This is a genomic window from Hungatella hominis (genome assembly GCF_014288005.1).
Lineage (GTDB): Bacteria > Bacillota > Clostridia > Lachnospirales > Lachnospiraceae > Hungatella > Hungatella effluvii.
In genome coordinates, this window is record NZ_JACOPB010000001.1 from 807,399 (window position 1) to 865,069 (window position 57,671).

General features: G+C 50.1%; 46 protein-coding genes and 4 tRNA genes (2 of these 50 cut by a window edge). 45 read left to right on the forward strand and 5 right to left on the reverse strand.

The features are described 5' to 3' along the window. Positions 1–802, reverse strand: partial view of a helix-turn-helix transcriptional regulator gene (locus tag H8S75_RS03710; RefSeq protein WP_117620503.1) — the 5' portion only. The gene continues 38 nt to the left of window position 1, outside the view; 802 of the gene's 840 nt are visible here — the first part of the coding sequence; the start codon lies at positions 800–802; its stop codon lies off the left edge, out of view. A 277-nt stretch (positions 803–1,079) separates the two neighbouring features. Between H8S75_RS03710 and H8S75_RS03715 the strand changes: the two genes are divergently transcribed. From H8S75_RS03715 to H8S75_RS03740, 6 genes are read left to right on the forward strand one after another with little or no spacing between them, the layout of a single operon-like run. Then, positions 1,080–2,195 (forward strand): Gfo/Idh/MocA family protein, encoded by a 1,116-nt coding sequence (locus tag H8S75_RS03715; RefSeq protein WP_187019389.1) that lies wholly within the window; start codon positions 1,080–1,082, stop codon positions 2,193–2,195. Beyond that, on the forward strand, positions 2,170–4,182 hold the full coding sequence (locus H8S75_RS03720) for an alpha-glucuronidase (protein ID WP_187019391.1): 2,013 nt from the start codon (positions 2,170–2,172) through the stop codon (positions 4,180–4,182). The genes H8S75_RS03715 and H8S75_RS03720 overlap by 26 nt, the downstream gene beginning before the upstream one ends. 19 nt (positions 4,183–4,201) lie before the next feature. Next, a complete protein-coding gene (locus H8S75_RS03725) occupies positions 4,202–5,614 on the forward strand; it encodes an ABC transporter substrate-binding protein (protein WP_243270159.1) in 1,413 nt (470 codons plus the stop codon). Between the two features lie 26 nt (positions 5,615–5,640). Beyond that, positions 5,641–6,513, forward strand: a complete 873-nt coding sequence (locus tag H8S75_RS03730; RefSeq protein WP_187019393.1) for a carbohydrate ABC transporter permease — start codon at positions 5,641–5,643, stop codon at positions 6,511–6,513. 3 nt (positions 6,514–6,516) lie between these two features. After that, positions 6,517–7,401 carry a carbohydrate ABC transporter permease gene (locus tag H8S75_RS03735; RefSeq protein ID WP_207729063.1) on the forward strand — a complete coding sequence of 295 codons (885 nt, stop codon included), beginning with the start codon at positions 6,517–6,519 and terminating at the stop codon, positions 7,399–7,401. Between the two features lie 6 nt (positions 7,402–7,407). Beyond that, positions 7,408–9,354: a sialate O-acetylesterase gene (locus H8S75_RS03740; RefSeq protein WP_187019394.1), complete on the forward strand. Its 1,947-nt coding sequence runs from the start codon at positions 7,408–7,410 to the stop codon at positions 9,352–9,354. A gap of 53 nt (positions 9,355–9,407) precedes the next feature. Here the strand turns inward: H8S75_RS03740 and H8S75_RS03745 are convergent. Next, positions 9,408–9,491, reverse strand: a tRNA-Leu gene (locus H8S75_RS03745). 157 nt (positions 9,492–9,648) lie between these two features. Here H8S75_RS03745 and H8S75_RS03750 point away from each other — a divergent pair. From H8S75_RS03750 to H8S75_RS03815, 14 genes are all read left to right on the forward strand, one after another. Then, positions 9,649–9,732: transfer RNA gene (locus H8S75_RS03750), tRNA-Leu, on the forward strand. 400 nt (positions 9,733–10,132) lie between these two features. After that, entirely contained in the window at positions 10,133–11,437 is a 1,305-nt protein-coding gene (locus H8S75_RS03755) for a sensor histidine kinase (RefSeq protein ID WP_187019396.1), read from the forward strand. Continuing rightward, positions 11,412–12,215, forward strand: a complete 804-nt coding sequence (locus tag H8S75_RS03760) for a response regulator (RefSeq protein ID WP_187019398.1) — start codon at positions 11,412–11,414, stop codon at positions 12,213–12,215. The genes H8S75_RS03755 and H8S75_RS03760 overlap by 26 nt, the downstream gene beginning before the upstream one ends. A gap of 150 nt (positions 12,216–12,365) precedes the next feature. Beyond that, positions 12,366–14,039, forward strand: coding sequence for a sensor domain-containing diguanylate cyclase (locus H8S75_RS03765; protein WP_187019400.1), 1,674 nt, complete (start codon positions 12,366–12,368; stop codon positions 14,037–14,039). 14 nt (positions 14,040–14,053) lie between these two features. After that, the gene (locus H8S75_RS03770) at positions 14,054–14,431 is read left to right on the forward strand and encodes a response regulator (RefSeq protein WP_187019401.1); all 378 of its coding nucleotides are present in this window, start codon (positions 14,054–14,056) and stop codon (positions 14,429–14,431) included. Positions 14,432–14,491: 60 nt separating this feature from the next. Then, on the forward strand, positions 14,492–16,420 hold the full coding sequence (locus tag H8S75_RS33045) for a sensor domain-containing diguanylate cyclase (protein ID WP_187019403.1): 1,929 nt from the start codon (positions 14,492–14,494) through the stop codon (positions 16,418–16,420). A gap of 31 nt (positions 16,421–16,451) precedes the next feature. Next, positions 16,452–17,954: an ABC transporter substrate-binding protein gene (locus H8S75_RS03780; RefSeq protein WP_187019405.1), complete on the forward strand. Its 1,503-nt coding sequence runs from the start codon at positions 16,452–16,454 to the stop codon at positions 17,952–17,954. Positions 17,955–18,012: 58 nt separating this feature from the next. Next, positions 18,013–18,096, forward strand: a tRNA-Leu gene (locus H8S75_RS03785). A 110-nt stretch (positions 18,097–18,206) separates the two neighbouring features. Then, entirely contained in the window at positions 18,207–19,676 is a 1,470-nt protein-coding gene (locus H8S75_RS03790; protein ID WP_187019407.1) for a histidine kinase, read from the forward strand. A gap of 73 nt (positions 19,677–19,749) precedes the next feature. After that, entirely contained in the window at positions 19,750–20,529 is a 780-nt protein-coding gene (locus H8S75_RS03795) for a response regulator transcription factor (protein WP_187019409.1), read from the forward strand. 288 nt (positions 20,530–20,817) lie between these two features. Then, complete coding sequence (locus tag H8S75_RS03800; protein ID WP_187019410.1) at positions 20,818–21,831, forward strand: TRAP transporter substrate-binding protein; 1,014 nt, start codon at positions 20,818–20,820, stop codon at positions 21,829–21,831. A 2-nt stretch (positions 21,832–21,833) separates the two neighbouring features. Then, entirely contained in the window at positions 21,834–22,337 is a 504-nt protein-coding gene (locus tag H8S75_RS03805; protein WP_025532038.1) for a TRAP transporter small permease, read from the forward strand. Further along, a complete protein-coding gene (locus H8S75_RS03810; RefSeq protein WP_187019412.1) occupies positions 22,334–23,641 on the forward strand; it encodes a TRAP transporter large permease in 1,308 nt (435 codons plus the stop codon). The genes H8S75_RS03805 and H8S75_RS03810 overlap by 4 nt, the downstream gene beginning before the upstream one ends. 117 nt (positions 23,642–23,758) lie before the next feature. After that, positions 23,759–23,842 (forward strand) — tRNA-Leu (locus H8S75_RS03815). Between the two features lie 105 nt (positions 23,843–23,947). On the opposite strand, the gene H8S75_RS03820 is transcribed toward H8S75_RS03815, so the two are convergent. Continuing rightward, on the reverse strand, positions 23,948–25,606 hold the full coding sequence (locus H8S75_RS03820) for a sensor domain-containing diguanylate cyclase (RefSeq protein ID WP_187019414.1): 1,659 nt from the start codon (positions 25,604–25,606) through the stop codon (positions 23,948–23,950). Positions 25,607–25,780: 174 nt separating this feature from the next. Here H8S75_RS03820 and H8S75_RS03825 point away from each other — a divergent pair, with 174 nt between their 5' ends. Continuing rightward, complete coding sequence (locus tag H8S75_RS03825; RefSeq protein WP_055653012.1) at positions 25,781–26,524, forward strand: ABC transporter ATP-binding protein; 744 nt, start codon at positions 25,781–25,783, stop codon at positions 26,522–26,524. 1 nt (position 26,525) lies between these two features. Then, positions 26,526–27,452 (forward strand): SufB/SufD family protein, encoded by a 927-nt coding sequence (locus tag H8S75_RS03830; protein WP_187019416.1) that lies wholly within the window; start codon positions 26,526–26,528, stop codon positions 27,450–27,452. An 88-nt stretch (positions 27,453–27,540) separates the two neighbouring features. Here H8S75_RS03830 and H8S75_RS03835 read toward each other — a convergent pair whose 3' ends face one another. Beyond that, complete coding sequence (locus H8S75_RS03835) at positions 27,541–28,773, reverse strand: 6-phosphofructokinase (protein WP_187019418.1); 1,233 nt, start codon at positions 28,771–28,773, stop codon at positions 27,541–27,543. A 204-nt stretch (positions 28,774–28,977) separates the two neighbouring features. Between H8S75_RS03835 and H8S75_RS03840 the strand changes: the two genes are divergently transcribed. Continuing rightward, complete coding sequence (locus H8S75_RS03840; RefSeq protein WP_187019419.1) at positions 28,978–31,386, forward strand: glycoside hydrolase family 94 protein; 2,409 nt, start codon at positions 28,978–28,980, stop codon at positions 31,384–31,386. Then, entirely contained in the window at positions 31,383–32,858 is a 1,476-nt protein-coding gene (locus tag H8S75_RS03845) for a phosphoglucomutase/phosphomannomutase family protein (protein ID WP_187019421.1), read from the forward strand. The genes H8S75_RS03840 and H8S75_RS03845 overlap by 4 nt, the downstream gene beginning before the upstream one ends. Before the next feature lie 104 nt (positions 32,859–32,962). On the opposite strand, the gene H8S75_RS03850 is transcribed toward H8S75_RS03845, so the two are convergent. Beyond that, positions 32,963–33,634, reverse strand: coding sequence for a Crp/Fnr family transcriptional regulator (locus H8S75_RS03850; protein WP_243270160.1), 672 nt, complete (start codon positions 33,632–33,634; stop codon positions 32,963–32,965). Positions 33,635–33,796: 162 nt separating this feature from the next. On the opposite strand from H8S75_RS03850, the gene H8S75_RS03855 reads away from it, so the two are divergent. The 21 genes from H8S75_RS03855 to H8S75_RS03955 all read left to right on the forward strand — a co-directional run. Continuing rightward, on the forward strand, positions 33,797–35,257 hold the full coding sequence (locus H8S75_RS03855; RefSeq protein WP_187019425.1) for an SLC13 family permease: 1,461 nt from the start codon (positions 33,797–33,799) through the stop codon (positions 35,255–35,257). A 79-nt stretch (positions 35,258–35,336) separates the two neighbouring features. Next, on the forward strand, positions 35,337–35,942 hold the full coding sequence (locus tag H8S75_RS03860) for an N-acetylmuramoyl-L-alanine amidase family protein (RefSeq protein ID WP_187019427.1): 606 nt from the start codon (positions 35,337–35,339) through the stop codon (positions 35,940–35,942). A gap of 501 nt (positions 35,943–36,443) precedes the next feature. Then, positions 36,444–37,211, forward strand: coding sequence for an IclR family transcriptional regulator (locus tag H8S75_RS03865; protein ID WP_025532197.1), 768 nt, complete (start codon positions 36,444–36,446; stop codon positions 37,209–37,211). An 8-nt stretch (positions 37,212–37,219) separates the two neighbouring features. Continuing rightward, positions 37,220–38,902, forward strand: a complete 1,683-nt coding sequence (gene ilvD, locus H8S75_RS03870; RefSeq protein WP_187019429.1) for a dihydroxy-acid dehydratase — start codon at positions 37,220–37,222, stop codon at positions 38,900–38,902. Between the two features lie 11 nt (positions 38,903–38,913). After that, on the forward strand, positions 38,914–39,819 hold the full coding sequence (locus H8S75_RS03875; RefSeq protein WP_187019431.1) for a dihydrodipicolinate synthase family protein: 906 nt from the start codon (positions 38,914–38,916) through the stop codon (positions 39,817–39,819). A 13-nt stretch (positions 39,820–39,832) separates the two neighbouring features. Continuing rightward, positions 39,833–41,206 (forward strand): GntP family permease, encoded by a 1,374-nt coding sequence (locus tag H8S75_RS03880; RefSeq protein ID WP_187019433.1) that lies wholly within the window; start codon positions 39,833–39,835, stop codon positions 41,204–41,206. Between the two features lie 201 nt (positions 41,207–41,407). Continuing rightward, positions 41,408–43,150, forward strand: coding sequence for a sensor histidine kinase (locus H8S75_RS03885; protein ID WP_187019435.1), 1,743 nt, complete (start codon positions 41,408–41,410; stop codon positions 43,148–43,150). Positions 43,151–43,323: 173 nt separating this feature from the next. Then, complete coding sequence (locus tag H8S75_RS03890) at positions 43,324–44,730, forward strand: ABC transporter substrate-binding protein (protein WP_187019436.1); 1,407 nt, start codon at positions 43,324–43,326, stop codon at positions 44,728–44,730. 75 nt (positions 44,731–44,805) lie between these two features. Then, positions 44,806–45,693, forward strand: coding sequence for a carbohydrate ABC transporter permease (locus tag H8S75_RS03895; RefSeq protein ID WP_002603739.1), 888 nt, complete (start codon positions 44,806–44,808; stop codon positions 45,691–45,693). Between the two features lie 13 nt (positions 45,694–45,706). Beyond that, a complete protein-coding gene (locus tag H8S75_RS03900; protein WP_002603740.1) occupies positions 45,707–46,567 on the forward strand; it encodes a carbohydrate ABC transporter permease in 861 nt (286 codons plus the stop codon). Positions 46,568–46,672: 105 nt separating this feature from the next. Next, positions 46,673–47,497 carry a response regulator transcription factor gene (locus tag H8S75_RS03905; protein WP_187019438.1) on the forward strand — a complete coding sequence of 275 codons (825 nt, stop codon included), beginning with the start codon at positions 46,673–46,675 and terminating at the stop codon, positions 47,495–47,497. A 189-nt stretch (positions 47,498–47,686) separates the two neighbouring features. Beyond that, positions 47,687–48,637, forward strand: coding sequence for a LysR family transcriptional regulator (locus H8S75_RS03910; RefSeq protein ID WP_187019440.1), 951 nt, complete (start codon positions 47,687–47,689; stop codon positions 48,635–48,637). 280 nt (positions 48,638–48,917) lie between these two features. After that, entirely contained in the window at positions 48,918–49,976 is a 1,059-nt protein-coding gene (locus H8S75_RS03915) for a lactonase family protein (protein ID WP_187019442.1), read from the forward strand. Positions 49,977–49,985: 9 nt separating this feature from the next. Further along, entirely contained in the window at positions 49,986–50,717 is a 732-nt protein-coding gene (locus tag H8S75_RS03920; RefSeq protein ID WP_187019443.1) for a nuclear transport factor 2 family protein, read from the forward strand. A gap of 107 nt (positions 50,718–50,824) precedes the next feature. Then, a complete protein-coding gene (locus H8S75_RS03925) occupies positions 50,825–52,450 on the forward strand; it encodes an ABC transporter substrate-binding protein (RefSeq protein ID WP_187019445.1) in 1,626 nt (541 codons plus the stop codon). 25 nt (positions 52,451–52,475) lie between these two features. Beyond that, positions 52,476–53,447 (forward strand): ABC transporter permease, encoded by a 972-nt coding sequence (locus H8S75_RS03930; RefSeq protein WP_025531447.1) that lies wholly within the window; start codon positions 52,476–52,478, stop codon positions 53,445–53,447. A 1-nt stretch (position 53,448) separates the two neighbouring features. Next, entirely contained in the window at positions 53,449–54,348 is a 900-nt protein-coding gene (locus tag H8S75_RS03935) for an ABC transporter permease (RefSeq protein ID WP_034563859.1), read from the forward strand. 14 nt (positions 54,349–54,362) lie between these two features. Further along, positions 54,363–55,358 carry an ABC transporter ATP-binding protein gene (locus H8S75_RS03940; RefSeq protein ID WP_187019447.1) on the forward strand — a complete coding sequence of 332 codons (996 nt, stop codon included), beginning with the start codon at positions 54,363–54,365 and terminating at the stop codon, positions 55,356–55,358. Beyond that, the gene (locus H8S75_RS03945; protein WP_187019448.1) at positions 55,351–56,313 is read left to right on the forward strand and encodes an ABC transporter ATP-binding protein; all 963 of its coding nucleotides are present in this window, start codon (positions 55,351–55,353) and stop codon (positions 56,311–56,313) included. Before H8S75_RS03940 ends, H8S75_RS03945 begins: the two co-directional genes overlap by 8 nt. 39 nt (positions 56,314–56,352) lie before the next feature. Further along, on the forward strand, positions 56,353–56,805 hold the full coding sequence (locus H8S75_RS03950; RefSeq protein ID WP_187019450.1) for a NanQ anomerase/TabA/YiaL family protein: 453 nt from the start codon (positions 56,353–56,355) through the stop codon (positions 56,803–56,805). A 57-nt stretch (positions 56,806–56,862) separates the two neighbouring features. Further along, positions 56,863–57,671, forward strand: the 5' portion of a protein-coding gene (locus H8S75_RS03955; RefSeq protein ID WP_025531444.1) for an NHL repeat-containing protein. Its footprint extends 238 nt past the window's final position; only the first 809 of its 1,047 coding nucleotides appear in the window; the start codon lies at positions 56,863–56,865; its stop codon lies beyond the right edge, outside the window.

Sequence of the window (57,671 nt, forward strand, 5' to 3'; positions counted from 1 at the left end):
CTTTTTTCTTTCTTCTTTCCGGCGGAAACATGCCGGAGGGCGGAATCCCCTTCTTCTCCTTAAACAGCTTGCTGAAGTAGAAGATATCTGAAAATCCGCATTGCAGCGCCACCTCGCTGACGCTGTATTCCCCGCTTTTTAACATATTCTCCGCATAGTTTAAACGGAGTGAGATGAGATACTGCTTGAAGGTCATCCCCATGGCCTCCCGGAACAGACTTCCGTAGTAGACGGGATGGAGATGGAACTGGCGGGCCATCAGATCGATGGTAAGCGGGTCCTGATAATGCATGCTCATATAGCGGATGCTGTTTTTGATGCGGGGGTCTTCCTGGCTTAAATGGTTTTCATTCAGGATCAGGTTGGATATCTGATACAGGATGAGGCATAGGATTCCGCGTATCTTCAGCATATATCCAAAATCCCTCTGCAGCCATTCCTCGTGGATTTCGTGGAAACGCGAGATCAGCCGGGGGATGATCCCGATATGGCTGATGATGGGAAGCGGCAGGCGGGCCTCCTGGCCGAACTGATCCCGCAGAAAGATGTTGGTGGAGTAGCACTCCATCAAGTCTTCCGGGATGTTGACAGCCGCCCGGTAGGTATTCTGAGGGATGCAGATTAAATCGCCTTTTTTTACAATATAAATGTGGCCTCCGATGTTGTACTCGGCCTTTCCGTCTATGACGTATGTAATGTCGATGAAGGGGATCACATTCGCATCGATTTTCCAGTTGGGCGTGCACTTCCTGTGGATGTAATAATGAAGTTCAGGAATCATGTTGTTAAAGTCAGGAATCATAAAAGCTCCTTTTCCTCCCGTGTTGCAGAGATAATTCTGCTTGTAGTATGGCTTCATTATAGAGAAGAAAAAACAATTGTGCAACGGAGTTTTTAAACAGAATTTTATCTTTAATAATTACAAATGGCCTTTGATTCCTTCATTCTTTTTTGTTGTGCAACTTGTTATAATGCATTTGTAAATAAACAACATTTAAAAACACTTTGCACAGGGAAGTAACGCCGCCCGGCGGCACCGGTCTCTGCGCAAAAGTAAAAAGTATAAAGGAGGGAAGACCATGACCGGCGTCGCAGTGATCGGAACAGGCGTAATTTCAGAGAGCCATATCGAGGCGTATCTGGCCTTTCAGGACAGGTGCCATATCGCAGCATTGTGCGATCTCGTTCCCCAAAAGGCGGAGGCGCTGAAAGAAAAATACCATTTAAGAGACACGGCTGTTTACAGCAGCTGTAAGGAGGTGGCAGAGCGGAGCGATATCCGTCTGGTCAGCATCTGTACTCCGCCGTATACCCATGGGGAGAGCGCCGTGATCTGCATGAAAGCGGGAAAACATGTTCTGGTGGAAAAGCCCATGGCGTCTTCTCTGGAAGAGTGTGACGAGATGATGCGGGTTCAGCGGGAGACAGGCTGTTATCTGGGAGTTATCTCTCAGAACCGCTACCTGCGGGACAACTGGAGCTTAAAGAGCGTAATCTCCTCCGGAGCCGTGGGAAAGGTCTTGTTCGGACAGGTAGAATCCCTGTGGTTCAGAGGCCGGGAATACTACGATCTATGGTGGCGGGGCACGTGGGAAATGGAAGGCGGAGGCTGTACCCTGAACCACGCCGTACATCAGATCGATCTGCTGAACTGGATCATGGGAGCTCCCCGCACGGTGACGGCTGTCCTGGGGAATGCAGCACATGACAATGCCGAGGTGGAGGATGTGTCCGCCGCGATTCTTACCTATGAAAGCGGTGCGCTCGTGACGGTAACGGCCTCTCTCGTAACGCACGGGGAAGGGCAGAGGCTGAGCTTTCAGTGCGAAAAGGCGGGCTTGGCGTCCCCATGGAAGGCAGTGAGCAGCAGGTCCGCACCAACGGGCTTTCCTATCGAAAACGAAGCGTTTGAGGAACAGCTTCAGACGCGTTACCGGGAGATGCCGCCTCCCCGGTATACCGGTCATATAGGCCAGATCGATACGGTGCTGCGTTTCCTGGAGTGCGGAGAACTGCCGCCGGAGAGCAGCGTGGATGGCCGCCTGGCGCTGGAGGTGATAACCGCCATATACCAGTCGGGCTTTACGGGACAGACGGTTACGCTTCCGCTGTCTGGAGATGCACCCCTTTATACGAAAAAAGGATTTTTGGCGAATGGAAAGCATTTTTATGAGAAAGAGGCGCATCAGAAATGAAGCGCTGTGGAGGACGGAAATCATGCACGGACGGAGAGACTTCTGCTGGCTGGCAAAACAGGTGCAAAACAAAAACATAATTACTTATTATCTGGATGATGGGAAGAAAACGGCAGTTACAGAGACTATAGAGCGGGAAATGCCGCTGCTGTTTAAAGAAATCAGACGATCCGGTTCGCCGGATGCCTCGATTGCTTTTTTACCGGGAGATGAAGCGGCCCTGGGGACAGAAGGGTACCGGATCGGGGAGACGGAGGCCGGTTATAAGATAGAAAGTGCATCTCCTGTGGGATATTTATACGGCATGTACGGGCTGCACCGGCTTCTGACCACACAAAATGAGGCCGGATTTCCGTATGAATCGGTACCGGATCAGAGCATCCGCATGATCGATCATTGGGATAATTTTGACGGTTCCATCGAGCGCGGTTACGCAGGAGAGTCCCTTTTTTACGATCACAACACCTTTCGTGGAGATATGGAGCTTATCCGGCAGTATGCAAGGCTGCTGGCCTCGGTGGGGATCAATGGGGTTCTGATCAACAATGTCAATGTACACAGACCGGAAACATTTTTCGTAACAGGGAAAGCCCTTGCGGAAATCAGGAAGATATCCGACGTGCTGGCTGCATACGGAATTAAGACGTACCTATCCGTTAATTTTGCGGCGCCCATCACGGTGGGACAGTTAAAGAGCGCGGATCCCCTGGAGCCGGAGGTGGCTTTGTGGTGGGAGGAGACGGTAAAACGAATCTATGAGGAGATTCCTGATTTTGCCGGCTTCGTGGTAAAGGCGGATTCGGAAGGAGAACCAGGGCCGTTCACCTACGGCAGGAACCATGACGAAGGCGCCAATATGCTGGCGAGGGCGGCAGGGCTCTACGGAGGAGTCATTATCTGGCGCTGCTTCGTATACGACTGCTCCCAGGACTGGTGGAACCGGGAGGCGGACCGCGCACGCGCCGCTTACGATATCTTCGAACCTCTGGACGGCAGGTTCCTGGACAATGTGATTCTTCAGATCAAGAACGGCCCTATCGATTTCCAGATCAGAGAACCGGTGTCCCCGCTGTTCGGAGCTTTAAAAAAGACAAATCAAATTCTGGAATTTCAGATTACACAGGAGTATACCGGACATCAGAGGGATATCTGTTACCTTGTTCCGATGTGGAAGGAAACCATGGATTTTGATACGAAACACGGCATAGGCCTGACGGTGAAGGAGGCGGTGAGAGAGAACTCCCCTGTCTGCGGCCGATCCGGCATTGCGGGCGTCGGAAACGTGGGAATGGATGCCAACTGGACGGGCAGCAAGCTGGCCCAGGCCAATCTCTACGGCTTCGGAAGGCTGGTCTGGAATCATGAATTATCAGCAGAGGCGATTGCCGAAGAATGGGTCCGCCAGAGCTTTTGCCTGACCGAAGAAAAGTGCGGTAAGCTGGCGGCGATTCTGACGACATCGAGGGACGTGTACGAGGCTTATACCTGTCCTCTTGGCGTTGGCTTCATGTGTAAACCCGCCGTCCACTACGGCGTCGATATCGATGGCTATGAGTACGACCGGTGGGGGACATACCACTATGCCGATAGAGACGGAGTCGGAAGGGACAGGACCGTGAAGACGGGGACCTCCTATACGAGGCAGTATTCCGACGCGCGATTTTCTGAATATGAGGACCTTTCGTCCTGCCCCGATGAGCTGCTGCTCTTTTTCCACCATGTGCCGTACACCCATGTACTGCATTCGGGAAAAACGGTGATTCAGCACATCTACGACACTCATTTTGAGGGCGTGGAGCGGGTGAGAGAGTATCAGGCAGTATGGGAAAGCTTAAAGGATTCCCTGGATGAGGGGAGCTACTTAAATATGAAGGAGCGCCTCGTCTGGCAGCTGGAAAACGCCGTCAGCTGGCGTGACCAGGTAAACACGTACTTTTACCGTAAGTCGGGAATCCCCGATGAAAAGGGTAGAAAAATATACCAATAAATAAAAAGAAAGAGGTAGTATGATGAAAAAATGGAGTAAAGCAGGTATCGTATGTGCGGCCGTACTGGCAGCGAGCATGGCAATGACCGCGTGCGGCGGCAAGACCGCAGAAACGGGCAATACCGGGGAAGCCGGAAGCACCGGAGCGGCCGGGACGGAGATGGCAGCGGACGGAAAAACACCGGAGGTGTCTAAAGCATCGGGAGAGACCGCGAAATTAAGCTTCTCCTGGTGGGGCAATGACGACCGCCATCAGGCCACACAGAACGCCATCGATGCCTTCAACGCGGCACACGCCGGCGCCATCGAAGTGACCGGAGAGCCTTCCGGCTTCGGCAACCTGGAAGAGACCTTTGCCACCCGTTATGCAGGCGGAACCGCAGCCGATGTCATGACTGTCAACTATCCCTGGGTTATCCAGTACAGTCCAAACGGAGAGGGATTCTACGATCTCGATCAGGTGAAGGACATCTTCGATTTCTCCCAGTACGACGAGGGCTTTTTGGAATTCGGAAAGACGGGCGGCAAGATGCAGGCAGTCCCATACGGCCAGAACACGCTGGGCTTATACGTCAATAAATCTGCATTTGACAGAGCCGGTATCACCGAGCTTCCAACGACGTTCGAGGAATATAAGAAGGCGGCGGAAATCTTTACCCGGCAGGACCCGAATGCGTATATGATCGTCAGCCCGACGTTCCGTTTCGCAGCAGTCTACTATCTGCAGCAGAAGACAGGGAAAGGCGAATTTGCAGAAGATTTAAGCATGAATTACACCGTGGATGACTATAAAGAAGCGCTTCTCTGGTATAAGGACTTAGCGGATGCCCATGTCTTCTGTTCCAGAAAAGATTATATCGAGAATGTAGGCAATGAGCCGGTATCCATTGCCCAGAATGCAAAATATATCAATGGCGGCTACGCTGGCGTATTGGAATGGACCGGAGGAATCGCTTCGAACGCCAAGACGCTGGAGGACAAGGGGGACGAACTGGTGGTAGCGCCGCTCCCTGTGATCGACGGAGCCGTATTTGAAGGAACTATGGCAAAGCCCTCCCTGCTGTTTGCAATCTCCAGGGATTCCAAGAATCCAAAGGAAGCGGCTGAATTTTTACAGTATATCTTAAACGATCCGGAAGGAACGAAGCTCATGGGGTCCACCCGCGGCATGGTGGCTTCCAGAGCGGCCAAGGCTTCCTTAGAGGCAGACGGACAGATCACAGGAGCCGTAAAGCAGGCCTACGATTTTACCGATGTAGCGAAAGTAATCAACAATTCTCCGATATTTGAGAACGCCGTATTTACCAATTCCTATGAAAGTAATTACGAGAAGTTTGAGTTTGGAAAGAGCACGGCCGAGGAAGCTGCGCAGGCCATCTTTGACGCCACCAGCGAGCAGGTTGCAAAACTGAAACAGGACTACGGCAAATAAAGAGCACGCAGGAAGGAGGAGATTCTTTGAGAAAGAGCAAAATGGGTCTGGTGTATATCCTCCCATGGCTGATCGGTATGGTTTTTCTTACCCTGTATCCGTTTATTAACGCGCTGGTTATCAGTTTTACGGATTACAATCTCGTGAGAGAACCGAATTTCATTGGTCTGGCCAACTACACCAAGTTGTTTCAGGATGAGGATTTTTTGAGTACGCTTACCGCAACGTTAAAATACACTGTGATTACGGTGCCGTTACAGCTGGCGTTTGCCCTGTTTATTGCATACATATTGAATTTTAAGCTGAAGGGCATTAACTTTTTCCGGACAGCCTACTATATTCCATCCCTGCTGGGAGGAAATGTGGCGGTGGCGGTGCTGTGGAGATTCCTGTTTCAGCAGGACGGGCTTATCAACCGCATCATCGGCGTTGTGGGGATACAGCCGGTGGCGTGGCTCTCTTCCCCGGGCGGGGCGATGAGCGTCATCATAATCCTGAAGGTCTGGCAGTTTGGTTCTGCAATGCTGATCTTCCTGGCCGCGCTCAAGGACGTACCCCAGGATCTCTATGAGGCAGCCAGCGTGGACGGCTCCACCAAGTTCCATTCCTTTATCCATATTACCATGCCGCTGATTACACCTACGATTTTCTTCAATCTGGTCATGCAGCTGGTCAATGCGTTCCAGGAATTCAACGGCCCGTACCTTGTAACGGGGAAGGGACCGTTAAATGCCACCTATCTGACTTCCATGTATATTTATGACAATGCATTTAAGTACTTTAACATGGGGTATGCCAGTGCCGCCAGCTGGATTCTGTTCCTCATCATCGTGGCTGTGACCCTGATCCTCTTTGCGACACAGGACAAGTGGGTCTATTATTCGGACGGAGGTAATTAGATGATGGAGAAAACGCGAGGATTCAGCGAAATGGAAGTGCGGAGGCACAGACGGGTGGTCATCAGCTCTGTCATCCGTTATATCGTCCTGATTGTCGTGGCGCTCGTCATGATCTATCCGATTATATGGCTGGTGGGCGCTACCTTTAAGAGCAATAATGAAATATTTACTTCGATCAGTTTTATTCCGAAACGGATCGACTTTACTCCCTATATAGAAGGCTGGAAGACGCGGACAAAGTATACGTTCACCACGTTTTTCTTAAATACCTTCCGGTTCGTGGTGCCGAAAATTGTCTTCTGCCTCGTGTCCAGTACGCTTGTCGCGTATGGCTTTGCAAGGTTTGAATTTCCATTTAAGAAGATCTGTTTTTCAATTTTGATGGCTACCATGTTCCTACCGGCCGTCGTGACAAGAATTCCACTCTATATTTTGTGGAAGCAGATGGGACTCCTCAACACGTACGTGCCGCTGATCGCACCGACCATGTTTGCCAATGAACCCTTCTTCGTGTTTATGCTGATTCAGTTCATGCGGTCAATCCCCACGTATCTGGACGAGGCGGCCACAATCGACGGCTGTAATTCCTTCCAGACTCTGATGAGGGTTCTGCTGCCGTCCTTAAAACCAGCGCTGATCAGCTGTACGATCTTCCAGTTCGTATGGAGCTTCAATGATTTCCTTGGGCCGCTGATCTATGTGACCAGCCTGGAAAAGTATCCGGTGGCGCTGGCGCTTAAAATGTCCATCGACCAGAGCAGCGGTATCGTGGAATGGAATCAGATTCTCGCCATGTCATTTCTGGCGCTGCTCCCGGCCCTGATCCTGTTCTTCTCCGCACAGAAATATTTCGTGGAGGGCGTTACATCGACTGGAGTGAAGGGGTGATCGGATATGGAACAGAATGTCCGGCTTTCTGTGACACCGCTCATCTCGGACCATGCGGTGCTCCAGCGGGATGAAGTGATTCCGGTGCACGGTAGGGGAAGAGTCGGAGCCAGGGTGCGGGCAGAGCTGACGCCTGAGTGGGTAAAGGCAGACGGCGTGATTCAGCCGAAATCCGGCTGGGGAGTGGTGAACCCGGCTGGAACGTGGCTGGTGGAGCTGCCTCCGTTTGCAGCAGGAGGACCATACTGCTTGCGGGTTGAATCCGAAAGAGAGGAACGGGAGGTTCATGATCTTTATTTCGGAGATATCTGGGTCATGGCGGGGCAGTCCAATATGCAGCTACCCATGGAACGGGTCAAATACCGGTATCCTGAAGAATATAAAAAGGGCGCATCACCCATGATCCGTCAGTTTACGGTTCCGATTCAGTGGAAATTTGACTTTGACTCTGACTCTGACTCGCTGTCCGGCGGGGAGTGGAAGACGGCCGCGGCGGAACATACTCCGGTATTTTCTGCCGTTGGCTTTTTCTTTGCGCAGAAGCTGTATGAGCGTTACCGTATCCCGGTCGGCCTGATCTTAACCGCGGTAGGGGGAACCCCTGTACAAGCGTGGATGAGTCGGGAGGCGCTCTGCGATTTTCCCGATGAACGGAAGGAACTGGATGCCTGCAGCGATCCCGGGTATGTGGAACGGATACGGAAAGAAGATGAAACACGCATTGCCGCATGGTGGAGGCTGCTGGATGAGAGAGATCAGGGGATTGCGGAGAACTGGGCCGCGGGAGGAGGCAGGCGCTTCTGGAAGAAAATCGGCCTTGCGGACCGCTGGGATGACCGGGAGGACTTAAAAGGCGCCGGAACCGTCTGGCTTCGGAACTGTGTGGAGATTCCCCCCGGTTTAGCGGGTCAGCCGGTCCGAATATCGCTGGGAACAATCACCGATGCGGACTGCCTCTTTATAAATGGGGAAAAGACAGGAAGTACCTCCTACCGATATCCGCCGAGAGAGTATGAGACGACGGCTCTCAGGCCGGGGAGCAACCAGTTTGTGCTGCGCGTCGCGGCCGTCCATGGACAGGGGGGCTTTACGCGAGGCAAGGGCCATCGGCTTATTTGGGAGAACGAAGAGGAGCGGGACATCACCGATGGCTGGGAATACCGGCGAGGGGCGGTGATGGAGCCGTTGAGAGATCAGACTTTTTTTGAACGGAAGCCGGCGGGGATGTACCAGGGGATGATTGCCCCACTGCACCGTGTCCCGGTGAAGGGAATCTGCTGGTATCAGGGCGAGATGAATGCGGATGAGTATGAACGTTACCCCGGATATTTCAAAAGGCTTGTCGAGGACTGGAGGCTGAAATGGAACAGAGCCGGTTTACCGGTACTCTTCGTACAGCTTCCCTGTTATGATCTGGAGGATGGGAAAAACTGGGTAAAGTTCCGGGACATGCAGCGGAAACTGACTTCGGTTCCCGATACGGCCATGGTGGTATCGATGGACTGCGGAGAGGAAAATGACCTGCATCCGGTGAGTAAGAAACCCGTGGGAGAGCGCCTGGCCATGGCGGCGTTTCAAATGGCTTATGGAGAAGATGGAATATGGCTGAGTCCGTTGCTTTCTTACGGTGAAAGGACAACGGAGGGAATGATTCTGCATTTCGATCACTCGGAAGGCGGTCTGGAGACGCTTGACGGAACTGTGCCTGGCGGATTTGAGTACTGTTTTTATGGAGAAGAAGGGAAAGAAGACGGAAGGAAGGTAAGAATGATTCCGGCAGGGGCACGAATCGAAGGAAACACGGTAGTGGTTCCGTGGCCAATGCGGGACAGGCTTCCGGATGCGCTCGTATATTCCTGGTCCAACAACCCGTCAGGAGCCAATCTGTGCAATTCAGTAAAGCTGCCAGCCTCCCCTTTCCTCTGCCAGATAGAGACAGAGAAGAACCATTAGCCCATAGAAGCACAAAAAAAGATGAACCGGTTTTTAACCAGTTCATCTTTTCGTGCGGGAGATGGGACTTGAACCCACACGAGCATTCACCCACAAGATCCTTAGTCTTGCCTGTCTGCCAATTCCAGCACTCCCGCGCAACGAAGATTATGATACCATTTTTAAGAAGAATTGTCAACATTTTTTGAAAAATATATACAAAAAATATTTTCTAAAATATGTAAAAATATGATTGACAGGAAGTCCCTTTTATAATATAATAACTACTGTTGCTGCGAGAGATTGCAGAGACATGCAGAAGTGGCGGAATTGGCAGACGCGCACGGTTCAGGTCCGTGTGGTAGCAATACCGTGAGGGTTCAAGTCCCTTCTTCTGCATTACAGTTAGCAAGGCGAAGAGAGGCATCTCTTCGCCTTTTCCGTATTCTTTTGTCATAGGCGAGAACAGCCGCTCTTCTTGATTCTGTCTTTGTGCGCTACATACATGGCGTCATCGGGCTGTATATTGTAAGTGTCATAGAACTCCTGTAAATTTACGGTTACCCGGTTTATTTATCCTGCAGTCACCGAAAATCGGAGTTGTTGAGTTTGAAAATCCATGGTACTATAAGTATGGCAGTTTTGTTGAAAAAGTAAAGGGGATGCGCATCTGGGCCGGCTGGTGTGTCAGCGCTTTGGTACAATATCCTGAAACAAATAAATAGTTCCGTGACAGCTCACGATGTGGAGCGTTACGGTTAGAGAGGAAATGTAAACGTTTTTTCGTTTGAATATACCTATGATGATTACGAATCTCCAAATCAATGCGCTGGCTGCCGTAGTGATACTGCTGATCTTGGCAAATAACCGGAACAGTCCCGTCTGCCCTCCGGAAAATAGATCCTTTCGGCTGCTGCTGATACATCTGTTGATTTTGCTGGCGCTGGATTCAGCCATGTGGTCGGTGAACCTCCAGCAATTTCCAGGAGCACGTATGCTCAATCTTATCGTCAACTATGTTTATTATGCAGAACAGAGCATACTGGGCTACCTATGGGGGATGTACAGCCATCGGCTGACCCGCCTCGAACTGACACCGCAAGGCCGCTGGTTACACCGGCTCCCTCTTGTGACTGGACTTGCCATACTGTGTGCCAATCCGATGACGCAGAGCGTATTTGTGATTAGTGCGGATAATGTTTATTCCAGAGGATGGGGAATTTGGGGAAGTATCTATGCGGTCTGTGCATTTTTTTACCTGATTGAGGCCATGCTTTTAGCTGTCTTCCGGCTTAGCCATCTATCCGATGAGGAACGGAAGGATGGCTGGAACCTGTTGGTCGGCTCTGCATTGCCGGTGTTAGGTGCAGTTCTTCAGATGCTCTGGTACGGTGTGACTGCTATCTGGAGCTTTGGTGCATTGAGCGTGCTTATTCTTTATCTTAACGTACAGTCCCGTCATGCAGCAAAGGCGGAAAAGGAGCTGGAACAAAGCCGCATATCCGTGATGCTCTCTCAAATACAACCGCATTTTTTGTACAATGCACTTTTAGGAATCAAGGAGCTGTGCGATACGGAACCAGGGAAGGCTTCTGATGCATTAGAGCACTTTTCATATTTTTTAAGAGGCAATCTGGATTCGCTGACCATTACGAGGCTGATTCCATTTACCAAGGAGCTGGAGCACATAGAGGATTATCTGTATCTGGAAAAAATGCGCTATGAGGAACGGATTAAGATTGAGTGGAAAATTGAATATAAAGACTTTATGCTGCCTCCGCTGACGCTGCAGCCGATTATAGAGAATGCAGTGCGTCACGGCATCACTAAAAAGAACGAGGGCGGCAAGCTGACGATCCGTACGGAACAGAATGAGGACAGCATCCTTATCACTGTACGTGATGATGGAGCAGGGTTTGATATCAATGAGCCGAAAAATGACGGCAAGACGCACATTGGTATTGAAAATGTCAGGAAACGGCTGGAGATGATGTGCGGTGGTGCTCTGATGGTCAAAAGCGAAAAAGAAGTTGGCACAGAGGTAACAATAATCCTGCCGCAAAGGAGGGGGGATCCGGGTGAAAATTATAGCGGTGGACGATGAGCGTCTGGCTCTTGATAACTTTGTAAAGCTGTTAAAAAAGGTTGAGTCAGAGGCTGAGATTATCAGCTTTATAAAGCCCGCCGATGCGATGAAATACCTGTCGCAGAACCGGGTGGATATTGCATTTCTGGATATTGAAATGGGAGAACTGAACGGAATCGCTTTGGCGAAAAAATGTAAGGACCTCTGTCCCGTGGTCAACATAATCTTTGTGACAGGATATTCCCGGTATATGTCGGATGCTTTTCGGCTTCATGTTAGCGGATACCTGTTGAAGCCTGTGCGGGAAAGGGATCTGCGCGCGGAAATCGACAACCTTCGGTTTCCCGTATCCCATGTACCGACGAAGCGGGTTCGTGTGCAGACCTTTGGGCATTTTGAAGTGTTTGTGGACGGCAGACCCCTTAATCTTCCCCGTGCCAAAAGCAAGGAATGCCTTGCCTATCTGATTGACCGCAAGGGTGCGCGTCTTACGGTGGCAGAGATTGCTTCCGTCCTATGGGAAGATAAAGTAAATGACATTAATACGCAGAATAATGCGCATCAGGTCATTTTTACATTGATGAAAGCACTTAAAGATGCAGGGATAGAAGATATTGTTATTAAGAGCCGAAGGGAAATCGCCATTGATGTTTCTAAGGTGGACTGCGATTATTATGCGGCGATCAGCGGGGATATGACGCAGATGAATGCCTTTTCAGGGGAATACATGACTAATTACAGCTGGGCAGAATTTACGCTGGGAGAACTTATCAGTAAAACGAATCATGAGAAATAAATATTTTAAAAATCCGGTAAGCAGCGGTGGCTGTCTTACCGGATTTTTTTTGTACCAGAATCGGTTTTGTAAGAACTGTGTAAGGAAGGAGTCTTATAATAGAATTATATTGAACGGAAAAGTTTAATCTGCTGGATAAGGAGAATCGAGATGAAATCAATTCAAACAAAGTTTATTGCTTTGATTTTAGGGTGTGTACTTCTTTCTTCCGCGGTCATTGGCGGTGTGGGTATTTTTACTGCTAAGACCGTTGTGGACGAAGATTCGGCACGGATTATGAATCTGCTATGCTCAGAAAAAGCGCAGGAGATTAATGCCCTCTTATCGCGTATTGAACAGTCGGTGAATACGCTGGCCGTATATGCGGTAGGGGAACTGGACAGTGTGGAGAGTCTTCGGACAGATGATGCATATATTGACGCTTATACACAGAAAATCCAGTCTGTCGCGATCAACGCAGCTAACAACACGGAGGGAGCGCTGGCGGTTTACCTGCGCTTTAATCCGGATTTCGGGAAACCGACTTCCGGGCTTTTCTGGAGTAAGACAGCCCAGAACGGTAACTTTCAGGAGTTTGTGCCAACAGATTTTTCCCGCTACAGCCCGGAGGATGTGGAGCATGTCGGCTGGTACTATCTGCCGGTAAAAAACGGGAAAGCCATTTGGATGGAGCCTTATCAAAACCAGAATATCAATGTGGAGATGATTTCCTATGTGGTACCGCTGTATGTGGACAATGTAACGGTAGGCGTAGTCGGGATGGACATCAACTATGACGTCATACGCGAGATTGTAGGAAGTATCCGGGTCTATTCCAGCGGTTACGCTTTTTTAACGGACAAACAGGCAAATATTATGTACCATCCGGAATTTCCCATAGGTACCTCCATCTCGAGCATGGGAAGCAGCCTGCGTTCTGTGGCGGATGAACTTCTGAATATGGGCGGAGGCAGTTACCTCTTTTCTTACACCATGCGGGATGAAGCCAGGAAACTGGCATTTTGCAGTCTGCAAAACGGTATGAGACTGGGAATAACGGCGCCCACAGCAGAAATTGATGCGGCAAAAAACAGGATGATTCTGCAATGCGTTATCGTGTTGACGGTTTTCCTTGCGTTGTCGCTACTGCTGACGGTGCTTATGACGCGCCGGATAATCCGTCCCTTAAAGGAGCTTAACGAGGCGGCCAAAAAAATTGCCGAGGGGGATCTTTCGATTGCTCTGACCCATCAAACCAAGGATGAAGTGGGGATGCTCGCAGACAGTTTCCAACAGACCGTCAATCATTTGCAGAAGTACATTAATTATATTAATGGTCTTGCTTACCGGGATGGACTGACCGGAGTAAAAAACAAGACTGCTTATCAGGAAACCGTCATCAGACTGGAGGAGCAGACCCGGATTGGCAGACCGCAGTTTGCCGTTGTGGTGTTTGATATCAACGGCTTGAAGGAAATCAATGACACAAACGGCCATGATTTTGGTGATATGCTGATTATTGACGCCTGTAAGATTATCTGCAAGGTATTTAAGCACAGTCCAGTCTACCGCATTGGAGGTGACGAATTTGTAGTGATTTTAGAAGATGCAGACTACCAGCACTACAATGAGCTGCTGGTACGGTTTCAGGGGGCGCTGGAGGAGTTTAACCAGTACGCGCGGCCTGACGGACAGATTTCCGTTGCCAGGGGAATTGCGCTTTATGAGGAAGAAACTGATTTGACCTTTAGTGATGTTTTCAAGCGGGCGGACGAATCCATGTATCAGAATAAAGCGATTATGAAACGACAGAAAGCAGAAGTAAAAGTGACAGATAGAGTATAGGAGGCAAACGTATCATGGTCATTGCAGCAGTTGATCCCAATAAAAAGGATTTAGCAAAACTGGTCAGATTCTTAAGAATGGTTTTTCCCGGATGCGAGGTCGTGATGTTCTCTGACCCTGCATTTGCTGAGCAATACATAAAAGATAATCCCATTGATGTGCTCTTCACGGAGATTCCCATGCTTGGGCTGACGGGACTAAGACTGCAGATAAAATGTGAAGCCGTTCAGCCTGGCGTGCTGACCGTGTTTACCACCGCTACAGACACTTATGTGGGTGAGGCGCTTAAGTCCCGTGCACAGGGATATATTATAAAGCCAGTGACAAGAGAAGCGATTCGGGAGTCATTGAATGATACGAAATACAGTTCCAGGCAGCTGGGAGGCATTTAATATAAGAGGTGTGATTATGGCTGTATGATCAAATAGAATACGGAATACCGAGGCTGTGCTATGAATCTAAGAAAACAATTATTTACATCGTTTCTCATGCTGGCAATGCTGCCGCTGGCCGCGGTGGGCATATATATATTTGCCACAAATCTTGTACTGGCCTTTGATCTCCATGAACAAAATCTGCGCGATTCCACGCAGATTCAGGCAGAGCTGGTGGAAGAAAATATCAACCGGCTTATGGTGCGAGCCAGAAAGTTTGTGTTATCCCAGGAGGTAAAACGCGTCTGTGAGAATAACTCGCGCCGGGGGGAAGGCACCATCAGTGAATTATCAGATGATATTCTGAACTTTACGGATGAAACGCTGGACAATGTGGCTATTTTTGCCCTTTTAGACCTGGAGGGAGAGATTATCTACTCTTCCGGTTCTGTCAGCGACAGCCGCGTGCTAAAGGCCAATCTGCCAACGCTGTCACAGTTGGAGCAACAGCTTGTAAGCGAAATCCCGTTTACAGACCCAGGCAACAGCATTGTAATTTACACGCCGGTACAGGAAAACAAAACAGCCGTGGGAACATTAGTCATCGTGTGCCGGACGGATTATATTTTAAAACTCATCAGCAGCCACCGCCAGTTGGAATCCTCCAACGCCCTGATTTACTGCAGAGAACATCATCAGATCATTACCTCAAAACAGGACGTGTCTGGCTCTCTGTCGGAATTGGACCTGAAAGTGGGAGAAGAAAGTCGGGGGTCCCTGCTTTGCAAAATGAATGACCAGTACAATCTGGTCTATTACCAGAGTCTTTCAAAGACACCCTGGGTCCTGGTAAGTACCGTAGATACAGCACAGATTTTCTCCCAGGTAAAGAACTATGGAATGATTAACATAGCAGCGCTGCTGGCGGTATTCTTCATAATTATAATCCTGTCCAGAAATCAGAGCAGAAAAATGCTGTATCCGCTGGATCAACTGCTCGGGGCTGTAGAAGAATTTTTTCTGAATGGAGCGACAAAATTCCCCGAGGCGGATATAGACCCTAAAACTGAAATTGGGTACCTGGCCGAAAAATTCTCTAATCTGTCAGATGAGATGACACTGGTTCAGGATAAAATCAGGGAGAGCAACTACCTTTATGCTGCGCTGCTCATGGCAACCTATGAATTTCGCATTGTTATTGATTTTCAGGCGGACACTGTAGAATGCTCTTCCGGGAGACTGTCGGCACGGATTGATGATATGCAGGGCCGGACGGCGTCAGAACGGGTGCTGGCACTGTTTTCAGAAGAAGGGCAGGATATATCGCCGGATACTGTCCTGTATCGTATTGTATGCGGAAAGCTGACGGAACCCATGGAGACGGAAACCCGCTTCAGCATAAAAGAAAATGAAATAAGAAAATGGTACCGAGTAGTAGCGGTCCCTGTCATTCAGGGAACTGACGTCTGGAGGGCAGCACTTCACTTTGAGGATATTACGGATAAGAAGCTGGAGGAATTACGGCTGATTCAATCCTCGCAGACAGACCCGCTCTGCGGGCTTTACAATAAGACGGCATTTCCGCTGCACTGCAAGCTGTCAAGAGAGGGACGGCAGGATGCTGTGTTTTTTATCGATCTTGATAAATTTAAGCAGGTCAATGATACTCTGGGACATGCGGCAGGTGATGAGGCCTTAATATCTACGGCACAAGCCATTCGCGCGCAGTTCCGTGAGTGCGATGTGGTTGGCCGTTTCGGGGGGGATGAATTCGTCGTATTTGCACCGTGCATCGGAAGAGAGATGGCAGAGCAAAAGGCAGAGCGGTTGGTGCAGACGGTCTCTTTTCTGCTGGATGCGCCGCACGGCGGTCAGATCCATCTGACAGCCAGTGTCGGAGTTTATATGGTAACGCCGCCCGGAACACTGGATGATGCTGTGGGGCGCGCTGATGAAGCCATGTACCGTGCGAAAGAAAAGGGCCGCTCCCAGTACTGCATCATGTAATATAATAGAAAAGCGAGAGGATAAGAATGGTATGAAAAAACGAATCAGCAAATTACTGTATCTTTTGATGCCGGCGGTTTTCCTGTTGGGAGGCTGCGGCACACAAAAAGAGGATATGGTTCCCATTAAGGTGGGAATCACCGATGACATCGTATCTTTGGATGTGGCCGGTACCAAAGATATTTTATCTGAGACTGTGGGGCGCTGCGTATTCTCCACCCTTTATACTTTTGATGAAAAGCTCAATCTGTCACCCTGTCTGGCCGAAAATGCCGAACAGGTCTCAAAGCTGGAGTGGATCTTTAAGCTTCGGGACGATGTGAAATTTCATGATGGGACGCCGCTCACTGCTTCTGACGTAGTTTTCAGCATACACCGCGCCATGAACATCGAGAAAGCGGAGCAGTCTCTGCTGGTTATTGCAGATATCGAGGCGCTTAATGATAAGACAGTCAAGGTAACCACTACAGACCAAATGAACAACCTGCCGACACTTTTTGTGCGTACCAGTACCTCCGTTATGTCCGAAAAAGCCATGTCAAATCCTAACTACGACGTGAATAAGCCTGTAGGCTCCGGACCTTTCAAGGTGATAGAGCGCACAGAGAGGAAAGAGATCCGGCTGGAGCGGTTTGACGATTATTTTGGAGGTGCAGCCAAAAGCAGATATTTAAGCTTTGTGGTGGAACCATCCGAACCAAACAGTACGGCCATGCTTCTCAATGGAAAGCTGGATGTCCTATACAGGGTAGCGGCCAATGACGGCGATTATCTGGATTTAAATGAGTCTGTGAATCTTTATCAGACAGACTCTACAAAGACAGAACTGCTGATTCTGAATCCCAGGGTGGCGCCCATAAACGATATCCGTGTCCGCCAGGCCATTGCCTGTGCGATTGACAAACACAGTATTATCGATAACGTGCTTTCCGGCTTTGGCAAAGCGCAGAGCAGTATCATTCCTGCACCGATACTGGGCTTTGCTGACTTCAAGGAATACTCCTATAACCCGGATAAAGCCAGAGAATTGCTGGCACAGGCGGGATACCCGGATGGATTTGATTTTACCGTACTTACCTTTGATTCTCAGAGAAAAAAGCTGATGGAGTATCTGAAGATGGACTTTGCTGAGGTGAACATCAACTTGAATTATGAATTTTTAGAGCTGCAGGAATACCTTGATATTGTGGGCAAGGGAACTCAGATGGGCAGTATCATGAGTTGGACGAGCAACCCCGATCCGGACAGTACGCTGACACAGCTTTATTCCAAAGCAGGTCATCCTACCGTGAACCAGAGCGGATTCACCGATCCCAGAGTGGAAGAGCTGCTGGAGCAGGGGCGTATGGAGATCAATACAGAAGCCCGGGAGGCGATCTATCAGGAAGCAAATCAGATCATTGCAGGCAGCTACTATGCAGTCCCGCTTTACCAGCCGGCAGTTTTGGTTGCGGCGCGCGCTGACATCGCAGGTGTCTGTGTAAATCCACAGGGTATTTTTTGTTATGAAAAACTTTATCGGAAGAATCAATAATAAAAATTGCAAAACATATTGACATTTTGTCCATTTATTGGTATTATAATATGGCTGTGCGGGAGTGCTGGAATTGGCAGACAGGCAAGACTAAGGATCTTGTGGGTGAATGCTCGTGTGGGTTCAAGTCCCATCTCCCGCATGATAAGAGCGAAGGCTCAGGTGAGGATTTTGTGAAAGGTGAAAGCCTTTTATGAAATCCTTTTTTCGATTTACCGATACAGCGGTATGCTGCAGGGAAAGGACAGTTTGATGGACAGGGTAAAGGGAAATGGATCATTTGGAGATAAGATACGCAGGACGTGGCTCTCGCTTCCCCTGCGCAAAAAGGTGGGCGCAATTACGGTGCTCGCCGCATTTGCGGTGTCATTTTCGATCCTGATGAACCTTGTGACCGCAGGCTTTGGCATGAACGGGTTTAGGAAGATCCTGGAGGACAATTCCCGCAGCGCTTCCTTTCAGGCGGCGATGGAGACGGAGAGCCGGACGTTTAAGACCATGATCCGGGACCGTTCAGAGGATAACAGAGCCGCTTACGACGAGGCGTGCGGTGCTGCGAGAAAGGCCCTGGAGGCTCTGCCGTACGATTACGGCGAGATCGGGCGGGAACGTTTCGCAAAGACGTGGTCCGTGAAAAACAGCTACGATACGTATGAGAAGAGGAAGGCCGAGCTGCTATCGATGTCTGAGGATGACCCTGAGTACGTTCAGAAGCTGTATGAGATCTATCAGATGCAGAACTACATTAAGAGCTATGCCGGAAGCCTTCAGGAGATGAATGTGGCCGCGGGAATCCGGAGATATGAAAAGCAGATTCCGCTGTTTCTCCTGATTCCGGTGCTGACGATTCTCTGGGGATCGCTTGCGCTGGCGGCCGTCCTATGGCTGAATCGGTCGGTTGGCAGGCACATTGTCAGGCCGGTGCAGGCGCTGGCGGAGGATTCCAGACGGATCGCGGAAAATGATTACAGCGGCCCTCCCGTTTCAACGGAATGTGAAGATGAGATTGCGGATCTCGTCCGGGCGTTCTGCCGGATGAAATGTTCCACACAGGGATATATTGAGACGCTGAAAGAGAAGCACGAGGTCGAGACGCAGCTGGAGGCGGTCCGGCTTCAGATGTTAAAGAACCAGATCAATCCCCATTTTCTGTTCAATACGTTAAATACCATTGCCGGAGCTGCGGAGATGGAGGAGGCGGAGACGACAGAGAAGATGATACAGGCCATGAGCAGGCTGTTCCGCTACAATTTAAAATCTACGGCGTCCGTGATGCCCTTTGAGCGGGAAAAGAAGGTGGTGGAGGATTACATTTACCTTCAGAAGATGCGGTTTGGCAGCAGGATCCGGTATACCTCGGACTGCAGCCAGGATACCATGGAGGTTATGATTCCGGTATTTGCCTTACAGCCGTTGGTGGAGAATGCCATTGTCCACGGCCTTGCGGTAAAGCCGGAAGGCGGACGGCTCCATATCCGGTCATGGATAAGGGGAAAACGAATCTTTATTTCCGTATCCGACACCGGAGCCGGGATTGCGCCGGAGCGGCTTGCAGAAATCCGGAAAGAGCTGAGAAACGGTGAGAGCCAGAAACTGGGAATCGGAGTCAGCAATATCAGCCGGCGGATTAAGACCATGTATCCCGACGGAGAAATGCTGATCGACAGCAGAGAAGGGCGGGGGACTGTCGTGCGCATGGCGTTTACTGTGGCTGAGATGTAGGGGATTATGGTATGGGGGGACAGAGATACAGAAACAGAGGGCAGAAAACAAAGGGGAAAGCGGGGAAAGAACCATGTACCGGGTATTGATTGCAGATGATGAAGAAATAGAGAGGCTGTCCTTCAGCAGGAAGCTCAAAAAGTATTTTGGAGAGAGCTGTGAGGTCTTTCATGCAGAAAACGGCATGCAGGCGATCCTGGCTGTGGATAAGAACGATACGCCTATTGTGATCATGGATATTGGAATGCCGGGGATGAACGGCGTGGAGGCGGCGGAGTGGATCAGAAAGAGCCACCCGGACTGCGTTATTATCTTTTTAACAGCGTATGACGATTTTTCCTATGCGAAGCGGGCGGTTTCCCTCCATGCGCTGGAATATCTCTTAAAGCCGTGTGATGACGAGGAGCTCATCCCGGTGATGGAGGAGGCTATGCGCCAGGTGGATCTATGCGGGGAAGGCATCCGCAGTACCGATGCCGGAACCGACCGGGACGCGGAGGACGACCCCGGTCAGGAACCAGAGAACGGGTACTCCAGAGTAGCTGCCGCCATCCGTGCCTATGTCAGGGAGAACTACAGCCGCGATATTTCCATGCAGGACGCGGCACGCGCCATGAACTATTCAGAGGTATATTTCTGCCGCCTGTTTAAGCAGTGTTTCGATCAGAATTTTACCGCGTATCTGACCCATTTAAGGGTGAAGGAGGCGAAAAAACTGCTGGAGGACCCACGGGCCAATATTAAGGATGTGAGCAGAAGCGTGGGTTACAGCGATTCGAAATATTTCTCAAAAATCTTTAAGCGGATCACAGGTCAGCTGCCGTCGGAATATCGTGACGGTCTTCCGTCATAGAAATAAAACACGCCCTAATGCTGGAAAATTGGGTAATATTACCCTCCTTAATGTCAATATTTTACTGTACACATTTAATCTCCATGGCTTTATAATGTTACTGTTAAGAAAATGTCAAGATCTTAACGATTTCGTAACGCAAAAGCAGCTATGGAGATTTTTTTGCTGTTTTTGCTGCCGGAGAGTATTCCGGCCGTTTCGAAGTATATACATACCTTGGAACGGGGATAAATAGTATGTGAACTATGTAATGTATGAGAAGGAAAGGAATGGAGAGCATTGAAAAAAATGATTAAAAAAGCAGCCGCTGTTTTAATGGCCGCGGCCATGGCGGTATCCTTGACCGGCTGTGGTTCCATCACTTCAGGAAAACGGATTATCCGTATTTCCCACGCACAGTCAGAGACCCATCCGGAGCATCTGGGACTACTGGCCTTTAAGGAATACGTGGAGGAACGGCTGGGGGATAAGTATGAGGTACAGATATTCCCGAATGAGATTCTTGGTTCCGCCCAGAAGGCGATCGAGCTGACACAGACGGGAGCCATCGATTTTGTTGTGGCAGGAACCGCCAACTTAGAGACGTTTGCAGATGTCTACGAAATTTTCAGCATGCCGTATCTGTTTGATTCGGAAGATGTATATAAAACTGTCATGGAAGACTCCGACTACATGGAACAGGTTTACGAGTCCACCGACGAGGCCGGATTCCGCGTGGTTACCTGGTATAATGCTGGTACGAGAAACTTCTATGCAAAAACGCCGATTCGTACTCCTGAAGACTTAAAGGGAAAGAAAATCAGAGTACAGCAGAGCCCGGCCAGCGTTTCCATGGTCAATTCCTTTGGAGCCGCGGCGGCGCCCATGGGCTTCGGCGAGGTTTATACCGCGATTCAGCAGGGCGTGATTGACGGCGCAGAGAACAACGAGCTGGCCCTGACGAATAACAAACACGGTGAGGTTGCAAAATACTACAGCTACAACAAGCATCAGATGGTACCGGACATGCTGGTTGCCAACTTAAAGTTTTTAGAGGGACTGAGCCCGGAAGAGTATCAGATCTTTAAGGACGCGGCAGCGCTTTCAACGGAAGTGGAGATGAAGGAATGGGATAAGAGCATCGAGGAGGCGAAGAAGATCGCCACAGAAGACATGGGCGTGGAATTCATCGATGTCGATGTGGATGCCTTTAAGGAAAAAGTACTTCCGCTCCATGAGAAGATGCTGAACGACAATCCGAAAATCCGCAATTTTTACAAGCATATTCAAACCGTTAATGAACAGGCGAAAGGGGAAGAGTAAGAATGGAAGCATTGCATAAAATCAGAGAAGTCCTGATGAAGATTCTGGGACTGTTCATTATTTTCCTGTTTGCCATGATGACGATCATCGGCACATACCAGATTGTTACGAGATACTTTTTTAACCGGCCAAGCACCGTGTCGGAGGAGCTTCTGACGTATTCCTTCACCTGGATGGCTCTGCTCGCCTCCGCTTATGTATTTGGAAAACGGGACCATATGAGAATGGGCTTCCTGGCCGATAAAATAACGGGAACTCCCAGAAAAGTACTGGAGACAGCCATCGATTTTCTGACCTTTGCGTTTGCGGCGGTCGTCATGGTTTACGGAGGAATCTCCATCACGAAGCTGACCATGATCCAGACGACGGCCTCCCTTCAGGTTCCCATGGGATACATCTACATGATTGTGCCGGTGACGGGAATTCTGATTATGTTTTTTAGCTTTACCAATGCCATGGACATGCTGCATGGCGATTTCAGTGAGAAGGGAGAGGCGAGAGTATGAATATAGCGGTTGCATGCGGACTGATTATCCTGGTCCTCTTAGTGATTATGCTGCTGGCCGGCGTACCGATCGCGGTGGCTCTGGCGGTTTCCTCTATCTGTGCGATTTTGCCGGTTCTCAATACGGGAGCGGCGGTACTTACGGGAGCACAGCGTATCTTTTCAGGAATCTCAGTGTTCAGCCTTCTCGCCATTCCGTTCTTTATCCTGGCGGGAAATATCATGAACAAAGGCGGAATCGCGATCCGTCTCATTAATTTTGCAAAACTGTTTACCGGAAGAATTCCGGGAGCACTGGCTCATACCAATGCGGTTGCCAACATGCTGTTCGGAGCTATTTCCGGTTCCGGTACCGCGGCGGCCTCAGCCATGGGTTCCATCATCGGACCGATCGAGGAGGAAGAGGGATACGACCGTGATTTCTCGGCGGCGGCCAATATTGCGACGGCGCCAACCGGCCTGCTCATTCCTCCCAGCAACGTTATGATTACCTTCTCCTTAGTCAGCGGCGGAACCTCCGTTGCAGCGCTTTTCATGGCGGGCTATATCCCCGGCATCCTCTGGGGCCTTGCCTGTATGGCCGTTATTTTCTATTTTGCGAAAAAACGCGGATACCGCAGCACCAGACGGTATTCCATGAGCGAGAAAGTGAAAGTATTTTTCCAGGCGATTCCCTGTCTGCTCATGATCATCATCGTAATCGGCGGTATTATCTCCGGTATTTTTACGGCGACAGAGGGAAGTGTGGTTGCGGTGGTATACAGCCTGATCCTGTCCCTGTTCTTCTATAAGTCCATTAAGATTTCAGAGCTGCCGAAGATATTCTTAGACAGTGCGGAGATGACGGGTATCATTATCTTCTTAATCGGAGTCTCCAGCATCATGAGCTGGGTTATGGCATTTACCGGGATTCCGACGGCTGTTTCAGAGGCCATGTTAAGCATCAGCAATAACCGTTACGTTATTCTCTTTATCATCAATATCCTTCTGCTGATTATCGGTACATTCATGGATATGACTCCGGCCTGTCTGATTTTCACGCCGATCTTCCTTCCGATCTGTCAGAAGCTGGGGATGAATACCGTACATTTCGGCATCATGATGATCTTTAACTTATGTATCGGAACCATCACGCCTCCGGTCGGTACGACCCTGTTCGTAGGTGTAAAGGTAGGTAAGACGAAGATTGAAAATGTCATTAAACCGCTTCTTCTTTACTTTGCGGCCATTTTCATCGTCCTTCTGCTGGTCAGCTACGTGCCGATTCTGTCGCTGTGGCTGCCGGGATTACTGGGTTACGTATAACAAAATTGAATTATTTTTAAAAAATTGAAAAAAGTACTTGATTATTTTGGATAAATATAGTAATATAATTGTATGAATTGGACAACCAATTCGTACAATTATATGCTGTATAGCAATGCAGAAGTGGCGGAATTGGCAGACGCGCACGGTTCAGGTCCGTGTGGTAGCAATACCGTGAGGGTTCAAGTCCCTTCTTCTGCACGAAAGATGCACAGAACAAAAGCGGCGGTATCGTAAATGATACCGCCGCTTTTGTTCTGTGAGCCTTCAGGCCGCTGATAAAATATCATAACAGTCTGTCTTGCATCAATCCATATCCTCCGACATGCTCATACCCGGTTCGTACACGGCGTACTGGTTGCGACCGTGCAGCTTAGCATGGTACAGGGCGATATCGGCCTTCTCATAGAGTGCTTCAAAGGTAGTCCCATCCTCGGGGAAGGCCGCGGTGCCGATGCTGCCGGATATATGTGCTTCCGGCTCCAGGGCGCTGCCGATCAGGCTGCAGAGATTCTCCAGGCGGGCATATAAGTCCATGGAGTAGGAGACGTCCTTCAACAGTATGATGAATTCGTCTCCGCCCAGGCGTCCGAAGACATCATCACGGCGGAGCGCTGATTTTAAGCGCGCGGCCGCGGTGCGGAGGGCCTTGTCTCCAAACTGGTGGCCGTACCGGTCATTGATCTGTTTAAAACGGTCGATATCCAGCATGATCAGAATGTGGTGGTCCTGGCTGTTCTTCAGAATATGGCGGATAGCGCGGACCGAGGTGCCGCGGTTTAACAGGCCCGTTAAGGAATCCTGCTTCGACATTTCCTGGAGTGTAAGGGCTTCTTTCTTCTCTTCGTCGATGTCCTTAATCAGGATAAATGCTTTGATGGTATCGGTGTACGGATCGGGAACGATCTGAATCAGCCCCAGGCACCAGTAAGCGGTGCCGTCGGGACGGAGTCTTCTGTGTTCCGTCTGAAGGGAGCGGTTGCCGTGGTAGTAGTGGTAGAGCAGCTGGTTGCGGTTAAACACCTTTAAGTAGTTTTCGCGGTCCTCTTCATATATGAAGTGTTCCGCGATATAATTGATGATGTCCGAGAAGGTGTTCCGGGCGTATTCCGGAAGGGTGGAGGTGAGCTCGCCCAGGATTTCCTCAAACAGATCGTATTTAAGATTGTATTCGTAATAGCCGATACAGTCTTTTTTTTGTTCGTTCATGTACTCCATCCATTTTTGGTAGGCAAGTTCTTTTTCATACTGCCCGGTAATATCCTGATAGGAGATAATACTTCTTAACGGTTCCCGGTTCTGTCCGTATATGAGTGAGTAGCAGGCGGAAAACCAGTGGTATTCCCCGCTTTTCATTTTCATGCGGATGATCGATTTCCCTTCGGGGACTCCACTTTCCATAGAATTGTAAAAGTCCAGAAATTCCTGGACGCTCTCTCGGTGGATAATACCGTTCTCGATGATAAAATCAGGGGTTGGCGGGAATGAAATGGGACCGGGAAATGAAAATGCTGAATCGGGTGGCTGACAGAGAGTTTTCGACGGAATGTCGTAAATGCTGATGTTGCATCCGGAGTGCCGGCTGGCGAGGCGGTACTGCTCCTCACGGATGAGTAATTCTTCCTGACGTTTCTTTCTGTCACTGATGTCGATGATGATACCGTAGAGAACCTCTTCTCCGCCTCCGGGGACGTAGTTTATGCGGATGAGGTACCAGCAGGAGTCTCCTCCCTCTGCCGGACTTCGGAATTCCAGTTCAAAACGCGCAGGTGAATTCCCTAAGTGTCCCAGGATTTCTTTCTCCAGTTCCGGATAATCCTGTGGTTCCACGATTTCTTCCAGACGTTTTCCGGCTCCGTTCAGCTGTTTCAGTTCATGGTTCGCATAGAGGACCGGAAAGCCGCTTTCGGCCTTCAGTTTTACAATGCCGCAGGGCATATTGTCGAGTATCATATCGGATTTCATATACATTTCTCCCTTAAGTGTGTTTTCTTATGAATGGTAAAACGGATATTGTTATAAGTGTATGAAGAGGAGGCGGGAAAAAGAACCGATATGAAAAAAAATATAGTAAAGATTGGAAAAATGGTGTATACTAGCATGTGCGGGTGTTTGAGTAAGAGATACAGGAGGAGACATATGCTTACATTAGAAAACCTATCTTTTGGCGTACAGGATGAGAAGAGCCAGAAAGAGATTATCAGGAATTTAAACCTGACTATAGAGAGCAATAAATTTGTCGTCGTCACAGGTCCCAACGGGGGCGGGAAATCGACTCTGGCGAAGCTGATTGCGGGAATTGAGAAGCCGACCGGAGGACGGATTTTACTGGATGGGGCAGATATTACAGAGAAGAACATTACGGAGCGCGCTCAGAGCGGAATCAGCTATGCATTCCAGCAGCCGGTCCGTTTTAAAGGGATTGAAGTATTCGATCTTCTGCGCCTTGCATCGGGAAAAGAGCTTAACATTACGGATGCATGTCAGTATTTATCCGAAGTGGGCTTATGTGCCAAGGATTATATCAAGCGTGAGGTGAATGACAGTTTATCGGGCGGCGAACTAAAGCGGATCGAGATCGCTACCGTACTGGCGCGCGGAACGAAGCTGTCTATTTTCGATGAACCGGAGGCCGGAATCGATTTATGGAGCTTCCAGAACCTGATCGCAGTATTCGAGCGCATGCGTCAAAACATCAAAAATGGATCGATTTTAATCATCTCTCATCAGGAGAGGATTCTGGATATCGCAGACGAGATCGTGGTGATTGCAAACGGTCAGATCAGCATGCAGGGCCCGAAGGATGACATCCTTCCTCATCTTCTGGGGACAGCTTCCGCAGTGGATGCCTGTACGAAGTTTTACAACAAGGAGGAGGCATGACATGGCAAAGATAGATGAGATTCAGAAGCGGCTGTTAGAAGAAGTCGCTGATTTACATGACGTGCCGGAAGGCGCATATAATCTCCGCGCCAACGGCCAGACAGCGGGCCGGAACACGACGGCCAACATCGATATCACATCGAAGGACGACGGCACCGGCATCGATATTCATATTAAGCCGGGTACGAAGCATGAGAGTGTTCATATCCCGGTTGTGTTAAGCGATAGCGGCTTAACCGAGGTGGTTTATAATGATTTTTATATCGGAGACGACGCAGACGTGGTGATCGTGGCGGGCTGCGGCATCAGCAACTGCGGGCAGCAGGATTCCCGGCATGACGGAATCCATCGTTTTTACCTGGGAAAGAATTCCAAAGTGAAATACGTGGAGAAACACTACGGTGAGGGCAACGGCAACGGCAAGAGAATCATGAACCCGGGCACGGAGGTGTATCTGGAGGAAAACAGCTACATGGAGATGGAGATGGTCCAGATCAAGGGCGTGGATTCCACAAACCGGAATACGAAGGCCGAGCTTTCAGCCGGCGCGAAGCTGGTTATCCAGGAGAGACTGATGACACACGGCGCTCAGGAGGCGGTGAGCGGATTTGTGGTGAATTTAAACGGGGATGATTCCAGCGCCAACGTCATTTCGCGTGCGGTGGCAAGAGATGATTCGAGACAGACGTTCTTAGCAGAGATCAACGGCAACTCAAGATGCGCCGGCCATTCTGAATGTGACGCCATTATCATGGACCATGCCAACATCAGCGCGATTCCGAAGATCACAGCCAACAACACAGATGCAGCCCTGATCCACGAGGCGGCCATCGGCAAAATAGCGGGAGACCAGATTATCAAGCTGATGACGCTGGGGCTCAGCGAGGCGGAAGCGGAAGCACAGATTGTGAATGGGTTTTTGAAGTAGGAAATGCTGTAATCAGATGAGTGAAATCAATATGTTTAAAAATGCGCGTCAATCCCTTTTGTGTAATGGGATTGACGCGCATTTGCTTTTATTTTTGAACCGGACTCTTACGATAAAGATAAACCGGCCGGCCCGATTCCGTCTTCCTCTGCACTTCACCCTGAATCAAAGGAAGCGCATAATCGATGAACGCCTGCGTCACATCGGTGCCGCGGGGATTCATCCATTCAGATGGAAAGAGTTTTTCCCTGTTGCAGACCTCATTAACATCGACCGTGCCGCATTCCAGATGGTATGGACCGTTTTCATTCCGTATAAAGGAAATCATGCGTCCGGTAAGCCCTGAGACGGCGGCCTTTACGCCTTCACGGCCGGCGAGAACGGATTCCTCGATATCGGTGGCGGAAGCCATCATGCCGGAACAGCGCTGATTAACGTTTAACTCGATGGAACGGACCTTGACGCCGAACTTGTCCCGTATGAAGTTTTCCAGCATCTTACCGCTGCCGGTCAGCATTTTATGGCCGAAGGTGTCGAGCCGGGCGGCATCCGCATATTCACAGATGAACTTGCCCCTGGCGTCGGAAATGCCCTCGGAGATACAGATAACGACAGTGCTGTTCTTCGATAAGGCGGCAGTCACATCCTCTGTAAACTGTTCAAAATCGAAATGCGTCTCCGGAAGATAGATGAGTACCGGGTTGTCCCCCTTGTATTTGCGGGCGAGGGCGCTGGCCGCGGTCACCCAGCCGGCGTGGCGGCCCATCAGTTCCACGATGGTAATGGATTTCTGTTGATAGACGGAGGAGTCCAGAACGATTTCCCGGACCGTATCGGCCACGTACTTGGCGGCGCTTCCGTAACCGGGGGTATGGTCGGTCAGAACGAGATCGTTGTCTATGGTTTTCGGAACACCGATGAAACGGATCTCGCTGTGATGGTGGGAGGCGTAGCGGGACAGCTTGCTGACCGTGTCCATGGAATCATTGCCTCCGATGTAGAAGAAGTATCCGATGTTCATCTTCCGAAACTTCTCAAACAGGGCGGGGTAGAACGGTGAGGATAAGTCTTCCGGCAGTTTATAGCGGCAGGAACCTAAATAGGCCGCCGGTGTTAATTTTAAAAGCTCTAATTCATCTGAAGTTAAATCCGCGGTTAAATCCATGCAGGTACCGGACATATAGCCTTCGATTCCATTAATCATACCGTAGACGTGATCAATGGCTTCCTGGTTTATGCCTTCCCTTATGACGCCGTAGAGGCTCGCGTTGATGACGGCGGTAGGGCCGCCGGACTGGCCAACGATTGCATTTTTCTTCATGTGTATGTTCTCCTTTTTTGACGCTCCTCCTATTCTATAATAGAAACGATGGCTTTGCAACCCCCGCTTTTTGTGATCGCGCAAGGTTAGACAAATTTTCACACTCTCAGCCATACCTATTTTTTGGGAAAAATCTATAATTGAGATAGAACGTATGAGACTAAAATACAGGCGCTAAGTGCTCATAATAAGGAGGATAACGGGATGCAGTACGGACATTTTGATAATGAAAAAAGGGAATATGTGATCGACCGGGTAGACCTGCCCACGTCGTGGACTAATTACCTGGGAGTGAAGGATATGTGCGCCGTCGTGAACCACACGGCAGGCGGATATCTCTTCTATAAATCCCCGGAATACCACAGAATCACACGGTTTCGGGGGAATGCCGTTCCGATGGACCGGCCGGGCCATTACGTTTATGTGAGAGACGATGAGACGGGGGAATTCTGGAGTATCTCGTGGCAGCCGGTGGGAAAACCTCTAGATCAGGCGAAATACACATGCCGCCACGGCCTGTCCTACACGACGTACAGCTGTGATTACCAGGGAATCGAGGCGGAGCAGACACTGTTCATTCCGGCAGACGATCCGGTAGAACTCTGGGATGTAAAGCTTATGAACCAGAGCGGTAGAAAACGGAAATTAAGCGTTTACTCTTACTGTGAGTTTTCCTTCCATCACATTGATATAGACAATAAGAACTTTCAGATGAGTTTATATGCCGCAGGATCTACGTATGAAGACGGCATTATCGAACACGATCTGTTCTACGAGGAGTTTGGATACCAGTACTTCACCTCAGATTTTGATCCGGATGGTTTCGACTGTCTGCGGGACAAATTCATCGGCCTCTACCGCACCGAGGATAATCCGGCGGCGGTGGAACGCGGCGAGATGAGCGGAAGCTTCGAAAAGGGCGGCAATCACTGCGGCGCCCTGAAAAAATGCCTGGAACTGGAACCGGGAGAGGAATCGAGACTCATCTTCCTGCTGGGCGAGGGGAAGCGGGAAGAAGGCCGCGCCATGCGGGCAAAGTATGCGGATCACTGCGCCGTCGATCAGGCATACAGCGATTTGAAAGCGTTCTGGGACAATAAATGTAACCGGCTTCAGATCGATACCCCGGACGAGGGCATGAACACGCTGATCAATACGTGGACGCTGTACCAGGCGGAGATCAACGTCATGTTCTCCCGGTTCGCCTCCTTTATCGAGGTCGGCGGCCGGACCGGACTGGGATACCGGGATACGGCGCAGGATGCCATGACGGTGCCTCACTCCAATCCGGAGAAATGCCGCCAGAGGCTGGTAGAGCTGCTTCGCGGCCTCGTATCGGCCGGATACGGCCTGCACTTATTCCAGCCGGAGTGGTTCGATCCGGACACGGAGGTGAAACCGTTTAAATCGCCTACTGTTGTGCCGACTCCGAAGGTTTCTGATATGATCCATGGCCTTGAGGATACCTGCTCTGACGATGCGCTGTGGCTGATTGCCTCCATCGTGGAATATGTAAAGGAGACCGGAGAGTACGGATTCTTCGATGAGGTCATCACCTATGCCGACGGCGGAAGCGGCACGGTCTATGAGCATATGAAGAAAATTCTGGATTTTTCTGCGGAGCAGATCGGGGCTCACGGCGTCTGCAAGGGGCTTCGTGCCGACTGGAACGACTGCCTGAATCTGGGAGGCGGAGAGAGCGCACTCGTATCCTTCCTTCATTACTGGGCCATCGACAACTTCCTGGAGGCGGCTTCCTGGCTGGGGAGAGAGGACGATGTGAAGTACTATACCGATATGGGCCATACCGTGAAGGAAATCTGTGACAGGGAGCTGTGGGATGACGGCTGGTATATCCGCGGCATCACCAAAAACGGAAGGAAGATCGGCACCCATCAGGACCGGGAAGGCAGGCTGCATCTGGAGTCCAACAGTTGGGCGGTATTGTCCGGCGCTGCGGATTTCGAAAAGGGAATCCAGGCGATGGACGCTGTGGATGAATACTTATACACACCGTACGGAATTATGCTCAATGGCCCGTCCTACACGGTTCCTGACGATGATATCGGCTTTGTCACCAGAGTTTATCCCGGTGTAAAGGAAAACGGATCCGTCTTCAGCCACCCGAACCCATGGGCGTGGGCTGCGGAATGCAAGCTGGGAAGAGGCGACCGGGCAATGAAGTTCTATCATGCATTGTGCCCTTACTATCAGAATGATATAATAGAAATCAGGGAGGCAGAGCCGTATTCTTACTGTCAGTTTATTATGGGAAAGGATCACACGGCTTACGGCCGGGCACGCCACCCGTTTATGACCGGAAGCGGCGGCTGGGCGTATTTTTCCGCAACCCGCTATATGCTGGGGATCCGTCCGCAGTTTGACTGCCTTCAGATTGATCCCTGTATTCCGGCCGACTGGAAGGAATTCTCTGTAAAACGCGTATGGCGCGGCGCAGAGTACCGTATCTTCGTGAAGAATCCGGATGGCGTGATGAAGGGTATAAAGGAATTGGTACTGGATGGCAAAAAGGTAAGTAAGATACCTGCTTTCGAAGCAGGAAGCAGTCATGAAGTAACTGTTGTCATGGGAAATGAAGGAGGAGAATCATGATTAAATTTGGCACAGGCGGCTGGAGAGCCGTTATCGGCGATGATTTTACGAGGGAGAATATCCAGAAGCTGTCCAAGGCTCTCGTAAACAAGATGAAGGACGAGGGGGTCGCGGAACAGGGCGTGGCCATCGGCTACGACAGGAGATTCTTATCGAAGGAATCCGCAATCTGGGCCAGTGAAGTGTTTGCGGCAGAGGACATTCCGGTGAAATTTATCCTCGGTTCCGCACCGACCCCGCTCATCATGTTCTTTGTCATGCGCCATGAGCTGCCTTACGGCATGATGATTACGGCCAGCCATAATCCGGCGGTCTATAATGGTATCAAGGTATTCACAAAGGGCGGCCGCGATGCGGATGAACTCCAGACCCAGGAGATCGAACGGTATATTCATGGAATCGAAGAGGAGGTGCTTAAAGCGGCCTGTGTCAGCCGCGGCTCTGAAGCCGGGGAACCGGCGGTTCGCATCATGGAGTATGAGAAAGGAATCGGGACCGGAATCATCGAGGAGATCAATCCTTTAAATGAGTATCTGGATAATATTATCGGTGCGGTCGATATGCAGGCCATCCGGGACCGTGGTTTAAGAATTGCCATTGATCCCATGTACGGTGTCAGCAACACGTCGCTGCGGACCATTTTGGCGACGGCACGCTGTGACGTACAGGTGATTCACGAAGAGCATGACACGCTGTTCGGCGGAAAACTGCCGGCGCCGTCCGCATTTACGCTGAGAAGCCTGCAGAATTACGTGGTAGACCGCAAGTGCGATATCGGAATCGCCACCGATGGAGATGCCGACCGCGTGGGCGTTATCGACGATACGGGTAAATTCCTCCATCCCAACGACATTCTGGTCATGCTTTATTACTATCTGGTTAAGTACAAAGGCTGGAAGGGCGCGGTAGTCCGCAACGTGGCGACCACCCATATGCTCGACAAGGTGGCGGAGGGCTTCGGAGAGAAGTGCTACGAGGTGCCGGTAGGCTTTAAGTATATCTCTGCGAAGATGAATGAGACGAATGCCATCATCGGCGGCGAGTCCTCGGGCGGATTGACGGTTCGGGGCCACATCAACGGCAAGGACGGTATCTACGCATCCACACTTCTGGTGGAGATGATCGCCGTTACCGGCAAGAAGCTGTCCCAGATCGCTAAGGATATCGAAGAAGAGTACGGCGCGATCCATATGGAGGAGCGCGATTACAAGTTCAGCCAGGAAAAGAAGGATCAGATTTATGACACCCTCTTAATCCAGAAACAGCTTCCGGAAATGGATCTGGAGATCGATAAGATTTCCTATCTGGATGGCTGCAAGGTGTACTTTAAGAACGGCGGCTGGATTATCGCAAGATTTTCCGGAACGGAACCGCTTTTGAGGATATTCTGCGAGATGGGAGATCCGAAGGACGCGGTGAGAATGTGCGAGAGTTTTGAAGAGTTTCTTGATATTAAGGGAAACAGGAATTAATGGATTGACTGGTAAAGAAAGTAAACAGATTGGTAAACGGATGTCGGAGGGCAAAACTGAATCGTTCAGTTTTGCCCTCCGTTATTGAAAATGAATTACCTTGATCAGCTGTTTTGCAGCATCGTCATCGCTCTTAACTTTTCTTCATCCTGTATAATCAGGCACCCGTCTTCCCGGGCCAGGATTCCCGTCTCTCTCAGCTTCCTGGCAATGCGGCTTACGGTCACCGGATGCATGCCCAGATAGTTGGCGACCTCTACGAAGGAAAATGCCTTGGGGATCATGGATTTCCCCTGTTTCTTTATGCAGTAGGTCAGGAGCCACTTGCAGAACTGCGCAGTTTTGTCACCATCCATCATCCACTGGATCTTATTCACCAGTTCCAGATAATTTAAGGTCGTTGCGCCCAGAACACACTGGGTGAAATACGGGGAAGAATCCATCATGGACTCAAACTGTTTCTCCCTCATGCTGTAGTAGACGCAGTTTGTCTTTGCTGTTATCCAGAACGGGGAGGGAGTGATGTAGCGCTGCCAGTCATAGGGGAAGTGCTTCACCAGCGCATTGGCGAAGCCGACCAGCCGTTTTTCTCCGAAATAGAGGTAAATATGTTCTTCTCCATCATCATTGATCCGCGTCAGTGCGGCGATCCCTTCATCCAGAAAACAGATATTGTCACAGCCCTCCCGCGATGGATCAAACAGATATTGATTCTTTTTCGCTTCTTTGCGAACTCCGTAGCGAATAAAATCTTCTCTGATCTGATATGGTTCCATGGTCATCCTCCCGTATAAATCCTTTTTTACTGATATAACTATAGCACACCTTGTCACCGGTATCCACTGAAAAATGCATTTTGAATCTTAGCACCTGCTATTGGTATGAGTGATATCAGTATGTTAATATTGTGACAATAAAACTTACCAGGGGGAAATACCATGAGACAAAAGAAAAATATGTATCCGTTTCACTGCCTGATCGGCATCGCGATTATGCTCCTGTTTCGTCTGCTTCCGATTAACATGCCCAATATTACACCTGTGGGAAAACAGATCTTCGGCATCTTCATCGGAACGCTCTACTTATGGACGACGGTCGACCCGGTCTGGTCCAGCATCCTCTGTATTTTCATGATCGGCACCTCCGGCTATGCGCCGATGGGAGCCGTACTGAACACCGCATTCGGCAATCCAACGGTTGTCCAGCTGTTCTTTCTGATGATCCTGATGAACAGTCTCCAGACCAACCGGATCAGCGCTTATATCGGCCGCTTCTTCCTGACAAGAAAATTTATTATCGGCCGTCCATGGGCGTTTACCGCCATACTCTTTGTAGGCTCCATGCTGATAGCCGCGTTTGTAGGCTGCTTTGCGCCGATTTTCCTGTTCTGGCCGATCCTTTACGATATCTTTGATGATATTGGCATGAAGCCCTTCGAGGCGTATCCAACAATTATGATCATCTTGATTGTCGTGGCCTGTGCCATCGGTTTCCCGGTTCCGCCTTATATGAGTAACGGCCTCGCGCTGATCTCCAACTACACAACCGTGTCTCAGAACCTTCTGGGTACAACCGTTACCATTAACAACGGCCAGTGGCTGTTTGTTGCACTGATTTACGGCTTCGCGTGCAGCGGAGCTGTGATCCTCTTTACCAAATATGTCCTGCATCCTGACGTGAGCAAGCTGAAGAATCTGACGCTGGAACAGCTCAACAAAAATCCGCTGCCTCCGCTGAGCAGAAGACAGAAGACCGTGGCCCTGATCTGTGTCTGTTTCCTGCTAAGCATGCTTCTGCCAAGCCTTTTCCCCACACTTCCGGGCATGGCATGGCTCAGCGCCAATTCCTTCGGTATGGCCCTTTTGTTCCTGGTGATCTTATTTGCTGTGAAAATCGATGGGGCTCCGGCTATCACAATTGAAGAAAATGTTAAGGTGTTTGCCTGGGGAACGTATTTTCTGGTGACATCCGCGATATTATTGGGAGGCGTGCTGACGAATGAGAGCACAGGAGTGACTGCATTTTTAAATGCAATACTTTCCCCGATCTTTACGGGTATGAGCCCGCTGGTCTTCGGCGCCATGCTCCTGATCATCGGATGTGTGCTGACCAATGTATGTAATTCCCTGGTGATCGGCATGATCCTTCAGCCGGTGATAGCCACCTACTGTCTCCAGGCCGGGATTAATTCTGCTCCATTGGTATCCATCATGGGAATCTTCGTGCTCTCATGTGCCATCGCGACTCCGGCGGCATCTCCGTTTGCGGCCATGCTGTTCAGCAATAAGAGCTGGCTGAAATCCGGAGATATCTACCGCTACAACATCATGTACGTGGTGCTGGAACTGGTACTGGCACTTCTGGTAGGGCTGCCCCTTGCCAATGCGCTGATTCATTAGATGAAAATATGCGGCTGCTATAGCTTTCCCCTGCGCTTTATCGTATAATGAAAGAAATACGATTTACAGGAGGGACTATATGAAAAAGCAATACAAAAAATTGGCGGTTTATTTTATGAGCGGCAGCCTTCTGGTGTCCACCTTCACCGTGGTTCCCGGAACCCCGTTATCCATCGAGGCGGAGGCGCACTCCGGGCGTACGGATGCCAACGGAGGCCACAAAGACAACAAGAATAAGAGTGGACTGGGAAGCTACCATTACCATTGCGGCGGCCATCCGGCGCACCTGCATCCCAACGGCGTATGCCCGTATCAGTCGGGGACTGCTTCTGAGGACAAGCAGACATCAAAGCAGCCGGAGCAGAAGCCGGCAGCACAGCCGGAAACGAAGGCAGAGACTCAGCCGGAGACCCAGGCGGCTGCCATTGGCTGGTATCAGGACGCAAGTGGCTGGTACTATTGCAAAGGGGAGAACCAGTATTGCAAAGACGGCTGGCAGGAGATCGACAGTAAGTGGTATTACTTCGACGCCAACGGCTATATGAAAACAGGCTGGCTGATTTTGGGGGATGACTGGTACTATCTGGCCTCTGACGGCCATATGGTGACCGGAGATATGGAAATCGACGGAACCTTGTATTACTTTGAGACGAATGGGGTACTGACAGACGATTACTACGACTGATGAAGATATGGCCTGGATTTGTCTTTCTGGAAACTTTCTGGAAAGTGAATTCATATTTCACATATATTTCACAAGTTGTACAAAATTTATTTACATCTTCTACAAACTTACTTCATAACTCTTGCGTATACTATAAACATAGACAAGAAAAACTTGTTTAATAAAAAGACTTTTTTTCATAACTCGCCGGTGGAACCCACATTCCACCGGCTCCTCCCTTTTATGGGGGATTTTTTTGTTTATCCTCTTTGATTGTAAGTTCTGACCGGCTTCCCCTGAGAATTTCATATTTAGAATAGAAAAGAGCATGAAAAATAGTATATTTTATATTTGAAATATATCGAAAAAAACAGCCATTTTTTTGTAACTATCAGACAAAAAAACGGCTGCTTTTTTTGCTTTTTATCCATTGACGATACGATCCAATCTTTTTATAATGACAATATCAATTGATTCTACATTTAAAAAGATAATTCCATATATGGAATAGAAGGAGGGGCCATGGACCTTCAGGAACAAATGAAAGAGTATAGTGCTTTAAAAGCACTTCAGATCATTCTGGCTTTAGCAGAGCAGAAAGGTTGGGTGAATATCAGTGATATCGCAGAAGCAACCGGTTTAAGCCCGAGTACGGTTCACCGGATTCTGCAGGAACTTCAGGCATGCGGCTTTGTTTCAAAAAACAAAGAGGCGAGGCAGTATAAACTGGGGATGGGCATGATGAATATTGCCCTGAAAGTAAATATGTCGGATTATTTGCTGGAAGCGGCGCAGGAGGAGATGATCCGGTTGAATGAGCTGTCGTTAGAGACCATTCATCTGATCGCGCCGGATAACGATAAGGCAGTATACATAGGAAAGATGGATGCAAAAAACCAGATTCAGCTGAGATCCAGGATTGGATGGAAGATTCCTCTTCAATGTACATCAGGAGGAAAGCTGATTCTTGCGTATCACAGCAGAGAATGGGTGGACAGTTATTTGAACTATAACCCGCTTAAGCAGTATACGAATAATACGATTATCCATAAAGAAACTCTGCACAGAGAGCTGGAATTGATCCGACAGCAGGGATACTCACTGGATAACCGGGAGCATAATCCGGATATCGTCTGTATTGCGGCACCGATCTTTGGAATTGATGGAAATCTTGCCGGAACGATAGGAATATCTGCTCCGGATTACCGATTCTCACCGGAGAAGGCCTGTTCCTTTGCGGAAGAGGTGAAACGAAGCGCAGCGGCAATAACAGAAAAATTACAGGCATAGGAGGACATATGGAGGACTTTACTTATAAAAATACAAAATACAGAAGTGCGGTTGTCGTAAATGGAATGAGTATGGCAGGGCCGAGAGCACACTTCAGGGGGATGGGCCTGTCGAACGAAGAGTTAAGAAAACCATTCATTGGAATTATCAACACACATAATGAGATGCATCCAGGCCACGTCCATCTGGATAAGCTGGCAGAACAGGTTAAAGCGGGGGTATCGGAGGCAGGAGGCGTGCCGTTTGAGATTAATACAATCTCCATCTGCGACGGTTTTACGCAGGGCCATGCCGGGATGTGCAGTGTGCTTCCCAGCAGGGAAGTGATTACGGATTCCATTGAAGTGTATGTAAACGCCCATATGCTGGATGGGCTTGTACTGCTAGGCGGCTGCGATAAGATTGTCCCGGCCATGCTGATGGCTATGCTGCGGATTAATATACCGGCAATTCTGGTAACGGGCGGACCGATGATGCCTGCCGTCTATCAGTCGAAGAGCTATGCAACTTACGAGTTGAAGGAAATGGCTGGAAAACTGTTAAAGGGTGAGATATCAAAGGAAGAGTATGAGGAAATGGAAGGCATCATGTCACCCGGACCCGGTTCCTGCGCTATGATGGGGACCGCGAACAGCATGTCCATTGCAGCGGAAGCAATGGGACTGACCCTGCCGGGCTGTGCGGGAGCCCATGCAGTAGCGGGTAAAAAGAAGCGCATTGCAAGACAGAGCGGTGTCCGGATTGTATCCCTTGTAGAGGAAAATATATGTCCGCGGGATATTGTCACCCAGGAGATGCTGGAATTATCTGCGAGAGTATGCGTCAGTGTCGGCGGTTCGACCAATATCACACTTCATTATCCCGCAATCGCGAAAGAAGGCAGGCTTCATATGACTATGAACGAGCTGGGAGAGATATCAAAGACAACGCCGTATCTGGCTAAGATTAAGCCGTCAGGTGTGCACACTATGCTGGATTTCGACGAAGCCGGCGGAGTGGGCGCCGTGCTGAAAGCCTTGTCCGGAATGGCAGATCTGGATCTTATGACGGTGAATGGTAAAACTCACAGACAGAATGCAGACCGGCTGACAAGCTGGAATCAGGAGGTGATCCGGACGGTGGAACACGCCTATGCACCTGAAGGCTCCATTGCAGTTTTGCATGGAAATCTGGCGCCGAAGGGCTGTGTCGTCAAGCAGAGTGCGGTTGTGGCGCAGATGAGAAAGCACACGGGACCAGCCCGCTGCTTTGAGTGTGAGGAGGACGCGGTAAAGGCGATTTACGAAGGTGCAGTTAAAGATGGAGATGTCATCGTCATACGTAACGAAGGTCCGAAAGGAGGCCCTGGAATGCGGGAAATGCTGACCGCTACGGCAGCACTGGTAGGCATGGGATATTCAGAAACGGTGGCTCTGATTACGGATGGCCGCTTCTCCGGTGCGACACGGGGACCGTGCATCGGCCATATTTCACCAGAGACGTCACAAAGAGGGCCCATCGCGGCATTGCAGGATGGAGACAGAATATCCATCGATATTGACGGCGGCAGCCTGTCGGTAGAACTGTCCGAGGACGAGATAGAAAGAAGGCTGAAAAAGCTGCCGGAATTTCAATATAAAATTACAGAGGGGTATCTTTACCGTTATGCGAGGGAAGTTTCCTCTGCGGATGAAGGCGCTGTCTTAAAGTGAGGAGAAAGTAAATGAAGGATATAACATTGCAGGGAATTACAGCTCCGGTACTCACTCCCTTTTGCAAAAATGGGGAAGTCAATACCGAAGAGTATGCAAGGTTAATTAAGTATATCACCGGCTGCGGAATAAGAGGGATTTTTGTAGGCGGAACCAGCGGTGAATTCGTTAATCTCAGAACGGAAGAGAGGGAGCGTCTCCTGGCTGCTGCGAAAGAAGCGGCAGAAGAGGAGGTAACAGTACTCTTTAATGTGACTGCCATGAACGAGTACGAATTGTACCATATGATCGAATGGGCTAAGAAGGAAGGCGCGGATGCGGTCTCTGTTACCGCTCCGTACTATCACAGATATGATGAGAAGGCGCTGTGTCGGTACTTTGGAAAAGTGGCGGAAGCGGCGGAGGGAATGCCGGTATATCTTTATAATATGAGCGGCATGACGAATAACCCCATCACGCCGATGGTGTTGAAAACAGTGGCAGAGCAGCATCGGAATATCTGCGGAGTGAAGGACAGCAGCATGGATTTTATGACCCTGCTGAGCTATCAGGTTGCAATGGAAAAGATGGATTTTGAGCTGATCACGGGGAATGATGCCCAGGTGCTCCCTGCCCTTATGACAGGAGCCGCCGGAGGGATTATCGCTGTTGCCAGCGTATTTCCTGAACTTTCATTCAGCATATGGTCAAATTTTAAAGAAGGAAACATAGAGGCGGCCAAAGCATCGCAGAAAACAGTTTTGCAGATTCGGGAACTGTTTCGCTCTGTTATGCCGACAATCGCACATAAGGAAGCCTTAAAATTAAAAGGCTTTGATATGGGACCGTCTCGTTTTCCGTTCAGAGATTTAACGGAAGAGGAAATGAGGAAGCTTAAAAGGGGCCTGGTAAATCTGGGCATGATTAAGGGAGATTAAGTGGGAGGTTTATATGGTTACTGGAGGATGGTTAATCGTTATTTTTCTGATTGCGATCGCAATTTTACTGATTACAATTATTAAATTCAAAGTCAACGCTTTTATTGCATTGCTGGTAACAACAATTGGAACAGGCCTTATGGTGCGGATGCCGGTCTCAGATATTTCGAAGGTAATCGGAAACGGATTCGGCAATACACTGGGGAGCATCGGTGTTATTATCGGCCTGGGAGTCATGCTGGGAAGATTTTTGTATGAATCCGGTGGAATTGAGGTCATTGCGGATACATTCCTGAAAAGATTCAATGGCTCAAAATCCAGAATAGCAGTGGCTATGGCGGGCTTTATCACCGGAATTCCTGTCTTTGGAGACGTTGTACATATTATGTACGCGCCTATGGTACGTGTGATTTCAAAGAAAACGAAGGTATCAATTGTTTCCCTGTGCTGTGCAACTGTCTGTGCTACCGTGGCGACAGGAGCGATGGTAATACCGACTCCGAATCCCATGGCAGTAGCGGAAAATCTTCAGCTGGACTATGGTGTCTTCTTCCTCTATGCCGCGCTTGCAGGCTTGTTCGGTACCATTGTAGGCGGTTTGGGATATGGCAGATTCCTGGATTGGCAGGACAGGAAAAATCATCATGAATATGCGTTTGAGGATATTGAAGATTTTGAAAAGGAGAGCAGAACATCGACTGCAGGAAGAAAAGTTCCAGGCTTTGGTGTGGCGGTATCGATTCTTCTGGTTCCCATTATGCTGATACTCTTTGGAAGCTTTGGACCTATGATCCTGCCGGAGGGCGGGACGCTCGTTAAGATACTGAACTTTGTGGGGGATAAAAATATTGCGATGCTGATCGGCGTCATTTATGCCGCTCTTGTTTCTCTTCCATATCTGCAAAAACCGGTTGGAGATGTGATGAACGATGCCGCCGGTCAGGTGGGTCTGGTGCTTCTGATTACCGGCTCGGGTGGTGCCTTTGGAAAGATGCTTCAGTCAACGGGAATCGCTGATTTTATAGCTGCCTCACTCTCTCAGTTCCATATCCCGGTACTGGTGCTGTGCTTCATCATAGCCCAGATACTCCGCTGTGCACAGGGCTCAACAGGAGTTGCGCTGATTACGACCTCCTCCATGTTTGCCCCATTGATTGCCGCCAGCGGGATATCACCTGTTCTTTGCGGTATTGCGATCTGCGCGGGCGGAATCGGTTTATCCCTTCCCAATGATTCCGGCTTCTGGGCGATTAACCGTTTTTACAAAATCTCAGTTGAGGATACCATACGCGCATGGACGATCGGAGGTTTTATAACCGGAGTTGCCGCACTTGTGTTTGTCTGCATCTTGTCCGTATTCCAGGCACATTTGCCGGGCTTGCTATAAAAATATAATAACAGAAATGGCATCTCTTTTATGGTTCTTAATCATAAGGGAGGTGCTATTTTTTACGTCACGAAACGCTCTGAAGATAATGATGTTGCTTTGTTTTGATAATAATAGTACAATTTATGCATATGGTCTTCATGAAGAAAGCGTTATACAACATAGAAAAAAACAGCTGTTAAACGCGGCAAGGGAGCAGAGATGAAAAAGCAGGGAAAAAACGAAATTTCCATGAAATGGCGAATGATAGGCATCATGCTGATGTGCTGGCTGCTGCCGTTCTGTCTGATTATCGGAGTGGCTGGCTACTATATTTTAAGCAACCGCTACGGGACCGTGGCGCAGGGGGTCGTGGACCAGGTGGTCTATGACGGGCAAATCTGTGTGGAACGGCTGAATCACGGTATCAACGCGTCCCGGAAGGCGACCTATGACCAGACGCTGGAGAAGGCGTGGAGAGAGTACTCCCGCGGCAATTTAAGTTATGGTGGCCTTTATACCGCGAGCAATGATTATTTAAATAAGGAGTACCGCCAGAACCAGTGTTTTTCCACTACTATTCTGTGGTGCTACGAGGAGCCGGAGCGGATGAACTGCAGCGTCTACAACAACGCGGCCGGCGGTACGTATCAGCAGGTGCAGACCTACTGGAGAGAGGACCATGAAAGGGTAAAGGCGTTTCTCTCCACCCTGGACACGGCCCTTGGGTACATCAACCTGGACGGCAGGATCTACATGGTCAGGAACCTTCTTGACAATTCATATTATCAGTTCGGAGCGCTGATCATGCGCCTGGACAAATCATACTGTTTTGGCCCCCTCATCGATTCCCCGCAGGGGGAGAATGTCCTCGTCCGCCTCGACGGCCAGGCCATTCTGCTGAAGGGCGGAGATATCGAAGAGATGATAAAAGAAAGCAGCAGCGCCGCACAGCAGACGGGATACAGCCGCAAAAACGGAAATCTCTACGTTTATGATACGCAGAAGGAAGAGTACTTCACCCTGTCGGTGATGATGCAGGCGGATAAACGGATTATTCAGGCGCCGTTTTATGGCTATCCCTTCGTCGTCGCAGGCATGCTTTTGTTCCTGGTGCCTCTGCTTTTGATTCTGCTTCGCGTATTCAACCGGAATGTTACGAAGCCGATTACGGACATGATGGAAGGCGCCGATCAGATTGAAATGGGAAATCTTGGCTATCAGATAAAGGAGGCGCCGGAAAACCAGGAGTTTAGGTACTTGATGGAGTCCTTTAACCAGATGTCCGAACGGCTGAAGTATCAGTTTGACCACATCTATGAGGAGGAGATCGCGCTGCGGGATGCCAGGATTATGGCGCTCCAGTCCCATATCAACCCTCATTTCATGAATAATACGCTGGAGATCATCAACTGGGAGGCCCGCCTGGGCGGAAATGAGAAGGTCTCCCGGATGATCGAGGCCCTGGCTACGCTGATGGATGCGGCCATGGACCGGAAGAAGCGGACCTTTGTCCCTCTTTCCGAGGAGATGATGTATGTGAACGCCTATTTATACATCAATTCCGAGCGCTTCGGCAAACGGCTCACCGTAATCAAGGAGCTGGATGAATCCATCATGCAGTATGAAGTGCCGCGGCTGATTCTGCAGCCCGTTATTGAAAATGCCATCGAACACGGTGTCAGGCCCAGCGGCCGGGGAACCGTGATCCTGCGGGGCTATGAGAAGGAGGGATTTCTCTATCTGGATATCGTGAATGACGGAACCCTGACACCTGCGGAGGAAGAGAAGATCAGCCGCCTTCTGTCGCCCGATTATGACTTCAGCCGGGAACCCTCGGGAAACCTTGGCATTGCCAACGTGAACCAGCGCCTGAGGATTCTGTATGGAGAGCCATGCGGCCTTACAATAGAGAAAGACGAGGAACAGCATGTCATCGCACGTCTTACGATAGCTGTCCAGTAGAGAGTGCCAGTGAGCAGTTGTATTTTCTTGTTCTGTGATAAATGAACAAGAAAATACAACAAATGGCAGAACTGGTTATTCATTTTTGCACCCGAATCAGCGATAATAATGACATGAGATATACAAATTGCAGGAATGCAAAGGGTGTATAAAAAAAACAGGAGGCAATTAATATGAAGAAAAGAACGATGGCATTATTACTGGCAGGGGCTATGACAACAACCGTATTCACCGGCTGCTCCAAACAGTCCACAACAGATACGACGGCTGCTCCCAAGACCGAGGCAGGAACCGAGGCGAAAACAGAGGGAGAGGCGAAGACAGAGGCCCCGACTGAAGCAAAGAAAGCAGTCGCATTAAACGTTATGACTACATTCGCAGGCGAGGACGGCAACGCTCCGAACTACCAGAAGGCAGTAAAGGACTGGGAAGCTTCGACAGGAAACACCGTAAACGATTCCTCTGCAGTTTCCGACGAGACCGTAAAGGCCCGTGTGGCAAGTGATTTCCAGATGGGTTCCGAGCCGGACGTACTGTTCTGGTTTAACGGCGCAGACGCCAACTCCTTCATCGAGGCGGGCAAGGTTATGTCCATCGATGACATTCGCAAGGAATATCCGGAGTACGCTTCCAATATGAACGACGATTTAATCGCCGCATCTCTCGTAGACGGAAAGAAATACGCAGTGCCGGTTAATGGTTTCTGGGAGGCCATGTTCGTCAATACAACAGTTCTGGACGCAGCAGGCGTAGCTGTACCGGGACCGGATTACACATGGGAACAGTTCCTGGCAGACTGTGAGAAGATCAAGGCAGCAGGCTACAGCCCAATCGCAGCGGCGCTCGGCAACATTCCTCATTACTGGTGGGAGTACGCCATCTTTAATCACAATACACCGGCAAACCATTGTGACATTCCGGAATCTGTAGACGATGCACAGGGCCAGTCATGGGTAGCAGGCATCAACGATGTCAAAGATTTATATGAAAAAGAGTACTTCCCGAAGAATACATTATCTGCAACAGATGATGATACATTCCTTGCCTTCACAGAAGATAAGGCTGCATTCCTAATCGACGGTTCCTGGAAAGTAGGCGGAATCGCAGGCGCATGCCAGTCCGACCCGAATGACCCAGCCACCATGGATACCGAGAAGCTCGACAAATTCACCGTTACTTACGTACCAGGCATGGGAGACAGAAAAGCAACTGATTTAATCGGCGGTTTATCCATGGGATATTACATCACGAAGAAAGCATGGGATGATCCGGATAAGAGAGAGGCTGCAGTCAACTTCGTAGAGTATATGACTTCCAATGAAATCGTACCGATCTTCGCACAGCATACAGCTTCCGCACTGAAAGAAGCGCCGGCGGTAGACCAGAGCCAGTTCAACTCCTTACAGGTAAAGGCAATGGATATGATGAGCGGCGTTACCTCCTTAACACCGGCTGTTCAGGATATTTTCCAGGGCGAATGCAGAACGTCAACCTTTGACGGAATGCCGCAGATCGTAACAGGCAAGGTAACGGCAGAAGATGCTGTGAAGGAAGGCCTGGAGATTTACCACGCAAACTAAATAACTGTCAATTCAAAGCCGGAGACGTAATGGCCTTTCGTCTCTGGCTTTTTTACGGAAAAATAGGGTGAGAATATGGGAGCAAATATCTATAAAAACAAAAAGCCGCTGTTCCTTTTTCTGGTTCCGGCGTTCGCCTTCATGGCAATTTTCTTGTACTATCCATTTATACAGAACATCTTAAACAGTTTTAAGCAGATTACAGAACTGGGAGCCGCCAGCAAGGGCTGGAATGATCCGTGGTACACCAACTACGTGACCATGTTCCAGGATGAGAACATGCGTGTGGCAGTCAGAAACACCATCCTTATGATGGTAGTCACCATCATCGGCCAGGTAGGAATCGCCATTGTTCTGGCGCTTCTGGTTGACAATATCAGCCATGGAGCAAAATTCTTCCGGACTGTCTACTTCTTCCCCATCGTCATTTCAGCCACTGCGTTAGGTCTTATGTTCAACCTGATCTTCCTGTACGACAAGGGTATGGTGAATCAGCTGCTGGAGAGTCTCGGCGTCACCGAACTCATCGACTGGAAAGGCGAGAAGCTGGCGCTCATCACGATGATGCTGCCTGTTATGTGGCAGTATGTGGGCTTCTATTTTGTAATCCTGATCACCGGACTCAATAATATATCCGGCGAACTTTATGAGGCGGCCGCCATCGACGGAGCAACAGGATTCCAGAAAGTAAGATATGTCTCCATTCCTCTGCTTCACAATGTTATGTGTACCTGTGTGGTTCTCGGCGTTACCGGTGCATTAAAGGTATTCGACCTCCCGTGGACCATGTTCCCGAAGGGAATTCCGCTGGGTGAGACATGGCTGACCGGCACATACATGTACTACCAGACCTTTAATACGAAAAATGTCGATTACAGCTCCGCCATAGCGGTTCTGATCGTAGTTCTTGGAATTGTGACGGCAAAAGTGATCAACACAATTTTCAAAGAGAAAGATTATTAGGAGGGGATTCATCATGAGCAGAGGGAAAAAAATATCGCTGGGAAGTGTGGTAATCTACATCGTTCTGGGCTTCTGGGCACTTACCACGATTTATCCGATTTTCTGGGTCATCATCAACTCCTTTAAGGCGAAGGGCGAGATCCTTTCGAACTCCTTCGCACTTCCTACAGGAGCGATGTTTACCCTGGCCAACTACCGGACCGCATTTGAGCGTCTCAGTATTTTCAGCGCATACCGCAACAGTATGATTATATCCACTTCGGTGGCGGCTATCGTTATCGTTCTGGCCGGCATGGCATCGTTCGGCCTGGTCCGCTACGAGTTCAAGCTTCGCAAACCGCTTAATTCACTGGTGGTGGCAGGCATGATGTTCCCGGTATTCTCTACAATCATTCCGGTATACCGTATGCTGAGTTCCGCCCACATGGTCAATACGGAGAGTCTGGCGCTTTCCTTAACGAGCGTGATTCTTCCGCAGGTAGCAGGCAATATGTCCTTTGCCATAGTCGTACTGACCGGCTACGTGCGGAGTCTCCCCATTGAACTGGAGGAATCGGCCTATCTGGAAGGCTGTAATCCATTCCAGATCTTTTACAAGATTGTAGTACCCCTTGCAAAACCGTCCTTTGCGACAGTAGCGATCTTTTCCTTCCTCTGGAGTTATAACGATCTGTTTACACAGATGTTCCTGCTTCGTCTTCCGCAGCACCGTGCCATCACGCGTCTGTTAAACGAGCTGACTTCCAATGAAGGAACGAACTTCGGCCTTATGGCTGCATCTGTGGCATTGGTTATCATTCCGATCCTGATTGTCTATATCTTCCTTCAGAAGTATATTATCAAGGGCATGACGGCCGGCGCTGTCAAGGGTTGATAAAAGGGAAAATTATTTTCGGGGTTCTTTGAAACGCCCGAATATGGTATACTGATAGCAGCAGAGCGTTTGTAAAAATGACGTTCGGGGAAGAGTGGGCAGCAGATGTATAGAGTGGTTATTATAGACGATGAACCGATTATAGTAGAAGGTATTTCCAAGGTGGTGCCGTGGGCGGATTATGGCTGTGAAGTGACAGCGACCGCCTGCAGCGGCTTAGAGGGGCTGGAGATAATCCGAAAGCTGCGGCCGGATATTATCTTTACGGATATTTCCATGCCCGGAATGGATGGGCTGTCCATGATAGCGGCGCTCCGTGTGGAGTTTCCGGAGATGATGATCGCCATCCTGACCGGTTACCGGGACTTTGATTATGCGCAGAAGGCCATACGCCTGGGGGTGAACCGTTTCCTGCTGAAACCGTCCAATATGGATGAGATCAAGGAAGCGCTTCAGTTCATGGCGGATACGCTGAACAAACGAAAGGAACAGGAGAACGCTTTAAAGACGCAGAACACGGCGGAAGTCCCCGGTTCTCTGGCAGCAGAACCGGAAGGGGCTGCGGAGCAGGAGAATGGCGGTAATGAAGATTCATCTGAACATAATGCCGGAAGCTTTATTGTGAAGACGGCTCTCAAGTACATGGAAGAGAATTACACCCAGAAGATCACCCTGGCTGAGGTGGCGGAAAAGACGTATGTCAGCCAGTGGCATTTGAGCAAGCTGTTAAACGGCCATACCGGGAAGAGCTTTTCCGAACTGTTAAACCACATCCGGATCGAGGAGGCGAAGAAGCTGTTAAAGGACCCGTCGCTTCGGATCGGTGATATCTCGGAAGAGGTGGGATTCATGGATGTGGCACATTTTTCCAAGGTTTTTAAGAAGCTGGAAGGGATATCGGCGAACGAGTACCGGAACAGCAGGATTTAGCAGAAGAATTTAATTAAAGAATTTATCAGAAGGCAGGGCGCTGTAGAAAATGATTATTTTCTATAACGCCCTGTTTTCTGATTGTGAAAATTGCATAAACTGTGTTATGCTTACTATAAATGGCAAATTATAGCGTAAACCGCAAAAACAGAAGCTGCCATGAACTGCGAAAGAGAGGGGAGGAATGGGATGGAGCTGCTTCACCTGCACTATTTCAGAGAGGTAGCCGCCATGGAAAATATCACGAAGGCGGCAAAGAAACTTTACGTATCCCAGCCGGCGTTATCCACGGCGATTGCCAGGCTGGAGAAAGAGCTGGATTTTCTGCTGTTTGAACGAAAAGGGAACCGCATTGAGCTGACAGAGGCGGGCCGCTGCTTCCTGGAGTACGTAAACAGCGCGTTTTCACTTCTGGAAGAGGGGACCTTAAAATCCAGGCAGATAGCAAACCGCAACAACCGGCGCATGGTGATCGCCTCCGGCTTTGGAGTTCTCAGAAACATGCTGGAAGATTACCAGAAAATCCATCCGGAATGCGAGGTGGAGCTGAAGTTCTGCGACACAGACCAGATCCACGCCATGCTGGCCAGCGGCGACGCGGATGCCGGGCTGAATCTGGGGGAAATACTCGACAGCCGCCTGACGAGCCGTGATCTTATGGTGGGCAGGTATTACATAGCCGTGAACAACACGCATCCATTCTGGGGCAGGAACAGCGTCGCACTCAAGGATTTAAACGGCCAGCTGTTGTTCTGCAGCAACATCGCCAGGACCTTTGAGACCGGCATGGAGATCTTTCAGAGGGCCGGGGTCAGCTGCAACCTGCTGAAGCTGGATGAGCGGGATGTCCTGTTCTCAGCAGCGAGAAAGGGGCTGGGAGGCGTATTCTGCATGCCCATGTTTGAGGAAAATAAATCGGTGGAGACAAAGCAGGAGGATGCAGATCCGACCGACAGAATCTACTTTATTCCCATCAGCGACTGTGAGGCAAAGGCGAGTGTGACGCTGGTGACCAGAAAGGATCACTATTACACAGCCGAGAATCAGGATTTTATCCATTTTGTGACACAGCGTTTTTTAAGGAATCAGAACGCCTTGAACAGCGATTTGGAGCAGCGGGGAATTCCTGTATGGAAGTGACCGGAAAGCGGCGGTAAGAGCGTATACAGCAGACTGACAGCAAAATACCAGATGCAGGAGCCAGAGGAAAAGGCTCCTGGTATCTGGTATTTTTATATAGCAGAAAAGTGATTTTTGCAAGTATATTCCAAAAGTTATACTTGCTATTCCGGTTTTGGAATTTTACAGGAGCGCTCAGACATGGTATAAGTAAAAATAGATAATAAATGTATCGTAATAAAAGAGAAAATAGAAAAAGTGCATAAGCGGTGAGATACATCAATCAGAGAGGAGCAACGGAATGGCAGAAACATTTTTGCCCGACTATACAGGCTTTGTGGGTACCACTTCAGCCGGAGGAAGCCGGGGGATTTACCGGATCGGACTCAATGCATTAACGGGAAAGATCCGTGTGATGGATACGAGGCCCATGTATCATGCGGGATATTTGACTGTATCGAAGGACAGAAGGAGCCTTTATGTGCTGAGCGAGGGGATGACCTTTAAGGGAAGAGCCAGCGGCGGCATGACGGCCTATGACATAAGCGATGGGAAATTTGAAGAACAGAACTGGGCGGTGACGGACGGCCAGCGCCCCTGCTTTGTGTTCTGTGATGACAACAGCGCGGAAATCTATGTCAGCAATTTCTATCGGGGAACGATGGAGGCTTACAGGAGGCAGGAGGATGGAAGGATCGGTGAGAGGCTGGCCTGCGTAGCATCTCTCGATACGACCCCGGTGGGGCCTTTTCTCCACTGTGTGATGAAATCGCCCGCAGGCAGATATTTAGCGGCGGTGGAGCTGATCGGGGGAAGGATTTATATTTACGACTGTGAAAATCGGTACAGGATCATCTGGATCGAGGAGATGGAGGTACACTCCGGACCCAGGCATCTGACTTTTAGCGAAGACGGCCGGTTCCTATATGTGAACCGACAGGATGATGAGATGGTTTCCGTCTACTCCTTTACACCGGAACTTGAAAGGAAGCTGGCCCCTTTGCAGACCATTTCCGTACGGACTTCCGGTATGAAGGGGAGGACGGAGCCGGCGGCCATACGGCTGTGTCCGGGAGGAAGGCTTCTGGCGGTCAGCAACCGCGGTATGGGAAGAGAAAACCGGGAGGATTCCATTTCAATATATGGCGTGGAGGTGGAGACGGGCCGTCTCACACTCCGGTCAGTGGTAAAGACAGGCGGAGAGATGCCGAGAGATATGAATTTCACGCCGGATGGAAAATATCTGGTGGTGGCCTATCAGTTTCAGGGATATCTCGACCTCTACCGTGTTGAGGGAGAGACGCTGGTTTACACAGGGGCTGGCTGTAAGATTCCGTCCCCTGTGTGCATCGCATTTTAGGGGGTGAGGATGATGGACAATTCTGTGGAAAACCGTTTATACCGCCTGGAGGCCAGAGGGGAATTGGAAAATATAATAGGGACATACTGCCATCTGCTGTTTGCGGGAGAGGGCGGACAGATTATGGATGAGCTCTGGTCCCGGTCGGAGGAGGTAAGCATCGAGATCGGAGCTTCGGGCCGGTATTCTACTAGGGAAAAGGTGGCGACCTATTATCAGAAGGACCACATTGCCGGCAAATTTACGCTGCTGCTTCCGGTTACTCCTGTCATCGAGACGGCGGCAGACGGCAGATCCGCCAGGGGGATGTGGTTTGTGCTGGGGCTGGACTCCGACGCGGGCGATCTGGGCACAGGAGACTCGGAAGAAAGAGCGCTTCTTACCTCGAAGACAGCGGAGGGAAAGGCCTATCGGGCGGAATGCGCCGTCTGGCGTCTGGGGGCGGACTTTATCCGGGAAGGGGAACAGTGGAGGATTCTTCATCTGCATCAGTACGATCTGGTGCGTTTTCCTTGCGGCAGCGACTGGGTTCGTTTTGCCGAAGAGCGCTATGCGACGGATGGAATACGGCTGGACGCCATGTTCCGGTCCAATCTCCCGTTTGCAGAAGACCGTGCTCCGGAAAATCTGGCCAATTCGCCGACTTCCTATCACTGGCAGTACCGCGTGGACGGAAGAACGGAGAAGGAACCGAAGGTGCCGAAGCCGTATGATACATACTCAGAGGCAGACCGGTATTAAGAAGAGAAAGCGGAAGGCCTGGCGCTGCATTACGTAACGCATTGTGAAGTGCAGGATCTGTGCCTTGCTGAATAAATTAAGCAAAAATTAAAAGGAGGAGTTTAACAATGAAAAAACTGGGGGCATTGCTTCTTGCCGCGGCGCTGGTCATGAGCATGACGGCGTGCGGAGGCGGGAACAAAAATACGGGAGAAGGCACGGCGGCGCCTGCCGGAGAAAGCAGCACGAATGCTGGAACAAAAGCCGAAACAAAAGCAGGTGAAAGCGGAGGGGAGAAGACTCTGAACGTAGGCACTATCAATGTACTCGGCACATTTATGCCGGGAAGCGAAAATGAAGTATGTCACTGGGGCTGTTACCTCGTTTACGACTACCTGTTCTATTATGACGAGGACAACAATCCCTTCTCCGATATTTTAAAAGAGTGGCACTATGAAGAAGACGGCACAACCTTTGTGATGGAGTGCAGAGACGATGTCTACTTTGCAAACGGCGACCAGATGACCGGAGACGATGTTCTCTTCTCCATAAAGACTCTGGTGGACCGGGAGACGAACCAGGCCGCGTACTATGCGACGGTTGACTGGGACAAGTCCTATGTCAGTGAGGACGGCTTTACCGTATATCTGGCGAATACACAGGAATTCGGCCCCGGCATTATCAACATGGGCGTCGTATACCTGCTCGATCAGTCCTGGTGCGAGGAAACCGGATTTGACAACATTGATCCATGGCTTAACGCGCCCAACGGCTCCGGACCTTATGAGGTCGCTGAATACGTGACAGACTCCTATGTCACTCTGAAGCGCCGCGACAGCTACTGGGGCGAATTCACAGGCGCAGACACCGTGAAGATCAATCACTATGCGGAGGATTCCGCCATGTATATGGCTCTGGAGACAGGGGAGATCGATCTTGCGCTTAACATCGCGGAGAGCGATTACAGCCGTGCGCTGGCCGATGATAAGATTGCGGTTATGGCGACCCATGAGGGAGAAAATATCCTTCTGGCTCTGGACAATAACAATCAGTACATGAAGGATGAAAATGTGCGGCTGGCGATTGCTTACGGCGTAAACTGGCAGGACGTTGCAGAATCGGCCCGCGGGGAGTTAGCGGAGGTGCCGGGTTCCATCATCACATCGGTAAGCCCCTATTACAAGGACACCGGCGTCTATGAGTATGATCTGGAGAAGGCGAAACAGTATATGGAGGCAGCTGGTTACGTGACAGATGGCTCAACCGTGAACTTTACACTGAATATGACGACTGTGGATCAGGCGGTTAAGACCAATGCAGCCACGGTGATTCAGTTTTACTTACAGCAGCTGGGCATCAATCTGCAGATGAACTTCACCGACTTCCCAACCGCGTTTTCCGCGTGGTTGTCAGAGGGCGGCACAGACCTTAATTTCCAGGATTCCGATACCGGCTCCGTATGCGGAGAACCCTATATATCCCTTCGGTTCTTCCCGGCTGAACTGGCGACGTTCCCATTTGCGGCCATTTCAGATGAGACATTTGTGACACTTTATAAAGAAGCAAACTATACGACGGATGACAATGTGCGCAAGGAGAAATACGCAGAGCTTCAGCAGTACGTTCACGACCATGCCATGATCATCCCGCTTTATGAGTCTGTGGACGCTGTGGCCTACAATCCGGAGAAGATCGAGAGCATCAGCCTGCACAGCGCGGTAAGCGCAAACCTGCGTTACGTGATTCTAAAATAACAGGAAGTGAAACGAGGTTGACGAAATGGCTAAATATATCTTGAAACGAATTTTGTGGATCGTACCGGTCTGCCTCGGCGTGCTGCTGATCGTTTTCAGCATCAGTTACTTTGCGCCGGGGGATCCGGTCATGTCCATGCTGGGAGCCAGCGGGTACACGCCGGAGGCTTATGCCAGCCTAAAGCATGAACTGGGACTGGATCAGCCGTTCTTTGCACAGTATTTCCGGTACATTGTGAATATTGTTACGAAATTTGACTTCGGCAATTCCTATACCTATGGGCACGCGGTCAGCGGAGAAATCATTTCCCGCATCGGCATCACCGTAAAGCTGGGGGTGCTGAGTGTCATTGTCACCACGCTGATCGGCGTTCCCTTCGGCGTGATCTCCGCCACAAAACAGTATTCGGCTATGGATTACAGCGTCACGGTAGGCTCTCTGTTTTTCGCGGCCATGCCTAATTTCTGGCTGGCACTCATCTGCATTATCGTGTTTGCGCTGAAGTTAAAATGGCTGCCGGCTACCGGGATGGGCAACTGGAGATACATGGTGCTCCCAGTCCTGGCCAACTCCATGGGAACCGTGGCCAATGTGGCCCGTATGTCCCGTTCGTCCATGTTAGAGGTGATCCGCTCCGATTATATCAGGACGGCCAGAGCCAAGGGCTGCAGGGAAAATACGGTGATCTGGCGCCACGCGCTGCACAACGCCGTGATTCCGATTCTGACAGTGGTAGGCATGCAGCTGGGAACCGTTATGGCGGGGTCCGTGGTGATCGAAACGATTTTTAACATGCCCGGTCTCGGTTCCTATCTCCTGACCGGAATCTCGGGCCGGGACTATCCGGTGATCAACGCCTGTGTCCTGATTCTTGCATTCTTTATCTGCATCATGAACCTGATCGTGGATTTGTGCTATGCGTTTGCCGATCCAAGAATCCGTTCACAGTACGTATCCGGCAGGAAGAAAAAAGCAACTGCAAAGGAGGGGTCATAATATGTCCGGAAGAAAGAAACAAGAAACTTACATACAGTCTCTGGAAGGGATGACCCGTAAACACAGCCAGTGGCGCGATGTGATGCACCGCCTGTTTAAAAACAGGCTCGCCATCGTAGGTCTGATTCTGGTGGCGGCCGTTCTCTTTGCCACAATCTTTGCCAACTTTTTAACCCCCTATGATTACAACGCCCAGTCCTTCGGTGACCGGTTTGTCTATCCGTGCCTGGCCCATCCATTTGGCACGGATCAGTACGGCCGTGACCTCCTGGCGCGGATTCTGTACGGCGGCCGGGTGTCCCTGATCGTGGCACTGATTGCGGTTGTCATTTCCCTGGTGATAGGGGCTGTGCTCGGCGCGGTGGCCGGATATTTCGGGGGAATGTACGATACCGTTATCATGCGTGTGATTGACATCATCATGTCCATTCCCGGCCTGCTTTTGGCAGTGGCGATCTCAGCGGCCCTGGGAACCGGTTTATTGAATACCGGAATCGCGGTCGGGCTTGCCAGCATCCCGGGAGGTGCACGAATCCTCCGGTCTACGGTTATGACCATACGGGATGAGCAGTACATCGAGGCGGCACGGGCGGGAGGCGCGGGCCATGCCTATATCATAGTGCACCACGTGCTGCCAAATACGATTGCACCGCTGATTGTGGACGCTTCCTTAAAGGTCGGAATGGCGATTCTTACGATTTCCAGCTTAAGCTTTGTCGGACTGGGGGTTTCAGAGCCGACGCCCGAGTGGGGCGCCATCTTAAGCAGCGGCCGCGCATATATCCGTGACTTCTGGCCTCTGGTAATCTTCCCGGGCCTGGCGATTATGACGACTCTGCTGGGATTCAACTTATTGGGCGACGGTCTGCGTGACGCGCTGGATCCCAAGCTGAAGCAGTAGGGGGAGGAGATCACATGAGCTTACTGGAAATTAATGATTTGAACATACACTACGTAACGGAACAGGCGACTTTCCGTGCGGTAAATGGAATCGATCTGTCCCTGGAGGAGGGCGAGACTCTGGGACTGGTTGGGGAGACCGGAGCCGGAAAGACGACGACAGCTTTGGGCATTTTAAATCTGATCCCCAACCCTCCGGGAAGAATTGTGGGCGGAGAGATTCTCTACAAGGGAGAAAATGTGGTGACCATGGATCAGGCGGCTCTGCGGAAGCTGCGGGGAAATGAGATCTCCATGATCTTTCAGGATCCCATGACGGCCCTCAACCCGGTCATGAGGGTTGGAGACCAGATCGTCGAGACCATCAGCCTCCATATGGAGTGCTCCCGGGCCGAGGCGGTAGAGCGAAGTCTCGATATGTTAAAAATGGTGGGAATCGGGCCAGAACGAAGCACCGATTATCCCCATCAGCTTTCAGGCGGAATGAAGCAGCGGGTGGTCATCGCCATGGCGCTGGCCTGCAGCCCCGCGCTTCTGATTGCGGATGAGCCGACGACCGCTCTGGATGTGACGATTCAGGCGCAGGTCCTGGAGATGATCAACGATTTGAAGAACCGCTTAAAAACCTCCGTGCTGCTGATTACCCATGACCTGGGGATCGTCGCGGAGTGCTGTCAGAAGGTGGCGGTCATGTATGCAGGAGAGATTGTGGAATACGGCTCTCTCCGCGACATCTTCAAGGAAACCTCTCATCCGTATACGATGGGACTGTTCCGCTCCATTCCGTCTCTGACACGGAAGGAAAAAAGGCTGAATCCCATCGACGGCCTAATGCCCGATCCGGCCAACTTACCCAGGGGCTGCTGCTTTCATCCCCGCTGTCCCTATGCGGACGAGACATGCAGAAGCTGCCATCCGGACCTTTCGGACACGGGAAACGGCCATAAGGTCCGGTGCTTTCACCTGGAGGAGGCGAGAATGGGACACAGGGAGGTGAAGGCCAATGGCTGATTTACTGGAAGTAAAGGATTTGAAACGGTATTTTAAAACACCGGGAGGAGATTTGCACGCGGTAGACGGCGTGAATTTCACGCTGAAAGCCGGAAAGACGCTGGGCGTGGTGGGAGAGTCGGGATGCGGAAAATCCACACTGGGCCGCGTGGTGCTGGGGTTGATCGAAGCGACAGACGGGACCGTCTTATTTGAGGGAAAAGATATCACTCATTTGAAGCCGAAGAAACGGCGGGAGATGTGTAAGGAGATGCAGATGATTTTCCAGGATCCGCTGGCCTCCTTAAATCCCCGTATGTGTGTGGAAGAGCTGATCATGGATCCCATGAAAATCGTCCGCGCCTGCCGTGATAAGGAGACGATGCAGAAACGGGTCTATGAACTGATGGATCAGGTGGGCCTGGCGAGACGGTTTGCCTACTCCTATCCTCATGAGCTTGACGGCGGCAGAAGGCAGCGGATCGGTATAGCGAGAGCTCTGGTGCTGGGACCGAAGTTCCTGGTTTGTGATGAGCCGGTATCCGCCCTGGATGTATCGATTCAGGCGCAGATTATCAATCTGCTTCAGGATATCCAGGAAGAGAGCCGCTTATCCTATTTATTCATTACTCACGATATGTCGGTGGTGAAGCATATTTCTGATGATATTCTGGTGATGTACGTCGGCTGTATGGTGGAAAAGAGCAGTTCCGACGACTTGTTTGACCACCCGCTGCATCCCTATACGAAAGGGCTGCTGTCAGCCATCCCGGTACCGGATATTGATGTGGAGAAGAAACGGGTTCTTCTGCAGGGAGAACTGTCTTCCCCCATTAACCCGAAGCCCGGATGCAGATTTGCACCGAGGTGTCCCTATGCGGCGGAAGAATGCCGGACACGGCAGCCGGCATTTGAAGAAGTCCTGCCGGACCATTTTGTGGCATGCCACAAAGCGCGGGAAATTAACCAGCTATGATAGGTCATTTTAAAAGACGGAAAAGAGAGGAGTAAATCGATGGTATTTGAGAAAATCAGCGATCTGGATCGTTATGATTTGAGAAATAAAAAATTTACGGAGGCCCTTGCCTTCTTAAAACGGGAGAGATTGGAGGAACTGCCGGTCGGAAATTTTGAATTATGTCCCGGTGTGATCGTTCAGGTGCAGAGTTACGAGACAGAACCGGCGGCCGGAATTGATTACGAAACCCATGATCATCACTTCGATATCCATTACGTAATCCACGGTCTGGAAGGAATCGGAGTGACAGCGCGTGACGGCCTTACGGGAAAGGGAACCTACGACCCGGAAAAGGACATGGGATACTGGGAGGAACCCGGGGACGGGAGCATGGTGATTCTGCATCCCGGTGAATACGTCATTCTGGCTCCGGAAGACGCGCATAAGCCGCATTGTGCGGTGGGGGAGCCGTGCAGGATGAGAAAAATAGTTATAAAGGTGGAAGTGTAATAAGAAAAAGTACAAAGCGCTGAAATTTAGGAAATGAGGAAAAGAGGAAGAGAAGCCATGAAGATTTTACACTGTGATGCCAGACGAGATGAGATTCAGAAAACAGTATATTCCTGCGGTGAGTTTGCATATGAATATATTTCTGATTTTGCAAAGGATTTACCGGGCAATGTGGCAAGCGCCAGCATTGCCGGGGGCTGTACCGACCCGGAAGGGAATGTCTACCTGGGGATGCGCGGAAATCCCAGCCAGATTGTGAAGCTGGCGCCCGACGGAACGTACATAAAGGGGTTTGGAGGAGAACTGCTGGGGGACTATCTGCATTTTATTAAGTATACACCCCAGGACACGATCCTCTGTACCGATACCCATAATCATATCGTGCGTGAATTTGACACGGACGGAACGCTGATTCGCGATTTCGGAGAAGCAGGAAAGCCCAGCGACACCGGAATGGATATGGGAACGCTGGCCAGGATGCGCAGGGACGGCAAGATCTTTCCGACGGAGCCATACCTTGGCATAGTGGGAATGTGGGCCTTCTATGAGGCGCAGCGTCGTGTCAAGCGGGTTGCGGGGCCGTTTAATATGCCGACTGATGTGGATATGACTTCCAGCGGAGAATATATATTTGCAGATGGATATGGGAACCGGGCCGTACATATCTTTAATGCGGACGGTACTTACCGAAAGACCTTCGGCGGCGTGGGAGACTGGGAAAAGCCCTATGAGGACACTCCGGGAGATATGCTGATCGTTCATGCGCTGTGCGTGGATGCGCGGGACCATATCTGGATCTGTGACAGAGAGAAGGACGCCGTGCATGTGTTCGATACGGAAGGCAACGTAGTCGGCTATTGCAGCAA

Bases quoted from the DNA above. Each gene is read 5' to 3' on its own strand.
- H8S75_RS03795 (WP_187019409.1), top strand. From the start codon at position 19,750: ATGTACCGGGTATTGATTGCAGATGATGAAGAAATAGAGAGGCTGTCC.
- H8S75_RS03925 (WP_187019445.1), top strand. From the start codon at position 50,825: ATGAAAAAACTGGGGGCATTGCTTCTTGCCGCGGCGCTGGTCATGAGC.
- H8S75_RS03930 (WP_025531447.1), top strand. From the start codon at position 52,476: ATGGCTAAATATATCTTGAAACGAATTTTGTGGATCGTACCGGTCTGC.
- H8S75_RS03835 (WP_187019418.1), bottom strand. From the start codon at position 28,773: ATGAAGAAAAATGCAATCGTTGGCCAGTCCGGCGGCCCTACCGCCGTC.
- H8S75_RS03715 (WP_187019389.1), top strand. From the start codon at position 1,080: ATGACCGGCGTCGCAGTGATCGGAACAGGCGTAATTTCAGAGAGCCAT.
- H8S75_RS03850 (WP_243270160.1), bottom strand. From the start codon at position 33,634: ATGGAACCATATCAGATCAGAGAAGATTTTATTCGCTACGGAGTTCGC.
- H8S75_RS03890 (WP_187019436.1), top strand. From the start codon at position 43,324: ATGAAGAAAAGAACGATGGCATTATTACTGGCAGGGGCTATGACAACA.
- H8S75_RS03720 (WP_187019391.1), top strand. From the start codon at position 2,170: ATGAGAAAGAGGCGCATCAGAAATGAAGCGCTGTGGAGGACGGAAATC.
- H8S75_RS03725 (WP_243270159.1), top strand. From the start codon at position 4,202: ATGATGAAAAAATGGAGTAAAGCAGGTATCGTATGTGCGGCCGTACTG.
- H8S75_RS03820 (WP_187019414.1), bottom strand. From the start codon at position 25,606: ATGAAATCCGATATGATACTCGACAATATGCCCTGCGGCATTGTAAAA.
- H8S75_RS33045 (WP_187019403.1), top strand. From the start codon at position 14,492: ATGAATCTAAGAAAACAATTATTTACATCGTTTCTCATGCTGGCAATG.
- H8S75_RS03845 (WP_187019421.1), top strand. From the start codon at position 31,383: ATGATTAAATTTGGCACAGGCGGCTGGAGAGCCGTTATCGGCGATGAT.
- H8S75_RS03860 (WP_187019427.1), top strand. From the start codon at position 35,337: ATGAAAAAGCAATACAAAAAATTGGCGGTTTATTTTATGAGCGGCAGC.
- H8S75_RS03770 (WP_187019401.1), top strand. From the start codon at position 14,054: ATGGTCATTGCAGCAGTTGATCCCAATAAAAAGGATTTAGCAAAACTG.
- H8S75_RS03855 (WP_187019425.1), top strand. From the start codon at position 33,797: ATGAGACAAAAGAAAAATATGTATCCGTTTCACTGCCTGATCGGCATC.
- H8S75_RS03865 (WP_025532197.1), top strand. From the start codon at position 36,444: ATGGACCTTCAGGAACAAATGAAAGAGTATAGTGCTTTAAAAGCACTT.
- H8S75_RS03895 (WP_002603739.1), top strand. From the start codon at position 44,806: ATGGGAGCAAATATCTATAAAAACAAAAAGCCGCTGTTCCTTTTTCTG.
- H8S75_RS03840 (WP_187019419.1), top strand. From the start codon at position 28,978: ATGCAGTACGGACATTTTGATAATGAAAAAAGGGAATATGTGATCGAC.
- H8S75_RS03945 (WP_187019448.1), top strand. From the start codon at position 55,351: ATGGCTGATTTACTGGAAGTAAAGGATTTGAAACGGTATTTTAAAACA.
- H8S75_RS03765 (WP_187019400.1), top strand. From the start codon at position 12,366: ATGAAATCAATTCAAACAAAGTTTATTGCTTTGATTTTAGGGTGTGTA.
- H8S75_RS03920 (WP_187019443.1), top strand. From the start codon at position 49,986: ATGATGGACAATTCTGTGGAAAACCGTTTATACCGCCTGGAGGCCAGA.
- H8S75_RS03755 (WP_187019396.1), top strand. From the start codon at position 10,133: ATGATGATTACGAATCTCCAAATCAATGCGCTGGCTGCCGTAGTGATA.
- H8S75_RS03935 (WP_034563859.1), top strand. From the start codon at position 53,449: ATGTCCGGAAGAAAGAAACAAGAAACTTACATACAGTCTCTGGAAGGG.
- H8S75_RS03880 (WP_187019433.1), top strand. From the start codon at position 39,833: ATGGTTACTGGAGGATGGTTAATCGTTATTTTTCTGATTGCGATCGCA.
- H8S75_RS03805 (WP_025532038.1), top strand. From the start codon at position 21,834: ATGGAAGCATTGCATAAAATCAGAGAAGTCCTGATGAAGATTCTGGGA.
- H8S75_RS03790 (WP_187019407.1), top strand. From the start codon at position 18,207: ATGGACAGGGTAAAGGGAAATGGATCATTTGGAGATAAGATACGCAGG.
- H8S75_RS03940 (WP_187019447.1), top strand. From the start codon at position 54,363: ATGAGCTTACTGGAAATTAATGATTTGAACATACACTACGTAACGGAA.
- H8S75_RS03950 (WP_187019450.1), top strand. From the start codon at position 56,353: ATGGTATTTGAGAAAATCAGCGATCTGGATCGTTATGATTTGAGAAAT.
- ilvD (WP_187019429.1), top strand. From the start codon at position 37,220: ATGGAGGACTTTACTTATAAAAATACAAAATACAGAAGTGCGGTTGTC.
- H8S75_RS03735 (WP_207729063.1), top strand. From the start codon at position 6,517: ATGGAGAAAACGCGAGGATTCAGCGAAATGGAAGTGCGGAGGCACAGA.
- H8S75_RS03740 (WP_187019394.1), top strand. From the start codon at position 7,408: ATGGAACAGAATGTCCGGCTTTCTGTGACACCGCTCATCTCGGACCAT.
- H8S75_RS03875 (WP_187019431.1), top strand. From the start codon at position 38,914: ATGAAGGATATAACATTGCAGGGAATTACAGCTCCGGTACTCACTCCC.
- H8S75_RS03830 (WP_187019416.1), top strand. From the start codon at position 26,526: ATGGCAAAGATAGATGAGATTCAGAAGCGGCTGTTAGAAGAAGTCGCT.
- H8S75_RS03780 (WP_187019405.1), top strand. From the start codon at position 16,452: ATGAAAAAACGAATCAGCAAATTACTGTATCTTTTGATGCCGGCGGTT.
- H8S75_RS03810 (WP_187019412.1), top strand. From the start codon at position 22,334: ATGAATATAGCGGTTGCATGCGGACTGATTATCCTGGTCCTCTTAGTG.
- H8S75_RS03905 (WP_187019438.1), top strand. From the start codon at position 46,673: ATGTATAGAGTGGTTATTATAGACGATGAACCGATTATAGTAGAAGGT.
- H8S75_RS03900 (WP_002603740.1), top strand. From the start codon at position 45,707: ATGAGCAGAGGGAAAAAAATATCGCTGGGAAGTGTGGTAATCTACATC.
- H8S75_RS03915 (WP_187019442.1), top strand. From the start codon at position 48,918: ATGGCAGAAACATTTTTGCCCGACTATACAGGCTTTGTGGGTACCACT.
- H8S75_RS03910 (WP_187019440.1), top strand. From the start codon at position 47,687: ATGGAGCTGCTTCACCTGCACTATTTCAGAGAGGTAGCCGCCATGGAA.
- H8S75_RS03885 (WP_187019435.1), top strand. From the start codon at position 41,408: ATGAAAAAGCAGGGAAAAAACGAAATTTCCATGAAATGGCGAATGATA.
- H8S75_RS03800 (WP_187019410.1), top strand. From the start codon at position 20,818: ATGATTAAAAAAGCAGCCGCTGTTTTAATGGCCGCGGCCATGGCGGTA.
- H8S75_RS03825 (WP_055653012.1), top strand. From the start codon at position 25,781: ATGCTTACATTAGAAAACCTATCTTTTGGCGTACAGGATGAGAAGAGC.